Origin of the sequence: Amycolatopsis pittospori, from assembly GCF_013870525.1 — a bacterium.
GTDB lineage: Bacteria > Actinomycetota > Actinomycetes > Mycobacteriales > Pseudonocardiaceae > Amycolatopsis > Amycolatopsis pittospori.
Genome location: NZ_JACBXD010000030.1, coordinates 1 through 56,173, shown reverse-complemented (window position 1 = coordinate 56,173; position 56,173 = coordinate 1). Strand labels below are relative to the sequence as shown.

Below are 56,173 nucleotides of genomic sequence, written 5' to 3'. Positions count from 1 at the left end.
AACATTTCGTTCTCCTCCAGTGGGTGGCTCTGGAGATAAGGATCCACCGCAAAGTGCTCACCGAATGAGCACTTTCCGAAGAGATTTCTACGTGACTCCGGGCCGGGCCAATCCGGTCTCGTACGCGAGCACGACGGCCTGCACCCGATCCCGCAGATCCAGCTTCGACAGGATCCGCCCGACGTGCGTCTTCACCGTCGCCTCGGACAGGAAGAGCGTCTCGGCGATCTCCAGGTTCGAGAGGCCCTTCGCGATCAGCACGAGCACCTCCCGCTCCCGTTCGGTCAGGACGTCGAGTTCGGCCGCGTCCCGCAGGGGCTTCCCGCCGCCGCCGACGAACCGGTCGAGCAGCCGCCGGGTCACCGACGGCGAGACCACGGCGTCGCCCGAAGCGACCGCCCGCAACGCCGAGACCAGGTGATCCGGCTGCGTGTCCTTCAGCAGGAACCCGCTCGCCCCGCCCTGCAGCGCCGAATAGACGTACTCGTCCAGGTCGAACGTGGTCATGACGAGCACCCGCGCCGTCCCGGCTTCGACGATGCGCTTCGTCGCCTCGACCCCGTCGAGCACCGGCATCCGGACGTCCATCAGCACGACGTCCGGTCGCAGTTCCTCCGCCAGGCGGATGGCCTGCGCACCGTCACCCGCCTCGCCGACGACATCGATGTCGGCCTGCGCGCCCAGGACCATCCGGAACCCGACGCGCATCAATTCCTGGTCGTCGACGACCACCACTCGGATCACGTCGCCAACCTAACCGGGAGCCTCGCGTGCACTTGCCACCCTCCACCGGGAGCGGGACCGACCTCCAGCGTGCCGCCGAAGACGTTGGCCCGTTCCCTCATTCCGATCAATCCGTTCCCACCGGGGACCGAAAGCCTTCGCGGCCCGGCCGGTGCGGCGTGTGGTGCCGTTCTCGTGGCGGTGGTGGGTACCAGTTGCTTCGCGCGTCCGGCACCGTCATCGGCGACCACGACGTCGATCACGTCGGCTTCCCGGCGTACTCGTACTTCCGCCTGCGCGCCCTGTCCGGCGTGCTTCAGCGTGTTCGTCAGCGACTCCTGCACGATCCGGTACACGCCGAGCGAGACACCGGCGGGCAGTCCCACCAGGGCTTCCGAGCCGATCGCCAGCGTCACCGGTACGCCCGCCTGGCGGATCCGGTCCGCGAGGTCGGTCAGCGCGCTGGCGTCCGGCTGCGGCACGCGCGGTTCGTCGTCGCCGTCGCTGCGGAGCACGTCCAGTAGCCGCCGCAGTTCGGCGAGCGCGCCGCGGCCGGTCTCCGAAATCGTCTGCAAGGCCCGTTTCGCCATTTCGGGGTTCCCGTCGACCGCGTAGGACGCGCCGTCGGCCTGCACGACCATGACACTCACCGCGTGCGCGACGACGTCGTGCAGCTCACGGGCGATCCGTCCGCGTTCCTCGCCGACGGCGATCCTGGTCGCCTGGTCCCGTTCCGTCTCAAGTAGATGCAACCTGGCTTCCACCTCCTCGTGATAGGCACGCCTCGCGCCGGCGAACTCGCCGAGCGTCCAGCACAGTGCGATGGCGAAGACCCCGATGATCGCCAGCACCCAGACGTCCTCCGGGGGATCGACCCACAGCTGGATCACCGAGGTCACGATCGTCGCCAGCAGGAACAGCAGCCCCTGCTTGCGGCCGACGTAGACCAGCACCGAGTAGACACTGATCATGATCGCCAGCCCGCTGGCCGCACCCAGTTCGAGCGCGCCGTGCGGGATGCCGATGGCCAGCAGCAGGTACGTCGACCACAGCGTGGCCTTCCGCCGGAAGATCAGCGGGACGACCATCGCGATGTCCAGCGGCACCACCACGTACCAGGGCGGCATCGGGACTTCCGGCGTCTCGACCGCCGCCACGAAGAACAGCAGGTCGGTCAGCAGGAGGACGACGGCGATGAAACTGTCCCCGGCCATGGGGTGAGCACGCATCCAGAGGCTTAACCGTCGCACCTGGTAACACTATGTCGGCTTCGGCCGTCCGCGCGTCGGTCGCCGGTACCACCTTCGGTGCGACCCGAGGATGAGCGGCATGGCACGATTCGACGCGACGAGCTCGAAGACGGGGAGGGGGACGGTGGCCGTGACGTCAGCGACGGAACAGGGGCGGCTCGCCGGCCCGCTGTCGATGTCGGTGGCGAACCTCTGCCATCGCCTGCAGGCGCAGGTGTCCCCGCGGACCGCGGCCGGGTTCGCGGAGGTGCTGCGCAGGCTCGGCGGACCGCTCCAGGTCGCCGTCGCCGGCCGGATCAAATCGGGGAAGTCCACGCTGGTCAACGCCCTGATCGGGCGCCGGGTCGCGCCTACCGACGTCGGCGAGTGCACGCGGCTGGTGACCAGGTTCCAGTACGGCACGGTCGACCGCGTCGAGATCGTCTTCAACGACGGCCGCAAGCAGGTGCTGCCGTTCGCCGCCGACGGGATGATCCCGGCCGAGCTGGGCATCGACATCGAGAAGGTCTCGCATATCGAGGCGTACCTCACCAACGCCGTCCTGCAGGGTATGACCGTCATCGACACCCCCGGCCTCGGCTCGCTCGACGCCGCCTCGGTGTCGCGGACCGAGCAGTTGCTGGGCGCGGCGAAGCACCGCAAGCCCGACGACGGCGAAGAAGACGACAGCGCCGATTCCGAAGGCTCCGACGAGCTGGACGACACTTCGCGCAACGCCGTCGCGGGCGCGGAGGCCGTTCTCTACGTCGTCACGCAGGGCGTGCGCGCCGACGACCAGCAGGCGCTGGCCGCGTTCACCGCCGCGACCGCGAGCCGAGAGGCCGGCCCGGTCAACGCGATCGCGGTGCTCAACAAGGCGGACACCATCGCGCCGGAGTCGGTCGAGGGCTCGGGCGGCGACGTCTGGAAGGCCGCGACGCTCCTTTCGGAGAAGCAGGCCGCGACGCTCAAGCCGCGGGTCGCGGACGTGTTGCCGGTGATCGGGTTGATCGCGGAGTCGGCCGAGTCCGGCGGGTTCACCTCCGGCGACGCCGAGGCGCTGCGCCAGCTGTCCGAGATGGACGACGACATCCTCGAAACCATGCTGATCTCGGCGGACATCTTCACCAGCTGGGACTGCGACGTCGCGGCCGGGACCAGGCTGCGGCTGCTGGAGAAGCTGGACCTGTTCGGCGTCCGGTTCGCCGTCGAGACCATCCGTGCGGAACCGGAGATCACCGCCGGTTCGCTGCGGCGGAAGCTGCTCGACGCCTCCGGTCTCGAAGCCGTCCGCCAGCGGCTGAGCATCGTCTTCGCCGCCCGCGCCGACGGCATCAAGGCGGCCGCCGCGCTGGCGTCGGTCACCGCGTTGGCCCACGCCTCCGGTGACCCGGGCGAACGGCAGCGCGTCCACGACGCGATCGAGGTCCTGCTCGCCAAGCCCGAGGCGCACCAGCTCCGGCTGCTCGAAGCGCTCACGCTGGTCGCGTCCGGCGCCGTCGACATGCCCGAGGACCTCTCCGAGGAGGTCCTGCGGGTCGGCAGCAACGCCGACATCGGTGCCCAGCTGGGTAAACCCGGCGCTTCCCGGACCGACCTCGCCGCGCACGCGCTGGAACGCGCCGGCTGGTGGCGCTCCTTCGCGTCCTTCGGCGCGACGCCCGCTCAGAGCCGCGTCGCGCACGTCGTCCACCGGGCGTACTTCCTCATCTGGCAGCAGATCCGCGACTGACCTCCCGCTCCTCCACTTCCCGCGTTTAGTCCTCTGGATGCGGTACTTGCACGTGCAAGTACCGCATCCAGAGGACTAAACGCGGGCTTTTCCAGGACCTCGGATTGATAAACCGAGCGCTCGGTCTAATAATGGAGCCCATGGAAACGATCGTCGACGAGCCCCAGTGGCTTCGCACGGCTTCTTGGGTCGGCTGTCCGCTGGCGGGCGCCGGGCTCGGCTGGTTCCTCCAGTCGATCTCCGGCTGGGTGGCCTCCCTGAGCTGGGTCCCGTTCAAGGGCCCGTTCCAGCTCGTGTCGGACATCCCCCAGCCGTGGGGCACGGTCACCGGGATCGGCGTCGGCGTGGTCCTCGGCCTGCTGTTCGCCGGGGTCTGGGCGCACGAACGCCTGATCGTCAAGGTGACGCCCACGCGGATCACGCTCACCGTCAAGGGCCGCACCCGTGCCTACGAGGCCAAGCTGCAGGCCGTCTTCCTCGACGGCAAGGAGCTCGTCCTGCTCGCCGCCGACGGCCGTGAGCTGGCGCGGGAGAAGGGTGACGTCGACCGCCAAGCCGTCGCCAAGGCCTTCCTCGAATACGGCTACCCCTGGCATGACGAGCCGCCGGCGGTGAAATGAGGACGGTCGACCCGGCGAAGCACGAGGCGAAGCGCCGCGCGATCCTCGACGCCGCCACGGTGTGCTTCGCGGAGAAGGGTTTCGAGAAGACCACGACTGCGGAGATCTGCCGAGCGGCGGGGATCAGTACCGGCAGCCTGTTCCACTACTTCCCGAACAAGCGCGCGGTGTTCGTCGGCATCTTCGAGCAGGACGGCGACGAGACCGCGGCCCTGCTCGCGGCCGCCAGGGAGATCGAGGACACCTGGGAAGCCATCGTCCAGGTCATCGCGCACGTCTCCGAGCAGCTTCTGCACCCGCTCACGGCGAAGCTCGTCCTCGAAGTCGCCGCGCAATGCGCCCGCGACGCGGAGCTGGCCGAGTTGATCCAGGGCAACGACCGCGTCCTGCGTGACGGCCTCCTCGGCCTCGTGGAGCAGGCGATCGAAGCGGGCCGGATCGATCCCGGCATCGAGGCGAAGGCGACCGCCGACTGGCTCACCGCGTTGATCGACGCACCGCTTTCCCGGGTGATCCTGGACCCAGGACTGGATCCGGCCGCGGAAATCGAGGTGATGAAGGTGATCCTCGCCAGATTCCTTCGTCCCGTTCTGCCGATTTCGCCCCCGGCCGGCGGAGAAGTATCCGACACTGGTGAAATCTCTCCGGGCTGATCGGGCGGCCCGGGAACACCATTACGGGGGTCGATGCGGGTGGGAGCCTGGCTGCGCAAGAAGGCTGTCGCGGAGGAGAACCCGGACGATGTGCCGACCAACCAGATCTCGGCCGTGAGCATCGCGCGGATCATCGCCGAAGTGGACGGTGAGACTTCGCCGTCCGACGGAACCGAAGCCGTCGAAACCGCGTCGAATACCGATGTGGAGTCCACGACCACGGGTCCGGCCGACCTCGAACAGGCTCTCGCCGACAGGCAGGCGCTGATCCAGCTCTGCCTGTACGCGCTCGATCGCGCCCGCAGTGGCGGCGTGGTCGAGCGGCTCGAACACGGTCTCGCCGGGATCGGCGTCCGTGCCCTTCGCCCGGACGGCGAGCGGTTCGACCCGGCCGTGCACGAGGCAGGCGGCGCCGTCGCGACCGAAGATCCGGCACTCGAAGGCATGGTCGCGGAGACCGAGGTCGTCGGCTTCGCCGATCACGACCGGGTCCTGCGCGCGCCGATCGTCATCGTCTACGCGAAGAAGGCCCTGTGACCGCTCCGAGCGCCGCGGCCAGCCTTCCGGCGGTCGTGAAGAGCACGCGCGAGCAGCTGCTCACCGTCGTCCGTGAAGCCGATCCTCAGGCCGCGAAGTGGGTCGAAGACGTCCAGAAGACGCGGCCGAAGAAGCCGTCCGTCGTGGTGGTCGGCGAGACCAACCGCGGCAAGAGCTCGCTCGTGAACGCGCTTCTCTCCATGCCAGGTCTGTCCCCTGTGGACGCCGACGTCGCGACGGCGACGTATCTCGTCTTCGAGCACGCGCAGCAGTGGTCCGCGCAGGCCTGTTACCCGGGCCAGCTGGCGCCGGTGCCGATCGACCTCAACGACCTGATCCGCTGGGTCTCGGCCGCGCACGAACTGCCGGAGGGTCAGATCCCGCCGCGCTACGTCGAGGTCTCCGGCCCGGTCCCCCTGCTCGAACGCGTGTCCATTGTGGACACGCCGGGGGTCGGTGGGCTCGACTCGATGCACGGCGAACTGGCGAAGGAGGCGGCGGCCGGTGCCACCGCGCTGCTGTTCGTCGTCGACGCCTCCGCGCCGTTCACCTCGCAGGAGCTGCAGTTCCTGCAGACCATGGGCGAGCGCGTCGAGACCGTGTTGTTCGCGCTGACCAAGGTCGACCAGTTCCGCGGCTGGCGCGAGGTCCTCGAAGCCGACAGGCGGCTCCTCGCCGAGCACGCGCCCCGGTTCGCGGACGCCGTGTTCCACCCGGTTTCCGCGCGCATGTTCGAGACGGCCGCCAAGGCGCCGAACGAGCAGATGGCCATGATGCTGCGCGAGAAGGCGGGCATCGCCTCGCTCCAGGGCGCGTTGCAGGAGATGCTGGTCGGCCGTTCGGCGATGCTGGGCGAGGCCAACACCCTGCGCGCGCTTTCGAGCGCGCTCGGCGAACTCAAGGCGAAGCTGCAGGCGGAAAGCCGCGCGCTGTCCGCCGGTGAGGCCGAGGCGGAACAACTGCGTCAGCGCCGCGACGACCTGAGCACCGAGCGGCGCTCGTCGACCCGGGGCTGGCAGCTGAAACTGCGCGCCGAGATCCAGCGGACCCGCGTCGAGGTCGGACACGAGACCAGCAGGCAGATGCGCGACGCGCAGACGCATTTCCGCCAGCTGATCGACGGCGCGAAACGCGACGACCTCGCCGCGCTGCCGCAGCAGGTGGACATCGCGTTGCAGACGACGTCGCAGCGTATTTCGATGCTGCTTTCCCAGCGGCTGAACCAGGTCACCAACGTCGCGCTTTCGGAGCTTTTCTCCGCCGAAGAGCTCGACATCATCCGTGGCCAGTTCGCCAGGGCCGGCGGCCCGCCGGTCGTCCTGCGCCCGCCGGACAAGAAGCCGCCGACGGCCGAGGACAAACTGCTCATCTTCATGGGCGTTTCCGGCGGACTCGGCGCCGGGAAGGTCGCGGCACTGCCGCTCGCGGGCGTCGCGATCCTGAACCCGGTGATCCTGCCCGCCACGATCATCATCGGCCTCGGCGCCGGCTGGTGGATGGCGCGCACCCGCAAACACGCGTCCGACAAGCAACATATGAAGCAGTGGCTGGTCGAGGCGATCGCCGACGCGCGGTCCACGTTGGACCAACTCGTCGCGGAGCAGCTGATCGAGGCCGAACAGCAGCTGTCGATGGCGCTCGACGAAGCCCTCGGCCGCCGCATCGACGCGATCGAGGCGGAGCTGAAGGAAGTCGACAAGACGATCAAGATGGGCGCGCAGGAGCGGGCCAAGAAGATCTCGTCCGTCGCGAAGCGCCTGAAGGACGTCTCGGACGGCCGCGACCGCGCCGAGACCCTCCTGGGCCGCATTCGGTCACTGCGCGACGCCTGACCACCGCGTTCAGTCCTCTGGATGCGGTACTTGCACGCGCAAGTACCGCATCCAGAGGACTACTTGCCCTGCTCCGGTCGGCCCAGGCGGGTGGCGCTGTTGTGAAGCGGAACCGAACCGGCCTACGGTGAGTCATAAGCTTCGACACAGCGGTTCTTCAAGGGGGTTTTCCCATGTGGGTCGACGAGAGCGGTGGCACGGACACCGAGGCGGGATCGTCCGCGGAGGCGGTCACGGTCCACGTTGACGGCGAGGAGTACCAGGCCGAGCTCAACTACGACCTCGACAAGGACGGCGTGAACGACGCCGCCGTCATCCAGCACGACGACGGCACCGGCCAGGCGTTCGTCGACACCGATGGCGACGGCGAAGCCGACCAGTACGCGGTGCTCGACGACAACGGCAAGGTCGTCCAGGAGGCCGTCTACGACGAAGCCTCCGGCGCGTGGGTCGAAGCGGGCGGCGCCGACGACAGCGGTAGCGACGCGGGCACCAGCGGCACCATGCACGCCGACATGCCCAACGGCGACGTCGAGGTCGGCCCGCCGACGATCGACACCGATGGTGACGGCACCCCCGACACCGCTGTCATCCAGACCGAGGACGGCCGCACGATCGCCTTCACCGACAAGGACGGTGACGGCAAGGCCGACATCGCGGTGGAAACGGACGCTTCGGGCAACTCGAAGACCTACGAGCACACCGGCCCCGGCCAGTGGACCGAGACCGGCAGCGGCGTGGTCAACGAGGACATCGGCTCGGCTTTCGCGAACACTCCGGCCGCCGTCGGCGACCCCGCGGGCGACGCGGCGTGGGGTGGCGCGGGCACCGAAACGCTCGAAGGAGTGGCGAAGATCGATTCCGGCACCGGGCAGTGGATCAGCCAGAACTAAATCGCGAAATGGACTAAACCAATAGAAGCGTGGTCCAGTCCATTTCATTAGGCCAATTCGTGTAATCCTGGTCACAGAACAGCCCGGTACGAGACCTCGTACCGGGCTTTCTCGTGTCCGATTTCCCGATCGGGTGTCCCTCTCTTGTGCTGTCGATCACCGGAAGAATTTCTGCGTATGGCCCATTCCGGTGATACTGAATCGATTCCCTTATCGTTCTTGTGAGAGAACCGACAGGTCAGCTCTCGGTTACCTGCCGGTCATCCGGCTACTCTCGGGGAATCCCAAAACCTGCACACCGGTCTTCCCGCCGGTGTGCGAAGCCATTCGGTCGCCGGCACTGAAGCCCGCATCGGAACAGCGTCGTTCCCGGTGTGGGCTTCTGCCGTCGGAAGTCAGGAGTAGAGATGACCGCAGTCGCCATCCCCGGACTGGAAAAAGCGCCTACGACGCACAGCGGCGTCCTGTCCTGGGTCCGGGAGGTCGCCGAACTGACCACCCCGGACCGCGTGGTGTGGGTCGACGGGTCCGACGAAGAGGCCGCGCGCATCAACGCCGAACTGGTCGCCGCCGGCACGTTCGTGCAGCTCGACGCGAAGCCCAACTCGTACTGGGCCGCCTCCGACCCGAATGACGTCGCTCGTGTCGAAGAGCGCACCTTCATCTGTTCGGACGACGAAGAGGACGCGGGTCCCACCAACAACTGGATGGACCCGGCCGAGATGAAGGCCACGATGACCGAGCTGTACCGCGGGTGCATGCGCGGTCGCACGATGTACGTGATCCCCTTCTGCATGGGTCCCCTCGGCGCCGAAGACCCCAAGCTCGGCATCGAGATCACCGACTTCGCCTACGTCGTCGCCTCCATGCGCGTGATGACCCGCGCCGGCAAGGCCGCGCTGGACAAGTTCGTCACCGAGGACGGCACCGAGCGCTCGTTCGTCCCGGCCCTCCACTCCGTCGGCGCGCCGCTGGAGCCCGGTCAGGAGGACGTCTCCTGGCCGTGCAACACCACCAAGTACATCTCGCACTTCCCCGAGACCCGTGAGATCTGGAGCTACGGCTCCGGCTACGGCGGCAACTCGCTCCTGGGCAAGAAGTGCTACTCGCTGCGTATCGGTTCGGTCATCGCCCGCGACGAGGGCTGGCTGGCCGAGCACATGCTGATCCTCAAGCTGATCTCGCCGGAGGACAAGGTCCACTACGTCGCGGCGGCGTTCCCGAGCGCCTGCGGCAAGACCAACCTCGCCATGCTGCAGCCGACCATCCCCGGCTGGCGCGCCGAGACCCTCGGTGACGACATCGCGTGGATGCGGTTCGGCGAGGACGGCCGCCTGTACGCGGTGAACCCCGAGTTCGGCTTCTTCGGCGTCGCGCCGGGCACCGACTGGCACACCAACCCCAACGCGATGCGCACCATCGAGAAGGGCAACACGGTCTACACGAACGTCGCGCTCACCGACGACGGCGACATCTGGTGGGAGGGCATGGGCGACAAGCCCGAGCACGCCACCTCCTGGAAGAAGCAGGACTGGACGCCGGAGTCGGAAGAGAAGGCCGCGCACCCGAACTCGCGCTACTGCACCCCGATGTCGCAGTGCCCGATCCTCGCGCCCGAATGGGACGACCCGCAGGGCGTGCCGATCTCGGCGATCCTGTTCGGTGGCCGCCGCAAGACCACGGTCCCGCTGGTGAACGAGGCCCGCGACTGGCAGCACGGCGTGTTCATGGGCGCCACCATGTCGTCGGAGACCACCGCGGCCGCCGCCGGCGCCGTCGGCAACGTGCGCCGCGACCCGATGGCGATGCTGCCGTTCCTCGGCTACCACGCCGGTGACTACTTCAAGCACTGGCTGGACCTCGGCAAGAACGCCGACGCGGACAAGCTGCCGAAGATCTTCTACGTCAACTGGTTCCGCCGTGGCGACGACGGCCGCTTCCTGTGGCCGGGATTCGGCGAGAACTCGCGCATCCTGAAGTGGGTCATCGACCGCGTCGAGGGCAAGGGCAACGCGAACGAGACCCCGGTCGGCTTCGTGCCGAACGCCGAGGACCTCGACACCGACGGCCTGAAGGAGCCGCTGGCCGACATCCAGGCCGCCCTGGACGTCTCCGCCGACGAGTGGCGCCAGGAACTGCCCCTGATCGAGGAGTGGTTCGAGAAGATCGGCGACAAGGTCCCGTCTTCGCTGCGTGACGAACTGGACGCGCTGAAGCAGCGTCTCGGCTGATTCCCGAAAGCCTGAGAAGGCCTCATCCTCACGGTCATTCCTGAGGATGAGGCCTTCTTCTTTGGCTCTGGGTAACGTGGCCGCATGGTCAAATTCGGCGTCAACATGATCGTCCCGGAGACGCGTGCGGCGTGGGTGGACAAATGCCGTAAAGCGGAAGACCTCGGATTCGACGTCATCGGTGCGGCCGATCATCTCGGCATGGCGCCGCCGTTCCCCGCACTCGTGCTCGCCGCCGAGGTGACGAGCCGTCCGCGGCTCAACACCTTCGTCATCAACACCGCTTTCTACAACCCGGTGCTGCTCGCTCGCGACGTCACGGGTACGGATCAGTTCACCGAAGGCCGGTTGGAACTGGGCCTCGGCGCCGGGTACGTGAAGGCCGAATTCGAAGCGGCGGGGATGGAGTTCCCCCGGGCGGGCAAACGGGTCGATCATCTCGAACACACCATCAAAGAGCTCAAACGGCTTTATGCCGACGAAGGCCACAAACCGGAAACCGTGCAGAAACCGGGCCCGCCGCTGATGATCGCCGGCCGAGGCGACAGGCTGCTCACCCTCGCCGCCGAACACGCCGACATCGTCGGGTTCACCGGTACGGCCGCCGTTCCCGACGGTGGCGGGCTCGTCCCCGCGGACGCCGAAGGAATCGAAGAGCGGGTGAACTTCGTCCGTGAAAAGCTGAATGGCCGCGAGGTCGAATTCAATATCCTTCCGCATTTCGTCGGCGTGGGCGGAGACCGGCGAGCGAAGCTGGAAAAGCTGCGCGATCGGATCAAGGGCGCTCTCACCGCCGAACAACTCGCCGAATTGCCGACAGCCCTCATCGGGACGCCCGAACAGATCGCCGAACAGGTGCTCGCCCATCGCGAGCGGTTCGGATTCACCTATTTCACCGTACTGGAGCACAACATGGACGCCCTCGCACCCGTGATCGAGTTGTTGCGCGGCCGATGATCGACGTACGCGGGCTCGGCGTCCAGGCCGGGGAGCACTGGTTGTTCGACGACCTCGATTTCGAGGTCGAAGCGGGCGAATGCGCGGTGATCGTGGGCCCGAACGGGGTCGGGAAATCGACCCTGCTGAGGTGCCTTTACGGAATGCAGACGCCGCAACGAGGCCGGGTCGTCGTCGCGGGCGGCAAACCGGACGAACGCGATTTCTCCTTCCGGCGCAAGGTTTCCGTGCTGTTCGACGATTCCGATTTCTTCGCCGAACTGACCCCGCTCCAGCATCTCGAACTGCTGGAGGGCTCGTTCGGCGCCGATCTCGGCGATCACGCCGCCCTCCTGGCGGACGCGGGCCTTTCCGAACGGGCCAAGGTCACCGCGGGCAAGTTCTCCGCCGGACAGCGCCGGCGTCTGCTGCTCCTCGGCGCGACAGCGCGGCCGCACGACGTGCTGCTGCTCGACGAACCGGAGCGGGCACTGGACGTCGCCGGGAAGGAATGGCTGACGTCGCTGATCAAGCGTTCGACCAGCGCCGGGGCGGCCGTCGTGGTGGCCACCCACCATCCCCCGCTGCTCGAAGCGGCCGACTCGACCCTCGAGCTCCGCTGATGCCTTCTCGGCGGGAAGGAGTACCTCGAAGGTGGTGACCACGAAAACCCCCACGCACGTTCCGGGACGACAGCGATTCGGCGGACTGCTCAACGGGGACTACCAGACCTTCCTGGCGCTGTTCGGGTTCGGCGCGTTGTTCACGGCGTTCCAGAACCTGCCGAAGCTCCGTCATTTCCTCTTTGGACAGTCCGTTGTGGACTTTCCGGCGGTGTTCGGCCTCCTGATCGTGCTGTGCGCGCTCTTCTGGCGCAGCCTGCTGCGCCGTGGCTTCGTCTGGGCCGAACCGGCGACACTGACGTGGATGGACTTCGCCAGCGTCGACAGACGCCGTGTCGTCGTGAAGCGGATGTGGACCCTGTGGGTTGGCCTGGTCTTGGTGGTCGGCTACACCGGCGCGCTGGTCACCGCGATCGGCGGCGGGTCGAAGGACGTGTGGGTCGCGATGTCCGCGCTGTCCGCCTCCGGCGCGATCCTGGCCGCCGTGACCGCACGGCGGACGGCGATCCGCGGGGAGACCGCGGGGCCGGTCGTCCTCGCGATGGCCGGTCTGACGGTGGCCGCCGCCGGGCTGGGCCCGATCGCGGTCGACGTGCTGGCGGCCGTCCTGTTCGTCGCCGCGGTCGCGGTGGCCTTCGGCGGCGAACCGATGTCCGGGGTCGGGCGCCAGGAACTCGTCGACGGCTGGAACGCGCGGCTCCTGCGGGCGATGGCCGCGGTCTTCCTGGACCCCATGCTGCTGATCCCCCAGGCGCGGCCGGTGCCGCGACTGTCGATGCGCCGTCCGACGACGTTGCGGCTCGCTTGGTCGGGAGTGCTGGGCCGCCTGCGCTACGCGGCCGCCGGCGTCGTGGTCGCGTGCCTGGTCGGCGTCGCGCACTTGGCCTTCCCCGCGATCCCTCCCGGTCCGCTGTTCGCCCTGGGCGCGTACGCGTCGATCGTCCCGTTCGTCGGCGGCCTCGGCGAACTGTGGCGCAACCCCGGCCGCCGCCGGTGGCTCGGGGCGTCCGACTGGGAGCTGCGGCTGGTCAACGGCCTGGTGATCGGCGTACTCGGCGTGCTCTGGGGAGTGCTGCTCGGTCTGGTGACACTGGCGCTCGGGGTGAGCCCGTTCTGGCCGGTCTGGCTCGCGATTCCGCTCGCCGTCGTCGCCGCGCTGAGGACCGCGACCCGGCCTCCGATGAACTACGACGTCAGCGGCGGGGGCGCGGCGTTCCAGGTACTGCGAGGCGTCGACGTGCTGATCGTCGGTGCGGCACTGCTCAGCGTGATCGCCTGAGCTCACCCGTTCCCGCGTTCGGATCATTCGAATACTCCGAATGCGGGTTACCCTCGATGCGACGAAAGGAGCACGAGTGGGCGGCGGGCACGCACCGGGAAAGGGACGGCGGGCGACCAGCGAGTTTCCCGCGGGCTGGACCGACGAGCAGATCATCGCGGTGATCAAGGACGTCGCGAACGATCCGAGCGAACCCCGCCGCAGACAGCACAACGGCCGCTGGCGCTGCGCGGGCGAGCGGTACGGCGTGCACCTGATCGTGCTGGTGGAGGACAACGGGAACGTCAAAACGGGCTATCCGGTGGCGGGCCCCGGCGTGATCCGCAACGCCGACACCGCGGCCGACCCGGCCAACCCGACCGTCGCCGACCTCGCCGCCGGCCGCATCAGCTTCTTCGGCGACAGCCTGCTCGACCAGATCGCCGATCGCCTCGCGCCGGACGTACTGGCCTTCTACCGGACCCTGCACTGGTCGGGTGAGTGGGAGGAACTGGCCGACGTCCTCGTCGCGCACGCGATGAAGGAGAACCTGCGGCTCGGCGTGGACGAATACGCCACCCTGGAAAGCCTGCTGAACAGCTTCGACCTGCCGATCGACGGCTTCCTCTATCTGAACGACCGGGCGCACGCGCTGGCGACGCTGCGCCCCTAACTCGCTTCGGCGACCTCTTCGGCGCCGCCCTCCGCGGCCGCCCGGAGTGTGTCCAGCGGCAGACCGACGGCGTCCGCGATCGCCGCCACCGTGAAGAAGGCGGGCGTCGGGATCCGGCCGGTCTCGATCTTCCGGAGCGTCTCCACCGAGATCCCGGCCTCCGCGGCGACTTCGACCATGCTTCGCGACGTCGACGCGCGGGCGTCCCGGAGCACCAGCCCCAGCCGCTCGCCGCGTTCGCGTTCCTCGTCCGTCAACGGCACTCGCACCATGAGCCCAATACTAATACCGGTCTTGGTGGGCCGCCTAGGTACATGAAGCGGAGTTACCCCCAGCCTGTGGATAACTCTGTGCACAGGTCTGTGGACCGCTCAAAGAAAGGGCCCCGCCGAGCCGGAGCTCGACGGGGCCACAATCCCTAGGGGCTTCAGCCGCCCGCGGGCACCGGAAGTGGGAGTCCGGGGAGGCTCTGGTCGTTCGGCACCTTGCCGTCGACGAGGTAGTCCTCCACGACCTTGTCCACACCCACGTTGCCGCCGGCGTAGATGCCGTGGTCACCTTCGCCGGTCACCGTGATCATCCGCGAGTTGGCGAACGCGCGGTGCGCACGGGTCGCGCCCTCGATCGGGGTCGCCGGGTCGTGCACCGACTGGACGATCAGCACCGGCGGGACGCCGCGGCCGTCGAGCTTCGGCAGGTCGACCGGCTTGTTCTTCCAGAAGATGCACGGCTGGATCAGCCAGCCCGCGCCGAGCAGCGGCAGATCCTTGTCGATCAGCTTCTGCGACTGCCGGATGACGCTCTGGCGGTTGCCGGTCCAGGTGCCCTCGTTGCAGGGGATGGACCAGAAGCTGGCGTTGTAGGCGTCGCCGTCGGACGGGACGAACAGCGGCTGCGGGCCGATGACACCGTCACCGTCCACGGTCTCGGCCTTGACCTTCTGCGCGGCCGTGGCCTTCTGCTGCTGCGTCGAGGTGCCCTCGGTCAGCGTCTTCAGGTTGACCAGGTAGTCGGCCAGCGCCGGGAAGTTGCGCTTCGAGTAGAGGTACGACGCGATGGTCGAGTCGAGGGCGTTGGCCGAAACCGGGACGCCGTCCACCTCGACCGGGTTCTGCGTCAGCGCGAAGCGGACCTTCTCGTAGGTCTGGCGCGCGGCCTCGCCGTTCTTGCCGAAGTTGTAGACCTTGTTGTACTTGCCGATCCACGGCAGGAAGTCCTGACGCCAGCGGCGCTCGAAGCCGAGCGGCTGTCCGTCGAACGAGTTCTGCCAGGTCGTGGTGAACTCGGTCGAGGAGTCGAGCAGGAAGCGGCCGGTCCGGGTGGGGAACTGCTGCGCGTAGTGCGCGCCCATCCAGGTGCCCGCCGAGTAGCCGACCCAGTTGATCTTGTCGCGGCCCAGCAGGACGCGCAGCAGGTCGATGTCGCGGATCGTCTGCGCGGTGTTGATCAGCGGGCCCAGCTCGCCGGACTTCACCTGGCACGAGTCCGCCGCGTACTTGGTGGCGTCCAGGATCAGGTTGAGGTTCGCCCGGCTGCGGTCGCGCGGGTCGAGGTCCGAACCGGTGCCGATCGCGTTGCCGCAGGTGATGTTGGTGCTCTTGCCGGTGCCGCGCGGGTCGAGACCGATGATCTCCTGGTTCGCGCGGAGCTTCGTCTGGTTGCGCAGACGAGCCGGGAAGTTACGGCCCGGAGCGCCGGGGCCACCCGGGTTCGTGATCACGCTGGCGGTCGCGTTACCGCTCGTGGCGGCGAGGCGGCTGACGGCGATCGTCAGGTCGATGGCCTCGTTCGTCTTGTACCAGTTGCGCGGCGCGCGGTAGGTCGCGCACTCGATGTTCTCGGCCCCCGGAGGCGGCGCGGTCGGCAGCTCACTGGCGGTGCACTTGTGCCAGTCCAGCTTCTGGTCCGCGTACTTCGCCGGAATGTTGGTGGAGTTCAGAGGCTGCTGCTTGGCCGCCTCCGGTCCTGCGAACGCAGGAGTGAACCCGGCCAGCATGGTGCCGGCGACAGCCGGGATCACCACCGCATAGCGGAGTTTCTTCATCCGATGCCCCTTTGATCTTGCGTGCGAAGTTCCTGTTCGCCACTGCGGCTATTGATATCCGGCGGAACGCGGGACGGCAACCGCCCTTCGTCGGATGGGTGTCGCTGATCAAATCGATATCGGACACGCGTGACCCAGGTGGGGCCGAGGTTCTAGGGTCATCGGGTCCATCCGGGGTTACGGGAATGTTAGGTGAGGTCCGATGGCGTCAGGTAAGGCAGACGGGAAGGTGAGGGGCTTTCAGTTCAGCCCGTGGAACCTCCTGCTGGTCATCCCGTTGCTGGTGCTGATCACGTCCTTGTTCAATTCGGACGGTCCTCGGCTGTTCGGGATGCCCTTCTTCTACTGGTTCCAATTCGTGTTCGTGGCGGTGGGCGTCCTGTGCACCGGGATCGTCTACGCGATGACCAGGGACAAGCCGACCAGTGAACGTCCGGACCGGTTGTCCGTGGACGAGCTCGACGAGGGGGACGTCAAGTGACCAACATCCAATGGCCAGAGCTGATCATCTTCACCATCCTCTTCGCGGTGGTCACCGTGCTCGGCTTCGTCGCCTCGCGCTGGAAGGCCGGCAACACCCTCGACCATCTCGACGAGTGGGGTCTCGGCGGCCGCAAGTTCGGTTCGTGGATCACGTGGTTCCTGCTCGGCGGTGACCTCTACACGGCCTACACGTTCGTCGCCGTCCCGGCGCTGATGTTCAGCGCCGGCGCGATGGGGCTGTTCGCGCTGCCGTACACGATCATCGTCTACCCGATCGTGCTGATGCCGGCGCTGCGCATGTGGTCGGTCTCGCGTGTCCGCGGTTACGTCACGCCCGCCGACTTCGTCCGCGGCCGGTTCGGTTCGCCGACGCTGGCGCTGCTGATCGCGATCACCGGCATCATCGCGACGATGCCGTACATCGCGCTGCAGCTCGTCGGCCTCGAAGCGGTGCTGCGGACCATGGGCATCAACGGCTCCGGCATCGTCGGGCACCTGCCGCTGCTGGTCGCCTTCATCATCCTGGCGGTCTACACCTACCAGTCCGGCCTGCGCGCGCCCGCGCTGATCGCGTTCGTCAAGGACATCCTGATCTACCTCGTGATCATCGTGGCGATCATCTACCTGCCCTCGAAGCTCGGCGGCTGGTCGGCGATCTTCGACTCGGCCCAGGCGAAGTTCGACAAGACTCCGTCGAAGGCGGACGGGATCCTCCTCAACGCCAACAACCAGCTGCAGTACGCCACGCTGGCACTCGGTTCGGCGCTCGCGCTGTTCCTGTACCCGCACTCGCTCACCAGCGTGCTCGCCTCGCGCGGCCGCAGCGTGATCAAGCGGAACATGGTCGCGCTGCCGGCGTACTCGCTGGTCCTGGGCCTGCTGGCGCTGCTGGGTTACGTGGCGATCAGCGCCTCGGTCTCGCCGATCACCAACAACGCCACCGGCAAACCCGACACGAACACCGTCGTCCCGGTGCTGTTCGACTCGCAGTTCTCGTCGTGGTTCGCCGGCATCGCGTTCGCCGCGATCGGTATCGGCGCCCTGGTGCCCGCGGCGATCATGTCGATCGCGGCGGCGAACCTGTGGACCCGAAACATCTACAAGGAGTACATCAAGAAGGACGCGACGCCGGGCCAGGAAGCGAAACAGGCCAAGCTCGCTTCGCTGATCGTGAAGTTCGGCGCGGTGGCGTTCATCCTGTTCATCGACCCGCAGTTCTCGATCGACCTGCAGCTCATCGGCGGTGTGCTGATCCTGCAGACCTTGCCCGCGGTGGCGATCTCGCTCTACACGCGCTGGTTCCACCGCTGGGGCCTGATCGCGGGCTGGATCGTCGGCATCGGGTGGGGCCTGATCATGCTCTACAACATCCCGAACGCGGCGACCGGCAAGGCGCACTTCGGCGGCTCGGCGCTGTCGATGGGCAACCTGTCGATCTTCGGCTGGCACCCGTTCAGCGGCTCGCAGCTGCAGATCTACGTCGGGTTCGTGGCGCTGGTGGCGAACCTGCTGATCGCGGTGATCTTCACGGTGATCGCGCGGCAGATGAAGGTCTTCAACGGCACGGACGACACCGCGCCCGAGGACTACCACGCCGACGAGCACGACAAGGATCTCCGCGAAATCGGCGTCCACTAGCTCCGGGTCCGCTGGTTCAGGAAAGGGCCGCGTCCTCTTGGGACGCGGCCTTTTTCGTGGCCGCGGTGGCGGCCAGGTAGAGCACGAGACCGTTCAGCAGATGCCAGAGGAAGTGGGTTCCGGCGGGGAAGTTCCCGCAGACGGTGTGATCGGCCGTGCGAAACGAGAGGGACACCCCGAAGACCGCGGCAGTGACCGCGAAGCGCCTCCGGTGCTCTCCTTTGAGGATGATCGCGAAGACCACGAGACCGATCAGCGCGGAGAGATACAAGCCGCCGCCGAGCGAAGCGACGACGGCGGTGAACGCGAGGAACACCGGGATGCCGAGCCACGACAGTTTGCGGGCGGCGCCGAGAAACACCTGCGGGAACACAGCCGCGTAATACAGGACGAACACCAGGATGAAGCCGGTGTCGGCGGCCGCGGACCAGCGGGTGGCGAGCAGGTGGAAGGCCGTGCTGCCGAGGAACACCAGGCCGATGAGAAGCCCGAAGACGCGGCCCTTCGGCTGCCGCCAGACGGCGACGGCGGCGATCAGGAACGCGAGGTTGCTGAGACTGTTGAGCGGTTCGCCCCAGAGTCCGGGGGCCAGCCGCTCGCAGTAGCCGTCGACGTACGCGATCCAGTTCACTCCCCCAGATAACCCCGCGCGCGTGAACTCCGGGTGTTGGCCACTCCCCGCAATCAGTCACCTACTCGCGGCACCCTTCCCTCATGTCCTGAAGGGACCCTTTGAGACGTTCAACGCCTCGAAGGGCCCCTTCGCGACATCCCGCCCCAGTTGTCCACACCCCACCACCGTTGTGGACAACTTCGCCCGAATCCCCTCACGCACCCGCTCCCCGACACCCCCTCCCGATACGCTGGTGCGGGGCGCGCCCCCCTGGGACGGGTGGGGGGTGGGGTTCGTGAGGGGAAGCGCAAAACCGCTGGTCAAGGGGTGGTGGTGCACGCCTCGAGGCGTCGGGTGAGGAAGCGGCGTTGCGGGTCCGAGCAGGGCAGCGCGAGGGCTCGCCGGTAGTGGACGGCGGCGCGTGCGGGGTCGCCGGCGCGGAGCCAGAGCGCGCCGAGGACGGCGGGCAGCAGCGTGTAGTCCGGCAGGTCGGCTTCGATGGCTTCGAGTTCGGTGATCCCGGCCGCGGCACCGTCCACCATGGACAGTGCGATGGCCCGGTTCAGTCGCGCGACCGGCGAAGGCCGCAGCGCCAGCAGGTCGTCGTACAGCCCGACGATCCGGCGCCAATCGGGCGGCGAAGCCGTGCTGTGGCACAGCGCGATCGCCGCCTCGACGTGGTACGCCGACATCTCCGGCCCGGTGCACGCCCGCTCGAACAGCCGCGTTCCCTCGGCGATCATCGCGTGGTCCCAGCGGCCGCGGTCCTGTTCCTCCAGCAGAAGCAGGTCACCATCCCGGTCGACCCGCGCGGGCAGCCTGCTCGCCTGCAGCAACATCAGCGCGACCAGCGCCCGCACCCTCGGCAGCTCCGTCTTCGGTTCGGCCAGCAGCAGCCGCCCCAGCCGGATCGCCTCACCGCACAGTTCCCCGCGCACCGCGACCTCGCCGGTCGTCGCGTCGTAGCCTTCGTTGAACAGCAGGTAGAGCACGGCCAGCACACTGTCCACTCTGGACTCAAGCGCGTCCGGCCCTGGTAGCGTGAGCGGCTTCCCGGACTCCCGCAGCCACTTCTTCGCCCGCACGAGCCGTTGCGCCACCGTCGCCGGTTTCGTCAGCAACGCGGCCGCGATCTCGTTCACCCCGAGACCGCCGACGGTCTTCAGCGTCAGCGCCACCTGCGAGACCGTCGGCAGCGCGGGATGGCAGCACAGCAGCATCAGCACGAGTTCGTCGTCCGTGCGCCTGTCGACCTCGTAGCCGTCGAGTTCCACGAGATGCGGCAGCAACGTGCGCAGCGTCCGCTCCCGCCGGACGACGTCCATCGCCCGATTCCGCGCGGCCCGGAACAGCCAGCCCCGCGGATTGTCGGGCACCCCGCACTGCGGCCAGGTCCGCAACGCCTGCTCCAGCGCGTCCGCGACAGTCTCCTCGGCGAGGTCGAGCCGCTCGGGGCCGAGTGCCCTGGCCAGCGTGGCGACGATCCGCCCGGCACTGTGCCGGAACAGATGCTCCACCACGCCGGCCGGGCGGCTCATGACCGCTCGAAGCGACTCAGGTGTTCTCCGCGCGGGGTGTCGAGCTCCAGCGTGATCTCGCTGACCACGAACATCCCGACGCCGTCCACGGCGATCGGATGCGTCTCGAACAGCTTCGCCGCTTCGTCGAGATCAGCGGCTTCGACGACCAGATACCCGGCGACGATCTCGCTGGCCTCGGTGAACGGGCCGTCGGTGATCGTCCCGGCGCGCACCACCCGTGATTCCGGGTCCAGGCCGGCGGCCGCGATCAGTTTCCCGGACGCCCGCAGTTCCTCCTGCCAGGCGAAGTACCGGTCGATGCCGTCTCCGGCGGGCTCCGCCGGCGAGTCGACCGGCGGGAACGTCATCAGACCGACGAACTTCGGCATCTCAGTCCTCACAACCGCGTTCGCCGACCTTGCGGACCTCGATCGGCCCGAACGCCAGATGCGGATGCGTCGCGAAGATCTTCTCCGCCTGGTCGAGGTCGTCGGCCTCGATGACCTGGTAGCCGCCGACGATCTCGGTGGCCTCGGTATGCGGACCGTCGGTCGCGCCGACCTCACCGCCGGAGCCGCGCAGCACCCGGCCGCTCTTCGACAGCCCACCGCCGCCGACGAACCGGCCCTCCTTCGTGCGCTCGTCGGCCCAGGCCAGGTAGTTCTCGAGCACGCGTTGCGCCTCGTCGGGGCCCAGGTGGTCGTGCGAATCCTTCGTCGCGCGGATGAATCCGATGTAGTGGGGCATGGCGTCCTCCCTAAGGATCGATGGTCCCTAGACGAACAAGCGCACCGCGAATCGACACTCGGCGGAAGAACCGAGCTAAAGCTCCAGTCGCCAGGTCTGCCCGGTCAGTTCGTAGCCGAAGCCCGGGATCGTCTCCTCGCTCACCAGCCGGAAGCCGGCCTTCTGGTAGACCGCCCTCGCCGCCTCCAGCAGCGAGACCGTCCAGAGCTCCATCGCCGCGTAGCCGGAGGCCCTGGCGAACTCGACGCATTCGGTGACCAGGCGTTTCCCGACCCCGCGGCCGCGGGCCGCCGGTTCGAGGAGCAGCATCCGCAGTTTCGCGGTGGTTCCGTCCTCGGCGGGCATGCAGAAGATGCTGCCGACGCGCTCGCCGTCGAGTTCGGCGATCCACCCGGCCTGGCGGGGCTCGCCGCGTTTGTCGACGTAGTCCGCGACGACGCGGGCGACCAGGGCTTCGAAGCGTTCGTCCCAGCCGTACTCACGGGAGTAGAGGGCGCCGTGGCGCTGGACCACCCAGCCGAAGTCGCCCGGCCTGGGCGGGCGCAGGACCAGCGTGGGATCCGACGCGCGCTCGCCGACCAGCGCGGTGATCGCGTCCATCGCGCCGAGCAGCCGCTCCTGCTCCTCGTCGCCGAACCGGCCGAGCAGCGACCCGATGCGATCCACCGAGCGTTCGTCGAGAACGGCGAACGCCTTCCGCCCGACTTCGGTGAGCCGGACGACCTGACGGCGGGCGTCTTCGTCGCTGCGTTCACGGGTGAGGAGACCGCGGCCTTCGAGCCTGGCGAGCAGCCTGCTCGCGTACCCGGCGTCGAGGTCGAGACGTTTGCGCAGTTCGGTGACCTGCGTCGGGTCCTGCTGCGCGAGTTCGAAGATGACCCGGGCCTCGCTCAGGGAGTACTCGGCGTCGGCCGGCCCTTCGTCGAGGACGCCGATCACGCCGGTGTACAGACGGTTGAAGGCCCGGACGGTCGCCACCGGGTCCGCGTATTCAGTCATTTGACCACCTCAACAGATTCGTTGACGAAGTCAAACATTACTCCGCGAAGCGGTGAAGGCAAGAAACTTTCAAAGGGGGTCCGGACATATGGAAACCCCGTGATGCTGCCAGGTCGGGGGTCCGCCAGCATCACGGGGTCGTAGTGGGTATCGACGTGGCGTTCCGCCGCGTTACACCTCACGCACTATGTGTCGTAGGTCACTCGAATGGATGACACCTACAACGGTTGTTGTCGGGTCAGCGCATATGCGTGTGACGCGCCTGGGAGATAGCGATGAGCTCCTGACGAACGGTCGCGGTGGCCGCGGTGTCGATCGCCCGGTTCAGGGCCCGGCGAGTGCGAGCCTCGGCGCGACGGGCACGGAGCTTGGCGGCGATGTTGTTCATCGGTTTAAGTCATCCCCTTGAGGGTCTTGAGTCTTGGTGGCTGTGTCTCTAGTATGCACCCTTTTTCACAAGGAAGCCAACGATTATCCGGTGACTTGGCACACCTGCCGATGAATCATCGGCAACAGATGGGGAAATCCGGAGGGATTTGGTGTCGCCGGTCACTTCTTGGTAACGCTAGGCATCTCTAGCGTCCGCCCGATACGGCGGAAGAAGGTGCGATGAAGTCGGCGGTAGGACTTTCTACCGCTTTCTAGTGATCGCGCTATAAAGACCCAGAGAGGGCTAGTCCCGGCCGAGCAGATAGTGGCCGAAGTGCGGGACGGTGAACGCGATATGCCCGCGCTCGGCGGAGTACACCAAGCCCTTCTTCATCAGGCTGTCCCGCGCCGGGGACAGCGACGAAGGCTTCCGCCCCAGGTAGACGGCCACATCGGCGGTGCCGGCGGACTCGTCCCGGCCCTGCGTCAGCTCCGCCATGGCGAGTAGGTACTCGCGTTCGGCGGGTGTCGCGCGCTCGTAGCGGGAGCCGAAGAAGCCGACCGCGAGTTCCGATTCGGCCTCCGGTGCGGCGACCTGGACGTCCTTCACGGTGATCGGATCCGCCGGAGCGGCGTCCCAGGCGGCCTTGCCGTAGGCCTGGATGAAATACGGGTAACCGCCGGACGCGTCGAAGAGCGCGTCAAGTGCTTCGGGCTCGATGCCGGCGCCTTCGCGTTCGATGGGTGCCATCACGGCGAGGTCGGCGTCTTCGCGCTCGAGCCTGTCGATGCGCGCGTAGCGGAAGAGGCGTTCCGAGTACGACTTCGACGCCGAAAGAACGGCGGGCACGTGCGGCAGTCCCGCGCCGACGACGACCAGCGGCGCCCCGGACTGCGAGAGTTCGTGACAGGCGGCGCAGAGCGCGGAGACGTCTTCGGGCAGCAGATCCTGGATCTCGTCGATCAGCAGGGCGACCCCGGTGCCGACATCCGCGGCCAGTTCCGCGACCTCGGTGAACAATTCGACCAGGTCGATCTCGATGTCGCCCGAATCGGCGCGGCCCTGCGCGGCGGGCACGTCGATCCCCGGCTGCCAGCGGTCGCGGAGTTTCGCGTCCGGCTTGTTGGCACGCAGCGCGAACGCCTTGAGTACGCCGAGCACCTGCTCGACCCGGTCCGGCGCGCGGTGGCGCACGGCGAGGTCGCGGATCGCGCGGTGCAACGCGGCCGAAAGCGGCCGACGGAGTTCGGTGTCGGGACGGGCTTCGATCTTGCCCGCGCCCCAGCCGTGCTTGATCGCCTTGGAGCGCAGTTCGCCCAGCAGCACGGTCTTCCCCACGCCGCGCAGTCCGGTCAGCATCAGACTGCGTTCCGGTCTCCCGCGCGCGACCCGTTCGAGCACGACCTCGAAGGCCTGGAGCTCACGCATACGGCCGGCCAGCTCGGGCGGCCGTTGACCGGCGCCCGGCGCGAAGGGGTTGCGGATGGGATCCACTCTCACACGCTATCGGCGTTTCTAGCTCTCGCCCGATATTCCGCCATAGAGGGATAGGCGTGTCGCGGCAAATGCGGCCAAGTGGTCTCCCCAAGGGCGCTCTGCGCCCGACGGAGACTTCACCGTCGCGCGCCTCGTTTGGGCCGGAGGCCCACGGAGACGGTTTGCAGGGCGGCTGCTTCGTTCACCAGAGGTTTCATCCGGTCTCCGCCCTGCGGGGCGCCTTCGTCAGCGCGCGACAGATGAACAGAGACGGGTCTGCAGCCCCGTCCCTCGTTCTTACTCACTCAGGTTGCGCTCGGCGTAGACCGCCATCGCGTCGCGGATGAACTCCGCGGTGCCCGAGCCGTGCTTCTCGTCGTACTTCCCGTAGCGCGGGTCGTCGACGTAGAGCTGCCCGAGTCCGGCGAAGTAGCCCTTCGACACGGCCCGTACGGCCGGTCGGAGCCACTCGTACAGCCGGCGCGTGATCGCCTGGACCTCGTCGCCGTCGGCGGGCAGACCCTTGCCGCGGGCCTCGCCGAAAGCGGCCGCGATGTCCTGCTGCTCCTGCTGGTGCGCCTTCCTGTCCTCGGCGCTCAGCGACTTCCACCAGCGGTCACCCTGCTTGTAGGCGTCGGCGCCCCAGCGTTCGGTGACCTCCTTTTCGTACTTCGTGTGGTCGAAGCCGTCGAACACTTCCGTTGCCATCAGTCGTTCACCTCTCTCTGTCTTCTTCAAGGTCGTCCTGACCGATTCGATCTGCCGTCCGAGCCGCTGTCGCTCCTGCTCCAGCCACTTCAGGTGCGTGCGGAGTGCCGCCGTCGTGTCCTGTTCCCCTTGGAGTACCTCGCCGATCGCGGGCAGGCTCAGCCCGAGTTCGCGAAGCAACAGGATCCTTTGCAGCCGCACCAGCGCGTCCTGGTCGTAGTAGCGGTATCCATTGCTCCCCACCCGGCTCGGTTCGAGCAGCCCGATGTCGCCGTAGTGGCGCAGCGTGCGGCTCGTGGTCCCGGCCGAGCGGGCGATGTCCTGGATCGACCACTCCTTCTCGTTCGGCATGTCCCCAAGCTAGAGGTTGACGTTGCGTCAAAGTCAATTCCAGTTCACCGAGGCGTGGCATGGTTCACCCATGAAGACATTCGCGCTGGTCATGGCCGCTGCGCTGACCCTCGGGACGGCCGGCGTCGCCGACGCGCACCCGCGTCGCGCCTTCGACGTCCAGGCTCACCGCGGCGGGCTCGGCCTCACGGTCGAGAGCACGCTCGCGTCGTTCGCCAAGGGGATGGAACTGGGGGTGACCACGCTCGAACTCGACATCCAGATCACCAAGGACGGTCGCGAGGTGATCACCCACGACCGCAAGACGACGCCGGCGAAATGCCGCGACACCGCGCCCGCGACACCGGGCGACCCGGCGTTCCCGTACGTCGGCAAGTACGTGAAGGACCTGACGTTCGCGCAGGTCCGCACGCTGGACTGCGGTTCGATCCGGCAGCCCGCCCACCCCGGCCAGACGTTGTCCCCCGGCGCCAAGATGCCGACGCTCGCCGAGCTGTTCCAGCTCGCCCGCGAGCACCGCGCCTGGGGCCTCAAGTTCAACATCGAGACGAAGGTCGAGGCCGCAGCTCCGCAGGAGACGGCGCCGCGTGACCAGTTCGTCCACCGGGTCGTGCGGGAGGTCCTGCGCTCCGGCTTCGCGCACAACGTCACCGTCCAGAGCTTCGACTGGGGCGCGCTGATGCTGCTGCGCGAGGTCGCGCCCTGGATCCCGCGGGTGGCGCTGACGCAGCCTGAGTTCCTCCAGGTCGGCCAGCCGGGCAAATCGCCGTGGCTGGGCGGACTCGATATCGACGACTTCGGCGGCAGCCCCGTCCGCGCGGTGAAGTCGTTCGGCGCGAGCGCGCTGTCGCCGGTGCACGGCAACCCTCAGGGCGGCAAGGTCGGCGACCCGGACTACCGGCCGTTCACGACGAAAGCGCTGGTCGGCGAGGCGCATCGGGCGGGGATCAAGGTCGTGCCCTGGACGATCGACGATCCGGCCACGATGCACAAGCTCATCGACGACGGCGTGGACGGCATCATCACCGACTATCCGGACCGGCTGCGGGAGGTCGCGGCCGACCGTGGGTTCAAGCTGCCGATGGCGTATCCGGCTCGCTAACGGAATCTAGTGCTGTCTAGCACTGGAGAAATATTCGAAGATACTCCGTTAGCGCGGTTCGGCGGCCCGGCGGACGGGAAGTCTGGGGATAGATTTGCTTTCCAGGGTTCGGATCAAGAAAGGCAACGACCGTGATTCTCCGCCGCGTCGCACGTCCGCTCCTCGCCGCGATCTTCATCTCCGGCGGGATCGGCGCGCTGAGGGACACCCAGGGCCACGCGAAGGCCGCGGAGCCCTTCCTCTCCGGAACCTTCGAAAAGCTCGAGGGAGTGGTCCCGGAGTCCGTACCGCGTGATCCCGCCACCCTCGTCCGCATCGACGCCGCGGTGAAGGTCGGCGCCGGGCTCGCGCTCGCCACCGGCAAGGCGCCGCGGCTGGCCTCGCTGCTGCTGATCGGCAGCCTGGTCCCGACGACGCTGGCCACGCACCGGTTCTGGGAGATCAAGGAACCGGCCGAACGTCAGCAGCAGCAGATCCAGTTCATCAAGAACGCCGGCCTCGCCGGTGGCCTGCTCCTGGCCGCCGCCGACACCGCGGGCAAGCCGTCGCTCGGCTGGCGCGCCCGCCGGGCGGCGTCCAAGACGGAGAAGCGCGCCGAGAAGCTCGCGAAGCGCGCCGAGAAGGCCATCACCAAGTAGCTACCGATGTTATGAAAGGTCCGTTCATAACAAGTCCTGTTATGAACGGACCTTTCATAACACTCTCGGGCTACTGGGTCACTCGGTGAGAGCGGCGATGTCCTCAGCCTCGACGACCGTGCGGACCTCGACCTCGATCTCGTCGAACAGCGCCGCGTAGGTCTCGGCGAACGCGACGGCCTCGGCCAGATCCTTGGCGTTGATCAGCGCGAATCCGCCGATGACCTCCTTGGCCTCGGTGAACGGGCCGTCGGTCGCGGTGATCTTGCCGCCTCGCACCTTGCGGACCTTCGCGCCGCGCTCGGACGGGTGCACACCCTCCGCGGTGATCAGGATGCCCTTCTTGAACGAGTCCTCCACGAAGGCGCCCATCTGCTCGATGAACTCCTTGCTGGGGTTCCAGGCTTCCGGGGCGCTCTCGTCCAGCCGGTGCATCATCAGAAACCGCATCGTTGCTCCTCAGTGTCGTGGCGAGGCTTGTTCTACCCCGCCCTCACCAGCGCGTCGACCGGTCCGACGACGGTTCGACATTTTCGACAGAAGATTTTTCTAGCGGCTCGCGACCTTCTTGTACTGGGCCGTCGCCAGCGGCGCGAAGATCGCGATGATGGCGATGCAGCACAGGATCGCGTACATCGACGAGTGCTCGGCGGGCCAGCCTGTCGGCGGGGCTCCGAAACGGTTCCCGAACAGGTCGCGCGCCGAGTTGATCACCGCGGTGAACGGGTTCCAGTCGGCGATCGCCTTCAGCACGCCGGGCAGCTTGTCCGCCGGGACGAACGCCGTCGAGATGAAACTCAGCGGGAACATCCACATCAGCCCGGCGCTCTGCGCGACCTCGACGCTGCGCGCGACGAGCCCGATCCACGCGCCGACCCAGGACAGCGCCCAGGCGAACATCAGCATCACCAGGTAGCCGAGCACCGCGTCGAAGAAACTGCCGCGGATCCGCCAGCCGACGAGCAGTCCGCACAGCGACATGACGATCAGCGCCACCACGCTGATGACCAGGTCCGACGTCGTCCGGCCGAAGATCACCGCGAGGCGGGAGATCGGCAGCGAACGGAACCGGTCGATGATGCCCTTCTGCAGGTCGTTCGCGAACCCGATCACGGTGAACGCCGAGTTGAACGCGACCGTCTGCGCGAAGATGCCCGCGATCAGGAACTCGCGGTAGGCGAGCCCACCCGCCTCGCCGCCGATCGCGTCGCCGAAGACGTAGGCGAACAGCAGGACGAACATGATCGGCTGCAGCGTCGCCGCCATCAGCCAGTCCGGGTTGCGCTGGACGTTCTTCAGGTTCCGCCAGGTGATCACGCCACCGTCGGAAAAGGCCTTCGCGACCGTGCTCACTTCTCGTCCCCCTCGTCCGTGGCGTGCCCGGTCAGCGACAGGAAGACGTCGTCGAGCGTCGGCCGGTGCAGGGCGACGTCCAGGACGGCGACGCCCTGAGCGTCCAGCCGCCGCAGCGCTTCGATCAACGCCTTCGGCCCGCCCTCGACCAGGACGTCGACCTTGCGGGTGTGCTCGTCGACCGACGGCGTGCCCGTGCCGACCTCGGCGAGCACCTGCGTGGTCGCGGCGAGGTCGCCCGCGTCGGCGACGACCAGTTCCAGCCGCTCGCCGCCGATCTCCTGCTTGAGTTCGTCGGCCGTGCCGCGCGCGATGACCTTCCCCTTGTCGATCACCACGATCGAGTCGGCGAGCTGGTCGGCCTCCTCCAGGTACTGAGTGGTCAGCAGGACGGTGGTGCCGTCGGCGACCAGTTCCTTGATGACCTCCCAGGTCTCGATCCGGCCGCGCGGGTCGAGTCCGGTGGTCGGTTCGTCGAGGACCACCACGGTCGGCTCGGCGACCAGCGCACCCGCGAGGTCGAGCCGCCGCCGCATACCGCCCGAGTACGTCTTGGCGGGCCTGTCGGCCGCGTCCTCCAGGCGGAACCGCGAAAGCAGCTCACGCGCCCTGGCCTTCGCCGCGACCTTCTTGCTCCCGTACAGCCTGCCGACCATGTACAGGTTCTCGAACCCGGTGAGGTTCTCGTCCACCGCGGCGTACTGCCCGGACAACCCGATCGACCGCCGGACGGCGTCGGGCTGGGTCAGTACGTCGTGCCCGGCCACCTCCGCCGCACCCGAATCCGGGCGAAGCAGCGTGGTCAGGATGCGGACCGTCGTCGTCTTCCCGGCGCCGTTCGGGCCCAGCAGGCCCAGCACCTTGCCCGTCGGGATCGCCAGATCCACCCCGTCGAGCGCCTTGGTGGACCCGTAGGTCTTGACCAGCGCTTTCGCCTGCACTGCGAACATGCGGACAAACTAGACCCGGGTACCGACAAAGGCACCCGGGTTTCCCCCTGATTCGCTCAGGGCGGACCGATTATTTTTCGAGGATCGCGGTGACGCCCTGGCCGCCCGCCGCGCAGATCGAGATGAGCCCGCGGCCGGATCCCTTCTCGTTCAACAGTTTCGCGAGGGTGGCGACGATACGGCCGCCGGTCGCCGCGAACGGGTGCCCGGCCGCGAGCGAGGAACCGTTGACGTTCAGCTTCGCTCGATCGATGGAGCCGAGCGGCGCGTCGAGGTCCAGCTTCTCCTTGGCGAACGCCGGGTCCTCCCACGCCTTGAGGGTGGCGAGCACCTGCGACGCGAAGGCCTCGTGGATCTCGTAGAAGTCGAAGTCCTGCAAGGTGAGCCCGGCACGGTCGAGCATCTTCGGGACGGCGTACGCGGGCGCCATCAGCAGACCCTCGTCACCGTGGACGTAGTCGACGGCCGCGGTCTGCGAGAACGTCAGGTACGCGAGCACCGGCAGCTTCCGGGCCTTCGCCCACTGCTCGGTCGCGAGGAGGACCGTCGACGCGCCGTCGGACAGCGGCGTCGAATTGGCCGCGGTCATCGTGCCGTCGGGGCCGCCGAACGCGGGCTTCAGCTTCGCGAGCTTCTCGACGGTGGAGTCCGGACGCAGGTTCTGGTCGCGGGCCAGCTTGAGGAACGGCGTCACGAGGTCGTCGAAGAACCCGCTGTCGTACGCGGCGCCGAGGCGCTGGTGACTGGTGGCGGCGAGTTCGTCCTGCGCCTCGCGGGTGATCTCCCAGACCTTCGCGGTCAGCGCGGCGTGCTCGCCCATGGAGAGCCCGGTGCGCGGCTCGGCGTTGCGCGGGATCTCGGGGACGATGTGGCCGGGGCGCAGCTTCGCGGCGAGCTTGAGCCGGTCACCCAGCGTCTTCGCGGCGTTGAGCTGCACGAGGATCTGACGAAGGTCGTCGTTGACCGCCAGCGGGGCGTCGGACGTGGTGTCGACGCCGCCCGCGATGGCCGAGTCGATCTGGCCGAGGGCGATCTTGTTGGCGACGTTGACGATCGCCTGCAGACCGGTGCCGCACGCCATCTGCACGTCGGAGGCGGGAGTGGCGGGGTTCAGCCTGCTGCCGAGGACGCTTTCGCGGGCGAGGTTGAAGTCGCGGGCGTGCTTGAGCACGGCGCCGGCGGCGACCTCGCCGATCACCTCGTCCTGCAGGGAGAAGCGGCTGACCAGGCCGTCGAGGGCGGCCGTGAACATGTCCTGGTTCGACGCCTTCGCGTACGGACCGTTCGAGCGGGCGAAGGGGATCCGGTTGCCGCCGATGATCGCGACCTTGCGCACGGGTGCCGTCCTTTTCGTGGCCATTTTTTCCACTCCTCCGTAGGCTCTCTCACACTGTAACCTACTCGCGGGTAGGTTAGAATGCGACGTGACGCAAACTGCACGGGAGGCACGTAATGGCTGACAGGTACCAGCAGTTCACGAAATCCCCGGTGGGGAAGTTCGTGGTGCCGAAGCTCGGCCTGCCGAATCCCGCGACGCTCCGCCGGTACAAGCCCGGTCAGCCCGCTCTCGAGGGTCCCGCACTTCTCGGCGCCGCGCCGGGCGGCCGACTCGAAAAGGTGATCGAGGCGCAGCTGCACCGCGCGGGTATCGAGGTCATCTCCGCGGCGGCCGACAAGCACGCCGCACTCGTCTTCGACGCGACAGGCGTGAAGGACCCGAAGCAGCTTCGCGAGGTCTACTCCTTCTTCCACCCCGTGATCCGCAGCGTCGGTTCGTCGGGGCGCGTCGTCATCCTGGGGACGCCCCCTGAACTGGCCGAAGGGCACGAGCGGATCGCTCAGCGCGCGCTCGAAGGCTTCGTCCGTTCCGTCGGTAAGGAACTGAAGCGCGGAGCGACGGCTCAGCTCGTGTACGTCGCCGAAGGCGCCGAAGAGGCCACCGAGTCCACGCTCCGGTTCCTGCTGTCGTCGAAGTCGGCCTTCGTCGACGCCCAGGTCATCCGCGTCGGCACCGAGACCAAGACCGCTTCGGCCCCGGCCGACTGGGCGAAACCGCTCGACGGCAAGGTCGCCCTGGTCACCGGCGCGTCCCGGGGAATCGGCGCCGCCATCGCCGAGGTACTCGGCCGCGACGGCGCGCACGTCGTCGCGCTCGACATCCCCGCACAGGGCGCGGACCTGTCCAAGGTGGCCAACAAGGTCGGCGGATCGGCGCTGCAGCTGGACATCACCGCCGCCGACGCGCCGGAGAAGCTCGCCGAGTACCTGACCACGCGCCACGGCGGCGTCGACATCGTCGTGCACAACGCGGGCATCACGCGCGACAAGACCCTGGGCAACATGACCGAAGGCGGCTGGGACTCGGTCATCGCGGTCAATCTCGCGTCGCAGCTCGCGGTGAACGAGAAACTGCTGTCGGCCAAGGTGCTCAAGGAGAACGGCCGGATCGTCGGCGTCTCCTCGATCGCCGGCATCGCGGGCAACGTCGGCCAGACCAACTACGCCACCAGCAAGGCGGGCGTCATCGGCATGGTGAACGTCGGCGCTTCGCAGCTCGCCGAATACGGCGGCACCATCAACGCCGTCGCGCCCGGCTTCATCGAGACCAAGATGACCGCCGCGGTGCCGCTGTTCATCCGTGAGGCCGGGCGGCGGCTGTCCAGCCTCGGCCAGGGCGGGCTGCCGGTCGACGTCGCCGAGACGATCGCCTGGTACGCGAACCCGGCTTCGGCCGCCGTCAACGGCAACGTGGTCCGCGTCTGCGGCCAGGCACTGCTGGGGGCGTGATCATGGCGGTCAAGGAACTTCGCGAGACGCCGAGCCTGTCTTCGTTGTACCCCAAGGCTTTACTCGGTTCCCTGCGTAAGAACGGCGGCGGGGACCTCCTGCCGGGCACCGAGTTCGTCCGCGAGGGCGTGGTCGTCGATCCGGCGCACCTCGCCGCGTACAACCAGGTGTGCGGCTTCCGGCTGAGCGACGTCCTGCCCGCGACGTACCCGCACATCCTGGCGTTCCCGCTGCAGATGGCGCTGATGACCGAACCCGACTTCCCGTTCCCGCTGCTGGGCATGGTGCACGTCGCGAACCGGATCACCCAGCACCGTCCGCTGAGGCTCGACGAATCCTTCACCCTGCGCGTGCGCGCCGAAGACCTGCGTCCGCACGAAAAGGGCAAGCAGTTCGACGTGGTCAGCGAACTGCTCACCGGTGACAGTCCTGTTTGGACGGACGTCAGCACGTACCTGCGCCGCGGTGGCGGCAGCGGCGAGAAGACCTCACGCGGTCAGCTCTCCCAGCCGACGCCCAACGCGATCTGGCAGGTGCCCGGCGACATCGGCCGCCGCTACGCCGAGGTCTCCGGCGACCGCAACCCGATCCACCTGCACCCGATCACCGCGAAGGCGTTCGGGTTCCCGGCCGCCATCGCGCACGGCATGTGGACCAAGGCGCACGCGCTCTCGGCGTTCGAGGGCAGGCTGCCGGACGCGTTCACCGTGGACGTCAGGTTCAAGCAGCCGGTGCTGCTTCCGGCGACGGCGGCGTTCACCACTTGGAGCGAAGGCCGGGGCTGGGCCTTCGAACTCTGGAACGCGCGCAAGCCGAAGCCGCACCTGGAGGGCTCAGTCGTCGCTCTCTGACGGCTTCCAGACATCGCCTTCGACGAGGTCGTTGAACCCGAGCCAGACGAGGTTCATCAGCCACGAGGCGAGCACGCCGTCGGAGACATCGGGGTGGTCGAGCGCCCAGTCGGCCAGGGACTCGGCCGCCCCGACCAGCGCGGCGGACAGGCCGGCGCCGGAGAACTCGGCCTGATCGCCGAGGCCCTTGCGGGTACCGGCGGAGACGACCAGCGCGGCGACCAGTTCGATCGCGCGGGTGCGCATGTCGGTGATCTCCGCGGCGAAGGTGCCGCCGACGGTCATCGCCTGGCGGTGCAGCACCGTCCAGGACTCGCGGTAGTCGGCGACGAAGCGGTAGAACGCGCGAAGCCCGTGCCAAAGCTGCATGTCGGGCGGCAGATCGGGTTTGATCCCGTCCTGCACCGCCTCCAGCAGGCGGGTGGCTTCGCGGCGGATGCACGCGCCGAAGAGGTCTTCCTTGGACCCGAGGTAGGTGTAGATCATCGGCTTGGAAACGCCGGCGACCTCGGAGATCTCGTCCATCGACGCGGAGTGATAGCCGTAGCGCGAGAACACCGAGACCGCTGCGTCCAGGATCTGGCGTTCCCGCACCGCTCTCGGCAGCCGTTTGGCGCGTTCGGCGGGACGCGGTACTTCCTCGGACACTCAAGACCTCCCTTTTCTCCGGTGAGACGCTACCGGGCTACCCCCGGCGAGGGTGATTTCGGCACGCTTGCCCGCCTACCTACTCACGGGTAGCCTTACGCCTGGGTAGGCGAAGGTGGAGGGCAGATGACCGAGATCGTGGGGCTGACCGGCCGCGCGTTGGTCGACGCGCTGGAACGGATCGAGCCGGATTCGGCCGACGCGCACGCGCTCGACGTCAACGACGTCGCGGGTGCCGTCGACCCGAAGGACCTCGGCAAGGACGACGTCCGGCGGCTGCTGGCCGCGCTGGGACGGCTCGCGGAGTCCGCGCCCGCGTTCGACCTCCGCAAGGTCGACCCGGCCCGGTTCGCGAACCTCGTCGCCCGTGCCTCCCGCACGCAACTGGAGAGTGTCGTCGCCGAACGGCCGCTCCGGGAGCGCGTGCTCCGCGAGATCTTCGACCGCATGGGCGCCCACATCCGGCAGGACCGGGCGAAGACACTGCACGCGGTGGTCCACTGGCGGCTGTCCGGCGGCACCGGCGACGGCGGCTACGACCGCTACGAGACGGTGATCTCGCACGGCGAGTGCACGGTCAGTCGCGATATGAAGGAGAAGCCGAGGGTGACGATCACGATCGCGCCCGTCGACTTCTTCCGGCTCATCACCCATCAGGCCACCCCCGCTGTGCTATTCGTCACCGGAAAGATCAAAGTAAAAGGTGATCTGGCCTTCGCGGCGGGCCTGATCGGTTTCTTCGACCTTCCGAAACCGTCCTGAGCCCGGCCGAGCAGATACACTTCCGTGCCGTGTCCCGAAATTCGAGGAACAAGCGCTGGCGGGAGAAGGTCCGCCTTTCCCGTCCGTTGCGGCTGCACCACGCGCGCACTCGCGGTGAGCACGTCGTCAACGCCTTCGCGGAGAAGCTCGAGCTCTCCAAGCTGACCCCCGAACAGTTCGTCCAGGTGCTGGAAACCCTGCACATGCTGGGGGAAACCGGCGCGGGCATCGAGCTGAGCTCACTGGAGACGGAGGTTCTCGTCGACGTCGTCCAGCGGGCGTCGCGGGAGCAGCTCAAGGGCATCGCCGACCATCCGGAACTGCGTTCGGCGTTCCTCGACGAGATTTTCCGTCGAATGTCGGACCATTTCGTCCCGGAACGCGCACGCCATGTCGATTTCGTCGTCGCGTGGCGATTCACCGAAGGTGGCGGAGAAGACGGATTCGATCGTTTTCAAACGGTCATCGAGGACGGCGTGTGCGTTTCCAGCACCGATCTCGCGCGCACTCCGGACACCACCATCACATTGTCCGTCGACGACTTCATCCGGATGGCCACCGGCAACGCGGCCGTGGCGGCGATGTTCGTGACCGGCAAGGTGAAGGTCAAGGGCGAGTACGCGCCGGCCGTCCGGTTCAGCGGCTATTTCGACATTCCCAAGCCGAGCGGCGCCTAGCTTCGGGGGCTCAGCCCTCGTCGAGAGTGCGCTGCGGGGTGCGGCGATAACGCACGTTGGGGCTACGCAGATTTCGCTCCGTCGCTTCGATCAGTCCCTGCCGGAGCAGGGCGCTCAGCCAACGTGACACCGTTCGATCCGGAAGTCCTGTCGCCGTCACCAAATCGGCACGGGTCGCCTCGTTTTCACCTAGCGCGAGAAGAATTTCCTCGCGGCGATCGGCACGTCGCCGCTCACGAACCGGACCATCCACAGGGGTCGGGACGACGTCGTCGGCGAGGGTGTACTGCGCGTACCGACGTCCACCGGCCGGAACGAGCAAGCCGCGAGCGACCAGATCGCCGAGCTCCTCTGTGGCGACGCGAGAGTCGAGATCGTTCGCGTTGCGGTAGGCCTGATTGTTGAGTGTCTCACCGTGGAACAGCATCGCGAGGCCGTGACATTGGCCGTCAGTCAGCCCATGCTCACGAAGCGACGCGATCCATTGGACGGCACCGTCGCCCATCAGGGTGTGGTTGGGGAAGGTGGCCGTGAAAGTCGAGATGTCATCGGCGAACCGCGGCGGACTGAGCTTGGCGTCTCGCATCGCCGCCAGCATCGCGGGGATCCCGGATCCGCGGTTTTCGCAGATCGGGCGGTCCGACCCTGGTAGTGGCGTGTCCTCCAGAAGCTTGAGCAAGGTCGCGTTGCGAGCCGAGGACGTGCCTTCGACACCGAGATTCTCCTCGCGGACCGACCCGTAGAGGCCGCCGGGATTGCGGATGATCAGGCGGTCGGGATACATCTCGACCTGCACTTGAGTTCCCAGTGCGGGTCCGGAGTAGTCGCGGTGCACCAGCGCGTTGACCACTGCCTCGCGCAATGCCGTTTCGGGGTACTCCCAAGTCTCCGCCCGCCCTGCGCCACGAATCGTCGATCGGCGCTTCATGTTGCGACGGAGGGCGATGAGGGCTTCGTCGACGATCACCGGAATCGGCCCCTCGGCCGCGACGTTGTCGACGAACCTCGTGCCGCTTCGCGGGTCAGGTCCCGACTTGGTCGGATAGTGGACGAACGTCAACATGACCTGAGGAAAGAATTCCTGCGGGTACTCGCCCAAAGCCAAGAGTCCGGCCAGGGACAGCTCCTCGCCAATGAGTACCTTCGCCCGGCGTAGCGCCGCGGCGGTGTCGAGGTTTGCGAATGCTCTCCGGCGATGGCGGCGAAGGCGATTCAGGAAGGCTTCGGTGAGTGAGCCATCGAGGTTCGCGACCGAGCTTCCGGGAACTGGCTGTTCGTCGTCTCGCGGCTGGCCGCGGTTCGCCACCATCAGCTGGACTTCGTAAGGGCTTAGCTTTCGGTCGCCGTCGGCGACTCGGATGTAGCTTCCCTGTGTCATGCCTGTCCCGCGGTTGTACGCGGGCTTGCTGCCGGATGGCAGTTCGGGGATCTCGGCGACCACGAGGTCGGCATCCTCGAATCGGTGCGTTCCGATCAGCGGCCGGAGGGGAGGCTCGAGGTTCTCGGAACACATCGCGGCCAGATCGGCCTCCAGCTTGGCTGGATCTCGAACGCCGTTCGCCTCGAAGCCACGGGATTCGTCGAGGCCGAAGATCAGTATGCCTCCGCTGGTGTTGGCAAAGGCCGAAAGCGTCTCGCGCACGCTCTTGGGCAGCTTCGTCTCCGCGCGTTTCGCCTCTACGAAAGCATGATCGCCACCGAGCGTACGGAGATTAGAGATGATCTCGATGAGTTCGTCGTGGAGCATGCCGCCGTCCTAGCTTCGCCACTAGCTTCGCCACTAGTAGTGTAGTGGCGAAGCTAGTGGCGAAGCTAGGGAGCTCAACCCTCGACGATGCGGCCTTCGATCACCGGCGGCTGCTTCTTCGTGGCCTCGGCGGGGGGCGTGTCCGTGACGACCTCGCTGTCCACCACCATCACCGGCCCGCGCGTGCGGTTGGCGAACTTGACCGCGCGGCGCGCCATGCGCTTCTGCCAGACCTTGCGCGCGACGCTCCGTGTCGGCGGGAGGATGAGCAGCAGGCCGAAGACATCGCTGACGAAACCGGGAAGCAGGATCAGCAGGCCGCCGAGGCCGATCAGCATCCCGTCGGTGAGTTCCTTCTCCGCGTCGGCCGGGCGGCCGAGGCGGGAGGACTCGGCGAAGGCCCGGAACGCGCGCCCGCCTTCGCGGCGTGCGAGCCAGGATCCGATGAACGCACCGGCGAAGAGCAGCGCGATCGTGCCGAGCACGCCAATGGCCGAGCCCACCGCCCAGACGGCGGCGATCTCGGCGACGACATAGAGCAAGAACGCGACAGCCATACCTGGACAACGTACGGCTTGCCCGTTTTGCTCCCAACCCCCGAAACGGTGACCTGGGTCAACCGTTCCGGGGGAAGGTGTCCACTCAGCTGACGGCTTCGTCGAGATACGCGGCGGCTTGCAGGGTGAACAGCTCGGCGTAGCCCGCCTTCGCCGCCATCAGCTCGTCGTGCGTGCCGTATTCGGCGACCTTTCCGTGCTCCAGCAACAGGATCCGCTCCGCCTGCCGGACGGTGGAGAACCGGTGCGAGATGTACAGCGTCGTGCGTCCCTCCGAAAGTTCACGCAGCCGCGAGAAGAGGTCGTGTTCGGCCTGGGCGTCGAGCGCGGACGTCGGCTCGTCGAGGATCAGGATCGGCGCCTCCCGCAGGAACGCCCTGGCCAGCGCGATCTTCTGCCATTCGCCGCCGGAGAGGCTGACGCCCTGGTCGAACCAGCGGCCGAGTGGGCTGTCGTACCCGCTGGGCAGGCGTTCGATCCGCTCGTCGGCGCCGGCCCGCTTCGCCGATTCCTCGATGCGCTCGCGGTCGACGAGGTGCGTCAGGTCGCCGAGTCCGATGTTCTCGGACGCGGTGCCCTGGTAGGTCACGTAATCCTGGAACATCGCGCTGATCGCCCGCCGCAGTTCCACCGGGTCGTACTCGCGGATGTCGACGCCGTCGAGCAGGATCCGCCCGCCCGTCGGGTCGTACAGCCGGCACAGCAGTTTGAACAGCGTCGACTTCCCGGCGCCGTTGCGGCCGACCACGGCGACCGTCTCGCCCGGCCGGATCTCGAAGGTCACGCCGTCGAGCGCGGGTTCGGGGGCTCCGGGATAGGTGAAGGACACCTCCTCGAACTCGATATGTCCCTCCACAGTGGACGGAATCGGCCGCGGTTTCGGCGGCGCGACGATCTCCGGTTCCGTGGCGAGGAAGCGATACAGCGTGTCGAGGTACAGATTGTTCTCGTACATCCCGGAAAACGCGGTGAACAGGCCCTGGACCGACGTCTGCACCGAAGCCGCGGCGGCCGTGTACAGCGCGAGATCGCCGAGGGTGAGCCGTCCACCGACGGCCTCAAGCGCGATGTACAGCGCGATCGCGGATCCGGCGGCGGTGCTCAGCAGGCCCCACGACGTCGAACTGATGCTGCGGCTGCGGGTCAGTTTCCGTTGCCGGTCGTAGGAGACCTGGCCGAGGCGCTGGAACCGGTCGACGAAATACGGGCCGAGGCCGAAGAGCTTCGTCTCCTTGGCGTAGGTGTCCGTGGTGACCAGAGAGTTCAGGTAGTCCATCCGGCGCTTCAGCGGCGACATCATCAGCGTCAGCCAGAACGCGCGAGCGCCGTACTTCGACTGCGAGATGAACGCGGGGATCGGCGCCACGAGGGCGACCAGCGCGAGCAGCGGGCTGATCGAGACGAGTAGCGCGATCATGCTGCCGAAGGTGATCGCCGTCCGGACCAGGCCCAGTGCCGAGTTCATCATCGACAGCGGCCGCGTCGGCGCCTCCTGAGCGGCCTGGCGCAGCATGTCGTAGGAGGCGGAGCCCTCGAAATACGACAGGTGCAGTTCGCTCGCGTGGCTCATCACCTGGTGGCGAATGGTGAGGGTCATGCGTTCCTGCAGCAGAGCCTGGGCGTAGGTGGTCAGTGCCTGCGAAAGCGCCGTCAGCACGAGGATGCCGAACTGGAACGCCGCGATGACGACGATCGCGCTCTTCGTCCCATGTCCCTGGATCGCCGCGACCACGGAGTCGATCAGCAGCTTCGCGATGTACGCGGTCGCCGTCGGAAGAAGGCCGGAAAGCAGCGTCACCAGCGTGATCATGATGGTCAGCACCGGGCTCGCCGCCCAGGTCAGCTTCGCGACCTTGGGCAGGCCGCGGACCGTGCCGGCGATGTTGACCCACATGCGGTTGAGCCGGGACTTCAGGTCTTTCGGGCCGGCTTCGGGTTCCGGATCCGGGATGTCGACCGGGCCGGTCAGACCGCTGTCGGGCACCGTCGTCGCCATACGACGACGTCGGCCTCTCGCCATCATCAGCGTTTCGAAGCCGCCGCCCCCTCCGGGCGGGCCGCCGATCACGCGGCCCCCAAGGCGCCGTTGAGGAATACGTCGACCAGTTCCATCGTGGTGGGTTCGTCTCCCGTCTCGCTGAACCGGATCCGGCCGCTGAACAGCAGCGAGAGGAAGAGTGCCGCGGACTGCGTCGGCGGCAGGCGCAGCTTGTCCTTCTCCGGTTCGAACAGTTCGGCCATGGCGTCGCGCATAGCGCTCATCGATTCCTTGCGCCGGTCCCCGCGGCCGTCGGGGCCGTGGCGGTGTTCGGGCCGTCTGCCGGTGCCGTGCATCGCGGCCATCAGCGCCCCCATCCGCTGAAGGTGTGCGCTGAGCGCGTCGGCGGCCTCGATGAGCCTGTCGTCGAGGGGCTGGTCGAGGTCGATCACGGCGATCGCGTCGAGTACCTGGTCCGGCTTGAGCGCTTCGGCGAAGCAGGTGGCGAAGAGTTCGTCCTTGTCCTTGAACACGCGGAAGACCGTGCCCTCACCGATCCCGGCGGCGCGGGCGATCTGGGCCGACGTGACACTCGCGCCGTGCTCCACCAGCAAGGGCAGCACGGACTGGACGATCATCCGACGCCGTTCCTCGGCACTCATGCCCGGTGCTCTCCGTCGGGAGGTGGTTTCTGTCATGCCTCCAGTGTGCGGAGTGAGTGCTCACTCCGTCAAATGAATAAGCCAGATGTCCGTGAAGGCCTCCTTCCCTACTCTCAGGGTAGGGAAGGAGGCCTTCACGGACTTTGGGTCAGTAGGTGATCGCGACCGCCGGGTCGGCCAGCAGAGCGCCGACGTCGGCCAGGAACTCCGAACCCTGCTGCCCGTCGACCACGCGGTGGTCGAAGCTCAGCGAAAGCTGGAGGACCTTGCGCACCTTGATCTCGCCGTCGACCACCCACGGGGTGTCCTTGATCGCGCCGAGGCACAGGATCGCGGACTCGCCGGGGTTGATGATCGGCGTACCGGTGTCGACGCCGAAGACGCCGACGTTGGTGATGGTGATCGTGCCGCCGAGCATGGCCGCCGGGGTGGTCTTGCCCTCGCGGGCGACGTCCGTCAGTTCGGTGAGCGCGATCGCGAGTTCCTTGAGGGACATCGAATCCGCGTCGCGGACCTTGGGCACGACGAGTCCGCGCGGGGTGGCCGCGGCGATCCCGAGGTGCACGTAGTCCTTGTAGACGATCTCCTGCGCCGCTTCGTCCCACACCGCGTTGACGTCCGGAGTGCGCTTGGCCGCCATGCAGACGGCCTTCGCCGCGAAGGTCAGCGGGGTGACCTTGACCCCGGCGAACTCGCGCGACTTCTTCAGCTTCTCCCGGAATTCCATCATCGGCGTGACGTCGATGGTGAGGAACTCCGTGACATGCGGGGCCGCGTAGGCGCTCTGCACCATCGCGGCCGCGGTGGCCTTGCGGACGCCCTTGATCGCCACGCGGCGCTCGCGGGTGGCCGGGTCATAGCCACTGTCCACAGTAGACGCCGCGGTGGTGGCCGGTGCGGCGGAACCGTTGGCGGCGGCGTGCACGTCGTCCCGGGTGATCACGCCACCCTCGGCGGTGCCGGTGAGCGCGTGCAGGTCGACGCCGAGGTCCTTGGCGAGTTTGCGCACCGGCGGCTTCGCCAGCGGTACGTACCCACCCTTCGGAGTCGCGACAGGGGCCGGTGCCGCGGGAACGGGAGCCGGTGCCGGAGCGACGGCCACCGCGGCGGCGGGTGCGGCAGGTGCGGCCGGAGCCGCGCCCTTCCGTGCCCGGCGCTGCGTGACGACGGCCTTGGAGCCGTAGCCGACCAGCGGCTTCATCTCCTCCTCGGCAGGCTCCTCTTCCTTCGCCGCGGCGGGTGCCGGCGCGGAAGGAGCAGCCTTGCCGCCCGGGTCGACGTCGATGGTGAGGATCGGCGTACCGACCTCCACCGTCTGGCCCGGTTCGGCGAGTAGTTCGGTGACGACGCCCGCCCAGGGGATGGGCAGTTCGACGGCGGCCTTCGCGGTCTCGACCTCGACCACGATCTGGTTCACCGTCACGATGTCACCCGGCTTGACCTGCCAGGCGATGATGTCGGCCTCGGTTAGCCCCTCCGCCGTGTCGGCGAGAGGGAAGTGCTTGTATTCGGGCATTTCGGGAACTTCCCCCTTACCAGGCGAGTGAACGGTCGACGGTGTGCAGCACCCGGTCCAGGTCGGGGAGGTAATGCTCCTCGAGCTTGGCCGGCGGGTACGGCGTGTCGAAACCGGTCACCCGGAGCACGGGGGCTTCGAGCGAGTAGAAGCATTCCTGCTGCACGCGCGCGGCGATCTCCGAGGTCAGCGACGTCTCGGACGGCGCCTCGCTCAGGGCGATCAGCCGTCCGGTCTTGCGCACCGACTCGAACACCGGGTCCAGGTCCAGCGGCGACAGCGTCCGCAGGTCGATGACCTCGAGGGACTTGCCCTCGTCCTCGGCGGCGCTGGCCGCGTCGAGCGCGACCTTCACCGACGGGCCGTACGCGACGACAGTGGCCGTCGTGCCTTCGCGGACGACGCGGGATTTGAACAGCGCGTCCGGCGTGCCTTCGGTGTCGACCTCGGCCTTCAACGCGCCCGAGTGGTACAGCTTCTTGGGCTCGAAGAACAGGATCGGGTCGTCGGACTTGATGGCCTGCTGGATCATCCAATAGGCGTCGACGGCGTTCGAGCACGAGACGACCTTGAGGCCGGGGACGTGCGAGAACAGCGATTCCGGCGACTCCGAGTGGTGCTCGACCGCGCCGATGCCGCCACCGAACGGCACCCGGATCACGATGGGCATCTTGACCTTGCCCTGCGTCCGGTAGTGCAGCTTCGCCACCTGGCTCACGATCTGGTCGAAGCCGGGGAAGATGAAGCCCTCGAACTGGATCTCGCACACCGGGCGGAAACCGCGGACGGCCAGGCCGACCGCGGTGCCGATAATGCCCGACTCGGCGAGCGGCGTGTCCAGCACGCGCTGCTCGCCGAAGTCCTTCTGAAGACCGTCGGTGATGCGGAAGACGCCGCCGAGCTTGCCGACGTCCTCACCCATGATCAGGACCTTGGGGTCCTCTTCCATGGCGCGCCGGAGACCGAGGTTGATCGCCTTGCCGATGGTGAGTTTCTGGAGGTCGCTCATTTCAGTGCTCACCCGCCCCGACGAAACCGTCCAAGTAGGACAGGAACTCTTCGCGCTGCGCGTCCAGCATCGGCGTGGATTCCGCGTAGACGTTGGAGAAGATCCGCTCGGGAGGCGGTTCAGGCATGTTGAAGCAGTACTCGCGCAGTTCGGCAGCGAAAGCGTCCGAGTCGGCCTGCACCTGGTCGAAGAACGCCTGGTCGGCGCCGCCACCGCGGGCGAGGTACGCCCGGACGCGCTCGATCGGGTCCTTCAGTTTCCACTCCTCCAGCTCGTCGGAGAGCCGGTAGCGGGTGGGGTCGTCGGTGGTGGTGTGCGCGTCCATCCGGTAGGTGAACGCCTCGATCAGCACCGGGCCGTTGCCGTGACGGCATTCCTCCAGCGCCCAGCGGGAGACCGCGAGGCAGGCGAGGACGTCGTTGCCGTCGACGCGGATGCCGGGGAAGCCGTAGCCGCGGGCGCGCTGGTACAGCGGCAGGCGCGACTGGCGTTCGGTGGGCTCGGAGATCGCCCACTGGTTGTTCTGGCAGAAGAACACGAGCGGCGCGTCGTAGACCGCGGCCCAGACGAAGCCTTCGTGCACGTCGCCCTGCGAGGTCGCTCCGTCACCGAAGTAGCAGATGGTGGCTTCGCCGTCGTCGTCGCCGACCTTGCCTTCGAACTTCTGGCCCATCGCGTAACCGGCGGCGTTGAGCACCTGGTTGCCGATGACGATGGTGTACGGGTGGAAGCCGTGGGCCTTGTAGTCCCAGCCGCTGTGGTCGGTGCAGCGGAAGATGCCCAGCAGGTCCTTCATGTCGACGCCGCGGGCGTACGCGACGCCGTGTTCGCGGTAGCTGGGGAACGCCATGTCCCCCTGCCTCAGCGCACGGCCGGAGCCGATCTGCGCGGCCTCCTGGCCGAGCAGCGGAACCCAGATGCCGAGCTGGCCCTGGCGCTGCATCGCGTTGGCCTCGCGGTCCGCACGGCGGACCAGGACCATGTCGCGGTAGAGGCCGCGGAGGGCTTCGGCGTCGATGTCGTCGACATACCGGTCGAATCGCGGCGAGGAGACCCGTTCGCCTTCGGGGGTGAGGAGCTGGGTGAGCTCGGCTCCACCTTCGCTCGTTGCTCGCAAACCGGCGATCACCTGTTCAGGGGAAGGTTGGGCCGCTACCGCGGCGGGACCATCTCCAGGTTCCGGGTGCGTCCAGTGTTCGGACGGCATGCGCTGTTCTCCTTGGTGTCGGCGCCTCTGGCGGCCACTTGTGGCGGCCACAGTGACTGCGCCGGCGGGGACCTGCGCGTCGGATCTGAAGCGCTGGGTCACCATCGGCGTTGACGGTTCGTGCGCACATCCTGGCATGCCGGATGCCGTTTTGGTCAGTGGCGGATGCTGATTTGTTGCTGAGAAAGGGTGTCTGATCAGGGAAAATGCTAGGAAGCCCGAGTGTGGGGCCGCCGAAAGTAGGGGATTCACCCGCGCGCCGACCAGCGGCTGACGAGCCCCACCGGGCGTTGTGTCCGGCTTGATCGCTCACGATCCGCAGCCCGCCGTTGTGACCCATCACACCCCCGCGAACCCGTGGCAGGATGGCGGACGTGGAGCAGAAATCCGTACGCGAAACCGTGGTTTCGAACTGGACGCACGACGTCCTTCCCAGCTTGTCCGGCCTGGTGGCGATCCCCGCGTTGTCGCCGGCCTTCGACTCCGAGTGGGCGAAGAGCGGCCATCTCGCCGCCGCTGTCGAGCATGTCCGCGCCTGGATCGCCGCCCGGGAGATCCCCGGCGCGACGCTCGAGGTCGTGGAACTCGAAGGCCGCAGCCCGCTTCTCGTCGTCGACATCCCGGCGACGTCCGAAGCGGCCGACAAGGGCACCGTGCTGATGTACGGGCACCTCGACAAGCAGCCCCCGGTCGGTGGCTGGTCCGAGGGGCTCGACCCGTGGACGCCGGTGATCCGCGACGGCCGGCTGTACGGCCGCGGCGCCGTCGACGACGGCTACTCGGGCTACGCGGCGACCACCGCGATCGAGGCCGTGCGCGCCGCCGGTGGCGAGCACTCCCGCGCGGTCGTGCTGCTCGAGACCGGTGAGGAGTCCGGCAGCCCGGACCTTCCCGCGTACGTCGAGCACCTGAAGGAGCGCCTCGGCGCCGTCTCGCTGGTCGTCTGCCTCGACGCCGGCGGCACCGACTACAAGCGACTGTGGCTGACCACCAGCCTGCGCGGCATGCTGCACGTCAACGTCACCGTGAAGGTGCTCGAGTCCGCGCAGCACTCGGGGATGGCCAGCGGCATCGTCGCGAGCTCGTTCCGTGTCCTGCGTGTCCTGCTCGATCGGATCGAGAACGCCGAGACCGGCGAGATCAAGCTCGCCGAACTGAGCGTCGACATTCCGGAGAACCGCGTCGACGAGGCACGCGGCGTCGTCGAGATCGCGCCCGGCGCGGCGAAGACGCTCTTCCCGGTGGTCGGCCGCCCGGTGTCGGACGACGACCTCGAACTACTGCTCAACAACTCGTGGCGGCCGACGTTGTCGGTGATCGGCGCGGAGGGCTTCCCGCTCCCCGCCGACGCGGGCAACGTGCTCCGCGACAGCACCACGCTCACGCTGAGCTTCCGGCTCCCGCCGACCGCCGACGCCAAGGCCGCGATGGAGGCCGTCCGCCGCGTGCTCACCACCGACGTCCCCTACGACGCTTCGGTCGAGCTCGGCGACTTCCAGGCCGAGAACGGCTGGAACGCGCCCGACACCGCTCCCTGGCTCGACGACGCCCTGCACCACGTGAGCGGCGAGGTCTTCGGCGCGCCGCACAAGAGCTACGGCATGGGCGGGTCGATCCCGTTCATGGGGCTGCTCGGCGAGAAGTACCCGGAGGCGCAGTTCGTCGTCACCGGCGCCTGCGGTCCGGACTCGAACATCCACGTGCCGGACGAGTGGCTGAACATCGACTTCGCGCAGCGGGTCACCGAAGCGGTCGCGCACATCCTGGACGCGCACGCGCGGAGCTAGATCTTTCTCGCTCACGCTGCAATGAAAGGCCCGTTACTAGCAAAATTTGCCAGTAACGGGCCTTTCATTGCACGCGGGAGGATCATGTTCGAAGGTTTCGAGCTCGAAAAGATAGACGTCGGCGAATCGACCTTGAGAGTCCGCTACGGCGGTTCAGGGCCGCCTCTCGTTCTCCTCCACGGACATCCCCGCACGCACACCACCTGGTACGACGTCGCGCCCCGGCTCTCGGACGCCTTCACCGTCGTCTGCCCGGATCTCCGTGGCTACGGCCAGTCCTCGAAGCCCGAGACCACCGAAGACCACTCCGCTCATTCGAAACGTGCCATGGCGACCGACGTCGTCGCGCTCATGCGGCACCTCGGCCACGAGCGGTTCGCCGTCGCCGGTCACGATCGCGGCAGCGCCGTCGCCTACCGCCTGGCCTTCGATCATCCGGAAGCCGTCACGAAACTGGCGATCCTCGACGGCATCCCGATCGGCGAGCACCTCTCCCGCGCGGACGCCGGGTTCGCGCAGGCATGGTGGCACTGGTTCTTCTTCGGTCAGCTCGCGAAACCCGCCGAGCGCGTGATCAACGCCGACCCGGACGCCTGGTACGGCGGCGATCCCGAAGCGATGGGCGCCGAGAACCACGCTGACTTCCTCCGCGCGATCCACGATCCCGAGACCGTCCACGCCATGCTCGAGGATTACCGCGCCGGCCTCGGACCCGACCGCGAAGCCGATGACACGGACAAGGCGGCAGGGAACAAGATCATGTGCCCGCTGCTCGTCCTGTGGTCCAGCTTCGACGACCTCGGCGATCTCTACGGCGACCCGGTCGCCGTCTGGCGCGAATGGGCCGAAGACGTCCGAGGCTTCGCGATCGAATCCGGGCACCACATGGCCGAGGACAACCCGGCCGACCTCGCGGCGGCGCTGCGGGAGTTCCTGGGCTGAGCCGGTCGTGAGTGGCGATTCGGGTTAGAACCCGAATCGCCACTCACGACCAACCTGACCCACTCGGCACCGCTGCCTTCGCGGCTTAGGCGAACTTGTTCAGCGCGGCGGTCAGTTCCGTCAGCTGCGGCGTGAACCGCTGGTAGGAGAACGGCGTCTCGTTGTTCCAGGGGATCAGCTTCCCGGCCTTCACCGCGGGCAGCTGCGCCCAGGTCGGCACGCCGCCGAGCCCGTCCGGGCCGAGGGAGAGCGAGCCGCCGCGGTTGTCGTACATGATCACGTCGGCGGGGTACTTGCCGATGTTCTCCCAGCTGATCTGCTGGTAGTAGCCGCCCTGGCTCTCGTCTGGCGACTCCGGCGTGACGAAGTTCAGGCCCTTGCTCTGGTAGTGCTTCGAGGTCGCGAACTTCGGCGCGTTCGAGACGTAGACGGCGTCCTTCTGTGCGGACACCAGCAGGATCTTCAGGCCCGCGGCCTTCTTCGCCGCTTCACCGAGCGCGGCGTCGGCCTTCTCGTACTCGGCCTTCGCGGCCTGGATCGCCGGAGTCTCCGTGTCGGCGCCCAGCGCCTTCGCCAGCGAAGTGAACTTCGCGATCCCCTCCGGCATCGAGATGTCCTGCAGCCGGATCCCGACACTCGGCGCGGCCTTGTCGATCTTCTCCGTCTGCGTGTCCGGGACGTACCACATCTGTTCCTTCAGGTACATCACGCTGATCAGCAGCTGAGGGTCGAGCGAGACGAACTTGTCGAAGTTGAACTCGTTCCAGACGTTCCCGAGCGAGGTCACCGTGTTCAGGTCGACGCCGCCCGCCTGCGGGTCCGGCTTGCCGTCGGCGAACTTCGACGGGCCGAAGATCCCGACCGACTTCACGCCGAGGTCCCACAGCGCGGCGGCCGCCGTCACCTGCGCGACGATCCGGGTGGGCCGCTCGCCTTCGAGCTTGCGCCCGCGGTCGTCGGTGAAGGACCACGTCGTGCCCGCTCCCCGCGACGGCGTCTCTTCCTGGTAGCCGCAGGCGGTCAGGAGGCCGGTGGCGCCGAGCGCCGCGGTGCCGGCGAGGAAGCCGCGTCGGGAGAGGTGCATCGGAGATCTTCTTTCGCCATCGAACCGGATTTCGTAGTTAGGCTAGCCTTCGCTTACTGTGAACGCCATGGTCCAGGTCACGGAGCGCGTCAGCTCACCGAGGACCAGCGTCTCCGTGCGAACGCTGGTCCTGGTGGGGTCGCTGATCGCCCTCGCCGCGGTCGTCCTGCTGTCGATCGGCTTCGGCTCGAATCGCCTTTCGCTCGGTGAAGTCCTGCACGCCCTCTTCGCCTACGACGGCAGTTACAACGACGTCGTCGTCCGCGACGATCGCCTGCCCCGAACGGTGCTCGGGCTGCTGGTCGGGATGGCGCTCGGGCTCGCCGGGTCGCTGATGCAGGCGATCACCCGCAACCCGGTCGCGGAACCCGGACTGCTCGGCATCAACCACGGCGCCGCCGTCGCGATCGTGCTCGGCTCGACGGTCTTCTCGGTGACTTCGCCCGGCGAATACGTCTGGTTCGCCTTCGCCGGCGCGCTCGCGGGAACCGCGCTGGTCTCGGTGATCGGTGGGACGCGGGGTGCCACGAGCCCGCTGAGGCTGGTGCTGGCCGGTGTCGCGATCCAGGCGGTGTTCGTCGGGATCAACCAGGCCATGCAGATGATCGACACGCACAACCTGCAGACCATGCGGTTCTGGCTGGTCGGTTCGCTGGTCAACCGGGACCTCGGTCAGCTGTCCGTGCTGCTGCCGTTCTTCGTCGCGGGCGTGGTGATCGCGCTGGTGCTGGCCCGTTCGCTCAACGCGCTGGCGCTCGGAGAGGACACCGCGCGCGGCCTCGGCGCGAATCCGGCGCTGGTCCGGGTCGCCGGGATGGTCGCCGTCGGGCTGCTTTCGGCGGCGGCGACCGCGGCCTGCGGGCCGATCGCCTTCGTCGGCCTGATGATCCCGCACGTCGTCCGGTTGCTGGTCGGCCAGGACGAACGCTGGGTGATGCCGCTTTCGGCGTTGCTCGGGCCGGTACTGCTGCTCGGCTGCGACGTCCTCGGCCGTGTGGCCGCGTCACCGGCCGAGATCCAGGTCGGCGTGATGACCGAAGTCGTCGGCGGGGTCGCGTTCGTGATCGTCGCCCGGCGTTTGAAGGCGGTGCGCCGATGAGCACGCTCGTCCGTCGCGAGTCCGGTTTGGACAGACGTTCTACGGTCGTCGTCGCCGCGCTGGCCCTGGTGACCTTGGCCCTCGTCGTGCTTTCGGTCGGCACCGGCGACTACGAGATGAGTCCCGGCGAGGTACTCACGACGCTGGCCGGTTCGGGCACGAAGGCGCAGTACCTGGTCGTCATGGGACGGCTTCCGCGCGTACTGGTCGCGATCCTCGTCGGCGCCGCGCTCGCACTGGCGGGCGCGGTCTTCCAGACGCTGACCCGGAATCCGCTGGGCAGCCCGGACATCATCGGGTTCACCACGGGCTCGGCGACCGGCGGCATCGTGACGCTGCTGTTCTTCGGTTCCGGCCCCGGCGTCGTTTCGCTCGGCGCTCTCGCGGGCGGACTGCTGACGGCGCTCGTCGTCATGGCGTTGTGCGCGCCGCACGGCCTGCTGAGTTCGCGGCTGGTGCTGCTCGGGATCGCGGTCAGCGCGGTGCTGGTCGGCGTGAACTCGTATCTGCTGGTGAAGGCGAATCTCGAGGCCGCCGCACAGGCCGTCGGCTGGCTGGTCGGCGATCTCGCCGGCCGCGACTGGAACTACTTCGTGCCGCTGGCGATCGCGATGGCGGTGTTCGTCCCGATCGTGTTCGTGAACGGCCGCGCGCTGAAGATGCTGGAGATGGGCGACGACGCCGCCACCGGCATCGGTGTCGACGTCCCCCGCGTGCGGCTGACCCTGGTGCTGGTCGCGGTCGCGCTGGTCGCCGCGGCCACCGCCGCGACCGGGCCCATCCCGTTCATCGCGCTCGCCGCACCGCAACTGGCGCGCCGGATGACGCGCTTGCCGGGACCGAACCTGGTGGCGTCGGTCTTCGTCGGCGCGACACTGGTCGTCGCGGCGGACTACCTGGGCCAGCGTCTTCTCGAAGCGTCGTTGCTCCCGGCGGGCGTCGTGGCGGCCGCGCTCGGTGGCGCGTATCTGCTCTGGCTGTTGCTGCGGCGCAGGGCCTGACGGCTCAGGTCAGACGGGTCAGCTGCACCGAGACGTCCAAAGTGGACTGACCGCCGCCGGTGAAGATGCCCTTCAGCGGCGCGACGTCGGCGTAGTCCCGTCCGTACGCGACCCAGACGTGCCGCGTCCCGACCGGGATCGCGTTCGTCGGGTCGTAGGCCCACCAGCCGCCGGTCCAGACGTCGACCCAGGCGTGGCTTTCGCCCTCGACGGTCTCGCCGAGCTTCGCCTCCGGCTTCGTGTGCAGGTACCCGGAGACGTAACGCGCCGGGACGCCGATCGCTCGCAGCATCACCAGCGTCACATGCGCGAAGTCCTGGCAGACCCCTTCGCGCGCACGCCAGGCGTCGGTCGCCGTACTGTGCACACCGGTCGTCCCGGGCTGGTACTTGAGCTGCTCGTTGACCCACTCGCAGACCGCGAGCACGGCCTCCGCCGGGTCGAGCCCCTTCCGTAGTTCGCGCGCGACCTTCGACAGTTCCGGATCGCGCGGCGTGTACGCCGTCGGGGTCAGGTATTCGGTGCGGTGGTCGACCACGGTGTCGCTGCGCAGGTCCTTCCACGACGCCGAGCGGATCGGCTCGCTTTCGTCGGCCGTCTCGACCACCGACGTCGCGAGCACGGTGAACTCGGTGTGCGGCGCGTGAAGGTCGAAGGACGTGACGACGGTGCCCCAGTAATCCGTGTACCGATAGGCGCGGGTCGCCGGCGTCGTCTCGACGCGGTTCACGACCGTGGTCTGCCGCCGGTCCGAACGCGGGGTCAGCCGCGCCTCGTTGTACGACTGCGTCGCGGGCGTCGCGTACCGGTACCCGGTCCGGTGGGCCACCCGAAGTTGCCAGGTCACAGCGAAACCTCCGCACCGCTCCAGGCCACCCAAGGCGACGAGTGGAAGTACTGCACCGAAACCGCGTCGCCGATGTCCTTGATCGACGTCTGCAGGGCGCCGAGCCGTTTCGGCAGATCCTCCAGCAGATCGGACTGCCGCAGGAACTCCAGCTCGCTGCGGGCACGGCCGAGTTGCCGCAGCGCCTCGGACTTCTCGTTGGCCCGCGAGTTGACGCCGGGATCCAGGCGCTCCAGGCATTCCTCGGCCTGGCGCAACGCGTGGAACACCGATCGCGGGAACAGCGTGTCCCGCATCAGGAACTGCACGACACGGGCGGCGTCGAGCGCGCCGCGATAGGTCCGCAGGTAGGTGTCCTGCGCGCCCGCCGATCGGAGCACGGTGATCCAGCCCGGCGACGACGCGCTGTCCTGGACTCGCGAAAGCAGCAGGCGCACCACCATGTCCGCGCGTTCGATCGAACGGCCGAGCACCATGAACAGCCAGCCGTCGTCGCGGCTCATCGTGGAATCGGCGAGTCCGGCGAACATCGCCGCGCGTTCCTCCACGAAGGAGAGGAAGGCGTGCGGCCCGGCGCGGCGCGCGTACCGCTGCCTGTCCGGCACCGCGTTCCACGTCGCGTTCAGGCATTCCCACAGTTCGGTCGAAACGACCTCTCGGGCACCGCGCGTGTTCTCTCGGGCAGAGTTGATCGAGCCGACGATCGACGCCGGGTTGTCCTTGGCGTAGGCGACCAGTTCGGTCAGCTTCCACACGTCGAGGGAGTCCATGCCCTCCGGCGAGATGCCCAGGACGGCGAGCAGCTGACGGCTCGCGTGGTCCGGGTCGACGCTCGCATCTTCGAGCAGCTGATGCACCGAGACGTTGAGGATCCGGGAGGTGTCATCGGCGCGTTCGACGTACCGGCCGATCCAGTACAGCGATTCCGCGTTGCGGGCGAGCACATCAACCTCCCTTTATGCCTGTTGCTGCTGCTGTTGCTGGGTCGTGGTCAGCTCCGGCCCCTGTTCGGCGACCAGACCGTCCACTTGGGACAGTGCGCCGAGCGCGGGCCGTTCCAGCTCGCGTTCCGCCGTCGAGGACCGTGGCGCCAGCACCCAGGTGTCCTTGGAGCCGCCACCCTGCGACGAGTTGACCACCAGGCTCCCCTCCGGGAGCGCGACCCTGGTCAGCCCGCCGGGAAGGACGAAGATCTCCTTGCCGTCGTTGACCGCGAACGGCCGGAGATCGACGTGCCGCGGCGCCAGTCGTTCGTCCACTTTGGATGGAACGGTGGACAGCTGCACGACGGGCTGGGCGATCCAGCCGCGTTTGTGCGCCCGGACCTTCCGCTTCAGCGCGGCGAGCTCCGCCTGCGTCGCGTCCGGCCCGAAGACGATGCCGTACCCGCCGGAGCCTTCGACCGGTTTGATCACCAGCTCTTCCATATGCTGCATGACGTAGTCGAACTCGTCCGGCAGCCAGCAGCGGAAGGTGTCCACATTGGGCAGCAGCGGCTTCTCGTTGAGGTAGTACTTCACCATCTCGGGCACGTAGGTGTAGACGAGCTTGTCGTCGCCGACACCGTTGCCCACCGCGTTCGCGACCACCACGTTGCCCGCGCGGGCCGCGTTGAGGATCCCGGCGACCCCGAGTACGGAATCCGGCCGGTAGTGCACCGGATCGAGGAACTCGTCGTCGATCCGCCGGTAGACGACGTCGACCTGGCGTTCACCCTCGGTGGTGCGCAGGTAGACGACGTTGTCACGACAGAACATGTCGCGGCCCTCGACCAGCTCGACGCCCATCAGCCGGGCCAGCAGCGAATGCTCGAAGTACGCGGAGTTGTGCACTCCCGGCGTGAGCACGACGACCATCGGGTCGGCGACGTTCGCCGCGGCGGCCGCCCGCAGCGCGCGCAGCAGATGGGAGGCGTAGTCGCCGACCGGCCGGACCCGGTGCTGGGCGAACAGGTCCGGGAACACACGCGCCATCGTGCGGCGGTTCTCCATCACGTACGACACCCCGGACGGGTTGCGGAGGTTGTCCTCCAGTACCCGGAACGTGCCCTCCTCGTCACGCACCAGGTCCACACCGGACACGTGGATGCGGACGCCGTTGGGCGGGTTGATCCCGAACGCCTCGCGCTGGAAATGCTCACACGAGGTGATCAGCCGTCGCGGGAGAACGCCTTCACGCAGGATCTGCCGGTCGCCGTAGATGTCGGCGAGGAAGGCTTCGAGCGCGCGGACCCGTTGCGCCACACCGCGTTCGAGTTTGCTCCATTCGGCCGAAGTGATCACCCTCGGCACCAGGTCGAGCGGGAAGGGGCGCTCCTGGCCGGACAACGAGAAGGTGATGCCCTGATCGACCATCGCGCGGTCGATCGCCGCCGAGCGGGAAGACAGATCGGTCGAGGTCAACGCGGAAATCGACTCGTACAGCGCCCGGTACGGCTGGCGGACCGTTCCGTCGGCCGTGAACATCTCGTCGTACGCGCCCGCGTGCGGCCGGACCGGCGAGAGATAGCCGTCGAACTGCGCACCGGGTTTCGCCGCCCGCCTCGCCGAAGTCGTCGCGCGGGGGCGGCGGCCGGCCGGTGGGAGGCGCGGCGCCGAGTTGTTGTTCATGGTCGCCATACTCGCTCACCCTGCCATGTCGGCGCGATACCTCGCATAAGAGCAGTGACGGCCGAAACGGCGCTGTAACGTCGTAGTGCTGTGATTGCCGCCGGATGAGTGGCAATATGCGTGCTCTCGACACATGGGAACTACAAGGAGTGACGACGTGGCCCGATTGAAAGCGCTCGCCCTGATCCCGGCGCTCGCCCTAGCCGCGGGAGTGCTGACTGCTTGCGGTGAGGAAGGCGGTACCGCGGCAGGCGGCGTCCAGCTCGTCGCCTCCGGCAAGATCACCACCTGCACGCACCTGCCCTACCAGCCGTTCCAGGTCAAGCAGGGCGACAAGATCGTCGGCTTCGACGTCGACCTGGTCGACCTGGTCGGCAAGAAGCTGGGTGTCGAGCAGAGCATCGTCGACATCGCCTTCGAGAACATCGAGTCCGGTGAAGCGATGAACAGCGGACAGTGCGACGTCGCCGCGGCGGGCATGACGATCACCGACAAGCGCAAGGAGAAGTTCGACTTCTCCGACCCGTACTTCGAGGCGACCCAGGCGCTGCTGGTCAAGACCGGTTCGCCGATCAAGGACCTCTCCAACGTCGCCGGCAAGAAGATCGGCGTCCAGTCGGCCACCACCGGTGCCGACTACGCCAAGGAAAAGGCCGCCGGCGCCGAGATCGTCACCTATGACGACCTCGCGCTGCTCGAAGAGGCCGTCAAGAACGGCACGGTCGACGCGGGCGTCAACGACAACGGCGTGCTCTACGACTACGCGAAGACGAACCCGGACACCACGGTCGTCACCGAGTTCAAGACGAACGAGTTCTACGGCATCGGGGTGAAGAAGGGCAGCACCGCCCTGCTCGGCCAGATCAACGAGGTGCTGAAGGCGTCCGCGGCGGACGGCTCGTACGCGCAGATCTACCAGAAGTGGTTCGGCAAGGCGCCGACCTGGCAGCCGGGCAGCCCGACCGCCGGTTGATAATCCGTCCCCTGTGGCCGGTGCCCAGTGCACCGGCCACAGGTTTGTCGCCACTTGTTTGAGGAGAGAAATGGCTTTGAGCCGCCGCCAGCGACGTTCGGCGTTCCGAACCGGGCAATACGTCCTGCTGCTGGTGATCGTCATCGTGCTCGCGCTGCTGGCCGACTGGAGCAGGATCGGCAAGGCGTTCTTCGATCTCGACGTCGCCGCCAAGCAGTTCCCGGACGTGATCACGGTCGCGCTGAAGAACACGGTCGTCTTCACCGCGCTCGGTTTCGCGCTCGGTCTGGGGCTGGGTCTCGTACTCGCCCTGATGAGACTTTCTTCGGTCGGCCCGTACCGCTGGTTCGCGCGCGGGTACATCGAGTTCTTCCGCGGCCTGCCCGCGCTGCTGATCTTCCTCGCCGTCGGCATCGGTGTCCCGACGGCGTTCAACACGCAGGTGCCGCGCAACATCGCGATCATGCTGGCGCTGGGCATCGTGTCCTCGGCCTACATGGCGGAGACCATCCGCGCCGGTATCCAGGCGGTGCCGCGCGGACAGGTCGAGGCGGCGCGTTCGCTCGGCATGTCGCCCGCGCGCACGATGATCACGATCGTGATCCCGCAGGCGTTCCGGATCATCCTGCCGCCGCTGGCCAACGAGCTGATCATGCTGACGAAGGACTCTTCGCTGGCGTTCCTGCTCGGCACCACGCCGGCACAGCAGGAGCTCGCGCAGTTCAGCCGTCAGGCGTTGCTGGAGGCCAAGGGCCTGACGCCGATCGTCGTCGCGGGTCTCTGCTACCTGGTCATCACCATTCCGCTGTCGATCCTGCAGCAGCGGCTCGAAAAGAAATACGGAGCCGGAGTGCCCGGCGGAGGAACGGTATGAGCACCCAGACGATCGTCGAGGTTTCGGGACTGCACAAGGCGTTCGGCGAACTCGAGGTGCTCAAGGGCATCGACCTGCGGGTCGAACGGGGTCAGGTCGTCTGCATCATCGGCCCGTCCGGTTCGGGCAAGTCGACGTTGTTGCGCTGCGTCAACCTCCTCGAGGAACCGCAGCAGGGCAAGATCGTGGTCAACGGCAGCGAGATCACCGATCCGGACGTCGACATCGACGGCGCCCGCACCAAGATCGGCATGGTCTTCCAGTCGTTCAACCTGTTCTCGCACCTGACTGTGCTCGAAAACCTCACCGTCGCGCAGCGGAAGGTTCTCAAGCGCGGCAAGGAAGAGTCGGAGCGCGTCGCGCGGGACAACCTCGCGAAGGTCGGCCTGGCGGAGAAGGAGTCTTCGCTGCCGACGCAGCTTTCCGGTGGACAGCAGCAGCGAGTCGCGATCGCCAGGGCGCTGTCGATGGACCCGGACGTCATGCTGTTCGACGAGCCGACGTCCGCGCTCGACCCCGAACTGGTCGGCGACGTCCTCGCGGTCATGCGGCAGCTCGCGCAGGAGGGCATGACGATGCTCGTCGTCACGCACGAGATGCAGTTCGCCCGCGAGGTGGCCGACATCGTGCTGTTCATGGACGGCGGCGTCGTCGTCGAACAGGGCGCGCCGGACCAGGTCATCGGCGACCCGCAGGAGGAACGGACCAAGACGTTCCTCTCGCGGGTGCTGAACCCGAACCACCAGGACTAGCGGCCTCTGAGCTGCGCTTCCAGCTGGACCACCTTGGCGGCCACGTCGTGCGGCCCGGCGCCCATGAGGCTCACCCAGCCCTTGGCGTCGGCGCCGAACACGACCCGGCCCTGTTCGGTGTCCATCCAGCCCGGTGGTTTCTCCACGCGTTTCCGGTTGCCGCCACCATCCCGGATGGCGACGTACAGCCTTCCGAAGAAGGTGTGCGGCGACCGGATCCACTGGAGGAGCTTCTTGGCGTCGCGGATACTCGGGCTGGCGCCGGTCAGCATTTCGCCCTTCATCAGGAGATGCAGGTCGGCTTCCGAGCAGTTCAACGACGGTGTGCGGGCGCCGGGAGCGTCGGGAAGCAGACCGGTGAAATCCTGCGCGAGCGTGTCCGGCCGGGTCGGCGTCAGGTATACGACCTGGTCGACCAGGACGACGGTGACCGCCTCGCGGCCACTGCCCGCGGCGCGAACGGTCCGTTCACGCCCTTCGGACTTCACCCACGAGTAGTACTCGGCCGCCGGCCGCTGCAGGAAACGCAGCGTGTCGAGGAACTCGTCGTCGATCCGCCCGTTCCTCAGCAGCCCTTGTCTGTCCAATTCGGACTGAGCGGTGGCCTTGAGCTCGCGTCGTTCCTCGGGCAGGTACCACTGCGCGCCCCGAACGAGCGTCGGATGGATGTCACCGAGATTATGTTGGTCCAGAAGGGTTTCATACGTCTGGAGCGTCAGTTCGACAGGCTTCTGGAGCACGGTTATGCGCCGATCACCGGCGGAACCGGCTTGTCACCGTCGTAGCCGCCGAACAGGGAGTCGCCGTCCTCTTCCTGCAGCGTGATCTTGCGCTGGTGCTCCTCGTCTTCGCCACCCTTGCCGCCTTTACCG

General features: G+C 67.7%; 56 protein-coding genes (1 of these 56 cut by a window edge). 26 read left to right on the top strand and 30 right to left on the bottom strand.

Annotated features, from left to right (window positions below; all coding sequences use genetic code 11):
• The 3 genes from H5J31_RS18860 to H5J31_RS18850 form a co-directional block, all read right to left on the bottom strand.
• Positions 1-5, bottom strand: the 5' end (the start) of a protein-coding gene (locus H5J31_RS18860) for a VOC family protein (RefSeq protein ID WP_181773909.1). It extends 409 nt beyond the left edge of the window; only the first 5 of its 414 coding nucleotides appear in the window; its start codon is at positions 3-5; the stop codon falls past the left edge of the window.
• Positions 6-87: 82 nt separating this feature from the next.
• Positions 88-744 (bottom strand): response regulator, encoded by a 657-nt coding sequence (locus tag H5J31_RS18855; RefSeq protein WP_034314242.1) that lies wholly within the window; start codon positions 742-744, stop codon positions 88-90.
• On the bottom strand, positions 741-1,952 hold the full coding sequence (locus tag H5J31_RS18850; RefSeq protein ID WP_456237049.1) for a histidine kinase: 1,212 nt from the start codon (positions 1,950-1,952) through the stop codon (positions 741-743). Before H5J31_RS18850 ends, H5J31_RS18855 begins: the two co-directional genes overlap by 4 nt.
• A 100-nt stretch (positions 1,953-2,052) precedes the next feature.
• Between H5J31_RS18850 and H5J31_RS18845 the strand changes: the two genes are divergently transcribed.
• From H5J31_RS18845 to H5J31_RS18795, 11 genes are all read left to right on the top strand, one after another.
• Positions 2,053-3,684: a dynamin family protein gene (locus tag H5J31_RS18845; RefSeq protein ID WP_181773907.1), complete on the top strand. Its 1,632-nt coding sequence runs from the start codon at positions 2,053-2,055 to the stop codon at positions 3,682-3,684.
• Between the two features lie 140 nt (positions 3,685-3,824).
• Positions 3,825-4,304, top strand: coding sequence for a YqeB family protein (locus tag H5J31_RS18840; RefSeq protein WP_181773906.1), 480 nt, complete (start codon positions 3,825-3,827; stop codon positions 4,302-4,304).
• On the top strand, positions 4,301-4,957 hold the full coding sequence (locus tag H5J31_RS18835) for a TetR/AcrR family transcriptional regulator (RefSeq protein ID WP_181773905.1): 657 nt from the start codon (positions 4,301-4,303) through the stop codon (positions 4,955-4,957). Before H5J31_RS18840 ends, H5J31_RS18835 begins: the two co-directional genes overlap by 4 nt.
• A 33-nt stretch (positions 4,958-4,990) precedes the next feature.
• Positions 4,991-5,494 (top strand): nucleotide exchange factor GrpE, encoded by a 504-nt coding sequence (gene grpE, locus H5J31_RS18830; RefSeq protein WP_181773904.1) that lies wholly within the window; start codon positions 4,991-4,993, stop codon positions 5,492-5,494.
• Positions 5,491-7,326: a dynamin family protein gene (locus H5J31_RS18825; protein ID WP_181773903.1), complete on the top strand. Its 1,836-nt coding sequence runs from the start codon at positions 5,491-5,493 to the stop codon at positions 7,324-7,326. The genes grpE and H5J31_RS18825 overlap by 4 nt, the downstream gene beginning before the upstream one ends.
• Before the next feature lie 173 nt (positions 7,327-7,499).
• Positions 7,500-8,219: a DUF6802 family protein gene (locus H5J31_RS18820; RefSeq protein WP_181773902.1), complete on the top strand. Its 720-nt coding sequence runs from the start codon at positions 7,500-7,502 to the stop codon at positions 8,217-8,219.
• 407 nt (positions 8,220-8,626) lie between these two features.
• Positions 8,627-10,450 (top strand): phosphoenolpyruvate carboxykinase (GTP), encoded by a 1,824-nt coding sequence (locus tag H5J31_RS18815; RefSeq protein ID WP_181773901.1) that lies wholly within the window; start codon positions 8,627-8,629, stop codon positions 10,448-10,450.
• A gap of 84 nt (positions 10,451-10,534) precedes the next feature.
• Positions 10,535-11,407, top strand: coding sequence for an LLM class F420-dependent oxidoreductase (locus H5J31_RS18810; RefSeq protein WP_181773900.1), 873 nt, complete (start codon positions 10,535-10,537; stop codon positions 11,405-11,407).
• Entirely contained in the window at positions 11,404-12,009 is a 606-nt protein-coding gene (locus H5J31_RS18805; RefSeq protein WP_181773899.1) for an ABC transporter ATP-binding protein, read from the top strand. The genes H5J31_RS18810 and H5J31_RS18805 overlap by 4 nt, the downstream gene beginning before the upstream one ends.
• A 31-nt stretch (positions 12,010-12,040) precedes the next feature.
• A complete protein-coding gene (locus tag H5J31_RS18800) occupies positions 12,041-13,288 on the top strand; it encodes a DUF6297 family protein (RefSeq protein WP_181773898.1) in 1,248 nt (415 codons plus the stop codon).
• Positions 13,289-13,364: 76 nt separating this feature from the next.
• On the top strand, positions 13,365-13,940 hold the full coding sequence (locus H5J31_RS18795; RefSeq protein WP_181773897.1) for an EndoU domain-containing protein: 576 nt from the start codon (positions 13,365-13,367) through the stop codon (positions 13,938-13,940).
• Here the strand turns inward: H5J31_RS18795 and H5J31_RS18790 are convergent.
• Positions 13,937-14,212, bottom strand: coding sequence for a helix-turn-helix domain-containing protein (locus H5J31_RS18790; RefSeq protein ID WP_181773896.1), 276 nt, complete (start codon positions 14,210-14,212; stop codon positions 13,937-13,939). The two genes, H5J31_RS18795 and H5J31_RS18790, sit on opposite strands and share 4 nt — an antisense overlap.
• A 155-nt stretch (positions 14,213-14,367) precedes the next feature.
• Complete coding sequence (locus H5J31_RS18785; protein WP_181773895.1) at positions 14,368-15,984, bottom strand: alpha/beta hydrolase; 1,617 nt, start codon at positions 15,982-15,984, stop codon at positions 14,368-14,370.
• Positions 15,985-16,186: 202 nt separating this feature from the next.
• On the opposite strand from H5J31_RS18785, the gene H5J31_RS18780 reads away from it, so the two are divergent.
• Together H5J31_RS18780 and mctP are read left to right on the top strand one after the other, a co-directional pair.
• The gene (locus tag H5J31_RS18780) at positions 16,187-16,465 is read left to right on the top strand and encodes a DUF3311 domain-containing protein (protein WP_181773894.1); all 279 of its coding nucleotides are present in this window, start codon (positions 16,187-16,189) and stop codon (positions 16,463-16,465) included.
• Positions 16,462-18,105 carry a monocarboxylate uptake permease MctP gene (mctP, locus tag H5J31_RS18775; protein ID WP_181773893.1) on the top strand — a complete coding sequence of 548 codons (1,644 nt, stop codon included), beginning with the start codon at positions 16,462-16,464 and terminating at the stop codon, positions 18,103-18,105. The genes H5J31_RS18780 and mctP overlap by 4 nt, the downstream gene beginning before the upstream one ends.
• Before the next feature lie 16 nt (positions 18,106-18,121).
• Here the strand turns inward: mctP and H5J31_RS18770 are convergent, their stop codons facing one another.
• The 8 genes from H5J31_RS18770 to H5J31_RS18735 form a co-directional block, all read right to left on the bottom strand.
• Positions 18,122-18,736 carry a hypothetical protein gene (locus H5J31_RS18770; RefSeq protein WP_181773892.1) on the bottom strand — a complete coding sequence of 205 codons (615 nt, stop codon included), beginning with the start codon at positions 18,734-18,736 and terminating at the stop codon, positions 18,122-18,124.
• Between the two features lie 302 nt (positions 18,737-19,038).
• Complete coding sequence (locus H5J31_RS18765) at positions 19,039-20,256, bottom strand: RNA polymerase sigma factor (protein WP_181773891.1); 1,218 nt, start codon at positions 20,254-20,256, stop codon at positions 19,039-19,041.
• Complete coding sequence (locus H5J31_RS18760; RefSeq protein ID WP_181773890.1) at positions 20,253-20,627, bottom strand: YciI family protein; 375 nt, start codon at positions 20,625-20,627, stop codon at positions 20,253-20,255. Before H5J31_RS18760 ends, H5J31_RS18765 begins: the two co-directional genes overlap by 4 nt.
• 1 nt (position 20,628) lies before the next feature.
• The gene (locus H5J31_RS18755) at positions 20,629-20,985 is read right to left on the bottom strand and encodes a YciI family protein (RefSeq protein WP_181773889.1); all 357 of its coding nucleotides are present in this window, start codon (positions 20,983-20,985) and stop codon (positions 20,629-20,631) included.
• 75 nt (positions 20,986-21,060) lie between these two features.
• A complete protein-coding gene (locus H5J31_RS18750) occupies positions 21,061-21,984 on the bottom strand; it encodes a bifunctional helix-turn-helix transcriptional regulator/GNAT family N-acetyltransferase (RefSeq protein ID WP_181773888.1) in 924 nt (307 codons plus the stop codon).
• 238 nt (positions 21,985-22,222) lie between these two features.
• Positions 22,223-22,372 carry a hypothetical protein gene (locus tag H5J31_RS18745; protein ID WP_007032374.1) on the bottom strand — a complete coding sequence of 50 codons (150 nt, stop codon included), beginning with the start codon at positions 22,370-22,372 and terminating at the stop codon, positions 22,223-22,225.
• A 285-nt stretch (positions 22,373-22,657) separates the two neighbouring features.
• Entirely contained in the window at positions 22,658-23,848 is a 1,191-nt protein-coding gene (locus H5J31_RS18740; protein ID WP_181773887.1) for an AAA family ATPase, read from the bottom strand.
• Positions 23,849-24,127: 279 nt separating this feature from the next.
• Positions 24,128-24,889 carry a MerR family transcriptional regulator gene (locus H5J31_RS18735; RefSeq protein WP_181773886.1) on the bottom strand — a complete coding sequence of 254 codons (762 nt, stop codon included), beginning with the start codon at positions 24,887-24,889 and terminating at the stop codon, positions 24,128-24,130.
• A gap of 70 nt (positions 24,890-24,959) precedes the next feature.
• Between H5J31_RS18735 and H5J31_RS18730 the strand changes: the two genes are divergently transcribed.
• On the top strand, positions 24,960-25,991 hold the full coding sequence (locus tag H5J31_RS18730; RefSeq protein WP_181773885.1) for a glycerophosphodiester phosphodiesterase family protein: 1,032 nt from the start codon (positions 24,960-24,962) through the stop codon (positions 25,989-25,991).
• A 131-nt stretch (positions 25,992-26,122) separates the two neighbouring features.
• Positions 26,123-26,629, top strand: coding sequence for a DoxX family protein (locus H5J31_RS18725; protein WP_181773884.1), 507 nt, complete (start codon positions 26,123-26,125; stop codon positions 26,627-26,629).
• 78 nt (positions 26,630-26,707) lie between these two features.
• Here H5J31_RS18725 and H5J31_RS18720 read toward each other — a convergent pair whose 3' ends face one another.
• The 4 genes from H5J31_RS18720 to H5J31_RS18705 all read right to left on the bottom strand — a co-directional run bounded on the left by H5J31_RS18720 (position 26,708) and on the right by H5J31_RS18705 (position 30,292).
• Entirely contained in the window at positions 26,708-27,079 is a 372-nt protein-coding gene (locus tag H5J31_RS18720) for a YciI family protein (RefSeq protein WP_181773883.1), read from the bottom strand.
• Between the two features lie 99 nt (positions 27,080-27,178).
• Positions 27,179-27,982: an ABC transporter permease gene (locus H5J31_RS18715; RefSeq protein ID WP_181773882.1), complete on the bottom strand. Its 804-nt coding sequence runs from the start codon at positions 27,980-27,982 to the stop codon at positions 27,179-27,181.
• Positions 27,979-28,932, bottom strand: a complete 954-nt coding sequence (locus tag H5J31_RS18710; RefSeq protein WP_181773881.1) for an ATP-binding cassette domain-containing protein — start codon at positions 28,930-28,932, stop codon at positions 27,979-27,981. The genes H5J31_RS18715 and H5J31_RS18710 overlap by 4 nt, the downstream gene beginning before the upstream one ends.
• A gap of 70 nt (positions 28,933-29,002) precedes the next feature.
• Positions 29,003-30,292: an acetyl-CoA C-acetyltransferase gene (locus H5J31_RS18705; RefSeq protein ID WP_181773880.1), complete on the bottom strand. Its 1,290-nt coding sequence runs from the start codon at positions 30,290-30,292 to the stop codon at positions 29,003-29,005.
• Between the two features lie 92 nt (positions 30,293-30,384).
• Between H5J31_RS18705 and H5J31_RS18700 the strand changes: the two genes are divergently transcribed.
• Both H5J31_RS18700 and H5J31_RS18695 read left to right on the top strand, forming a co-directional pair.
• A complete protein-coding gene (locus H5J31_RS18700; RefSeq protein ID WP_181773879.1) occupies positions 30,385-31,719 on the top strand; it encodes a 3-oxoacyl-ACP reductase in 1,335 nt (444 codons plus the stop codon).
• A 2-nt stretch (positions 31,720-31,721) separates the two neighbouring features.
• On the top strand, positions 31,722-32,570 hold the full coding sequence (locus tag H5J31_RS18695) for a MaoC family dehydratase (RefSeq protein ID WP_181773878.1): 849 nt from the start codon (positions 31,722-31,724) through the stop codon (positions 32,568-32,570).
• On the opposite strand, the gene H5J31_RS18690 is transcribed toward H5J31_RS18695, so the two are convergent.
• The gene (locus tag H5J31_RS18690) at positions 32,553-33,218 is read right to left on the bottom strand and encodes a TetR/AcrR family transcriptional regulator (RefSeq protein WP_181773877.1); all 666 of its coding nucleotides are present in this window, start codon (positions 33,216-33,218) and stop codon (positions 32,553-32,555) included. The genes H5J31_RS18695 and H5J31_RS18690 overlap by 18 nt on opposite strands.
• A 126-nt stretch (positions 33,219-33,344) precedes the next feature.
• Here H5J31_RS18690 and H5J31_RS18685 point away from each other — a divergent pair, with 126 nt between their 5' ends.
• Both H5J31_RS18685 and H5J31_RS18680 read left to right on the top strand, forming a co-directional pair.
• Entirely contained in the window at positions 33,345-33,980 is a 636-nt protein-coding gene (locus H5J31_RS18685; RefSeq protein WP_181773876.1) for an SCP2 sterol-binding domain-containing protein, read from the top strand.
• 86 nt (positions 33,981-34,066) lie between these two features.
• Positions 34,067-34,657, top strand: a complete 591-nt coding sequence (locus H5J31_RS18680) for an SCP2 sterol-binding domain-containing protein (RefSeq protein WP_181773934.1) — start codon at positions 34,067-34,069, stop codon at positions 34,655-34,657.
• A 10-nt stretch (positions 34,658-34,667) separates the two neighbouring features.
• On the opposite strand, the gene H5J31_RS18675 is transcribed toward H5J31_RS18680, so the two are convergent.
• From H5J31_RS18675 to pdhA, 7 genes are all read right to left on the bottom strand, one after another.
• Positions 34,668-36,404, bottom strand: coding sequence for an ATP-binding protein (locus H5J31_RS18675; protein ID WP_181773875.1), 1,737 nt, complete (start codon positions 36,402-36,404; stop codon positions 34,668-34,670).
• Positions 36,405-36,478: 74 nt separating this feature from the next.
• Entirely contained in the window at positions 36,479-36,961 is a 483-nt protein-coding gene (locus H5J31_RS18670) for an FxsA family protein (protein ID WP_181773874.1), read from the bottom strand.
• An 85-nt stretch (positions 36,962-37,046) separates the two neighbouring features.
• Positions 37,047-38,957 (bottom strand): ABC transporter ATP-binding protein, encoded by a 1,911-nt coding sequence (locus H5J31_RS18665; RefSeq protein ID WP_328701542.1) that lies wholly within the window; start codon positions 38,955-38,957, stop codon positions 37,047-37,049.
• Positions 38,958-39,025: 68 nt separating this feature from the next.
• Positions 39,026-39,601 (bottom strand): TetR/AcrR family transcriptional regulator, encoded by a 576-nt coding sequence (locus H5J31_RS18660; RefSeq protein ID WP_181773873.1) that lies wholly within the window; start codon positions 39,599-39,601, stop codon positions 39,026-39,028.
• 148 nt (positions 39,602-39,749) lie between these two features.
• On the bottom strand, positions 39,750-41,117 hold the full coding sequence (locus H5J31_RS18655) for a dihydrolipoamide acetyltransferase family protein (RefSeq protein WP_181773872.1): 1,368 nt from the start codon (positions 41,115-41,117) through the stop codon (positions 39,750-39,752).
• 16 nt (positions 41,118-41,133) lie between these two features.
• Positions 41,134-42,126, bottom strand: coding sequence for an alpha-ketoacid dehydrogenase subunit beta (locus H5J31_RS18650; RefSeq protein WP_181773871.1), 993 nt, complete (start codon positions 42,124-42,126; stop codon positions 41,134-41,136).
• Between the two features lies 1 nt (position 42,127).
• Positions 42,128-43,333, bottom strand: a complete 1,206-nt coding sequence (pdhA, locus tag H5J31_RS18645; RefSeq protein WP_181773870.1) for a pyruvate dehydrogenase (acetyl-transferring) E1 component subunit alpha — start codon at positions 43,331-43,333, stop codon at positions 42,128-42,130.
• A 374-nt stretch (positions 43,334-43,707) separates the two neighbouring features.
• Here pdhA and H5J31_RS18640 point away from each other — a divergent pair, with 374 nt between their 5' ends.
• Together H5J31_RS18640 and H5J31_RS18635 are read left to right on the top strand one after the other, a co-directional pair.
• Positions 43,708-45,120, top strand: a complete 1,413-nt coding sequence (locus tag H5J31_RS18640) for a M20/M25/M40 family metallo-hydrolase (RefSeq protein WP_181773869.1) — start codon at positions 43,708-43,710, stop codon at positions 45,118-45,120.
• Between the two features lie 84 nt (positions 45,121-45,204).
• Complete coding sequence (locus H5J31_RS18635; protein ID WP_181773868.1) at positions 45,205-46,062, top strand: alpha/beta fold hydrolase; 858 nt, start codon at positions 45,205-45,207, stop codon at positions 46,060-46,062.
• 85 nt (positions 46,063-46,147) lie between these two features.
• Here H5J31_RS18635 and H5J31_RS18630 read toward each other — a convergent pair whose 3' ends face one another.
• Positions 46,148-47,146, bottom strand: a complete 999-nt coding sequence (locus tag H5J31_RS18630; protein WP_181773867.1) for an ABC transporter substrate-binding protein — start codon at positions 47,144-47,146, stop codon at positions 46,148-46,150.
• Between the two features lie 67 nt (positions 47,147-47,213).
• On the opposite strand from H5J31_RS18630, the gene H5J31_RS18625 reads away from it, so the two are divergent.
• Both H5J31_RS18625 and H5J31_RS18620 read left to right on the top strand, forming a co-directional pair.
• The gene (locus H5J31_RS18625) at positions 47,214-48,245 is read left to right on the top strand and encodes a FecCD family ABC transporter permease (RefSeq protein ID WP_207898252.1); all 1,032 of its coding nucleotides are present in this window, start codon (positions 47,214-47,216) and stop codon (positions 48,243-48,245) included.
• Positions 48,242-49,246, top strand: a complete 1,005-nt coding sequence (locus H5J31_RS18620; protein WP_181773866.1) for a FecCD family ABC transporter permease — start codon at positions 48,242-48,244, stop codon at positions 49,244-49,246. The genes H5J31_RS18625 and H5J31_RS18620 overlap by 4 nt, the downstream gene beginning before the upstream one ends.
• Positions 49,247-49,250: 4 nt before the next feature.
• Here H5J31_RS18620 and H5J31_RS18615 read toward each other — a convergent pair whose 3' ends face one another.
• Genes H5J31_RS18615 through H5J31_RS18605 form a run of 3 tightly spaced genes read right to left on the bottom strand, consistent with a single transcriptional unit; the run spans position 49,251 to position 52,711 of the window.
• The gene (locus H5J31_RS18615; RefSeq protein ID WP_181773865.1) at positions 49,251-50,093 is read right to left on the bottom strand and encodes a transglutaminase family protein; all 843 of its coding nucleotides are present in this window, start codon (positions 50,091-50,093) and stop codon (positions 49,251-49,253) included.
• Positions 50,090-51,037, bottom strand: coding sequence for an alpha-E domain-containing protein (locus H5J31_RS18610; RefSeq protein WP_125790813.1), 948 nt, complete (start codon positions 51,035-51,037; stop codon positions 50,090-50,092). The genes H5J31_RS18615 and H5J31_RS18610 overlap by 4 nt, the downstream gene beginning before the upstream one ends.
• A 12-nt stretch (positions 51,038-51,049) precedes the next feature.
• Positions 51,050-52,711, bottom strand: a complete 1,662-nt coding sequence (locus H5J31_RS18605) for a circularly permuted type 2 ATP-grasp protein (RefSeq protein WP_181773864.1) — start codon at positions 52,709-52,711, stop codon at positions 51,050-51,052.
• A 148-nt stretch (positions 52,712-52,859) separates the two neighbouring features.
• Between H5J31_RS18605 and H5J31_RS18600 the strand changes: the two genes are divergently transcribed.
• The 3 genes from H5J31_RS18600 (at position 52,860) to H5J31_RS18590 (ending at position 55,301) form a co-directional block, all read left to right on the top strand.
• Positions 52,860-53,675 carry a basic amino acid ABC transporter substrate-binding protein gene (locus H5J31_RS18600; protein WP_181773863.1) on the top strand — a complete coding sequence of 272 codons (816 nt, stop codon included), beginning with the start codon at positions 52,860-52,862 and terminating at the stop codon, positions 53,673-53,675.
• 70 nt (positions 53,676-53,745) lie between these two features.
• On the top strand, positions 53,746-54,549 hold the full coding sequence (locus tag H5J31_RS18595) for an amino acid ABC transporter permease (protein WP_181773862.1): 804 nt from the start codon (positions 53,746-53,748) through the stop codon (positions 54,547-54,549).
• On the top strand, positions 54,546-55,301 hold the full coding sequence (locus H5J31_RS18590; RefSeq protein ID WP_207898250.1) for an amino acid ABC transporter ATP-binding protein: 756 nt from the start codon (positions 54,546-54,548) through the stop codon (positions 55,299-55,301). Before H5J31_RS18595 ends, H5J31_RS18590 begins: the two co-directional genes overlap by 4 nt.
• Here the strand turns inward: H5J31_RS18590 and H5J31_RS18585 are convergent.
• Positions 55,298-56,041: an ESX secretion-associated protein EspG gene (locus H5J31_RS18585; protein WP_181773861.1), complete on the bottom strand. Its 744-nt coding sequence runs from the start codon at positions 56,039-56,041 to the stop codon at positions 55,298-55,300. The genes H5J31_RS18590 and H5J31_RS18585 overlap by 4 nt on opposite strands.
• Positions 56,042-56,173: the final 132 nt, after the last annotated feature.

Coding starts and splice junctions, on each gene's coding strand:
- H5J31_RS18730 (WP_181773885.1), top strand. CDS start 24,960: ATGAAGACATTCGCGCTGGTCATGGCCGCTGCGCTGACCCTCGGGACG.
- H5J31_RS18815 (WP_181773901.1), top strand. CDS start 8,627: ATGACCGCAGTCGCCATCCCCGGACTGGAAAAAGCGCCTACGACGCAC.
- H5J31_RS18685 (WP_181773876.1), top strand. CDS start 33,345: ATGACCGAGATCGTGGGGCTGACCGGCCGCGCGTTGGTCGACGCGCTG.
- H5J31_RS18850 (WP_456237049.1), bottom strand. CDS start 1,952: ATGCGTGCTCACCCCATGGCCGGGGACAGTTTCATCGCCGTCGTCCTC.
- H5J31_RS18760 (WP_181773890.1), bottom strand. CDS start 20,627: ATGCCGAAGTTCGTCGGTCTGATGACGTTCCCGCCGGTCGACTCGCCG.
- H5J31_RS18660 (WP_181773873.1), bottom strand. CDS start 39,601: ATGAGTGCCGAGGAACGGCGTCGGATGATCGTCCAGTCCGTGCTGCCC.
- H5J31_RS18670 (WP_181773874.1), bottom strand. CDS start 36,961: ATGGCTGTCGCGTTCTTGCTCTATGTCGTCGCCGAGATCGCCGCCGTC.
- H5J31_RS18805 (WP_181773899.1), top strand. CDS start 11,404: ATGATCGACGTACGCGGGCTCGGCGTCCAGGCCGGGGAGCACTGGTTG.
- H5J31_RS18840 (WP_181773906.1), top strand. CDS start 3,825: ATGGAAACGATCGTCGACGAGCCCCAGTGGCTTCGCACGGCTTCTTGG.
- H5J31_RS18810 (WP_181773900.1), top strand. CDS start 10,535: ATGGTCAAATTCGGCGTCAACATGATCGTCCCGGAGACGCGTGCGGCG.
- H5J31_RS18630 (WP_181773867.1), bottom strand. CDS start 47,146: ATGCACCTCTCCCGACGCGGCTTCCTCGCCGGCACCGCGGCGCTCGGC.
- H5J31_RS18595 (WP_181773862.1), top strand. CDS start 53,746: ATGGCTTTGAGCCGCCGCCAGCGACGTTCGGCGTTCCGAACCGGGCAA.
- H5J31_RS18750 (WP_181773888.1), bottom strand. CDS start 21,984: ATGACTGAATACGCGGACCCGGTGGCGACCGTCCGGGCCTTCAACCGT.
- H5J31_RS18695 (WP_181773878.1), top strand. CDS start 31,722: ATGGCGGTCAAGGAACTTCGCGAGACGCCGAGCCTGTCTTCGTTGTAC.
- H5J31_RS18705 (WP_181773880.1), bottom strand. CDS start 30,292: ATGGCCACGAAAAGGACGGCACCCGTGCGCAAGGTCGCGATCATCGGC.
- H5J31_RS18655 (WP_181773872.1), bottom strand. CDS start 41,117: ATGCCCGAATACAAGCACTTCCCTCTCGCCGACACGGCGGAGGGGCTA.
- H5J31_RS18745 (WP_007032374.1), bottom strand. CDS start 22,372: ATGAACAACATCGCCGCCAAGCTCCGTGCCCGTCGCGCCGAGGCTCGC.
- H5J31_RS18605 (WP_181773864.1), bottom strand. CDS start 52,711: ATGGCGACCATGAACAACAACTCGGCGCCGCGCCTCCCACCGGCCGGC.
- H5J31_RS18755 (WP_181773889.1), bottom strand. CDS start 20,985: ATGCCCCACTACATCGGATTCATCCGCGCGACGAAGGATTCGCACGAC.
- H5J31_RS18650 (WP_181773871.1), bottom strand. CDS start 42,126: ATGAGCGACCTCCAGAAACTCACCATCGGCAAGGCGATCAACCTCGGT.
- H5J31_RS18710 (WP_181773881.1), bottom strand. CDS start 28,932: ATGTTCGCAGTGCAGGCGAAAGCGCTGGTCAAGACCTACGGGTCCACC.
- H5J31_RS18720 (WP_181773883.1), bottom strand. CDS start 27,079: ATGCGGTTTCTGATGATGCACCGGCTGGACGAGAGCGCCCCGGAAGCC.
- H5J31_RS18590 (WP_207898250.1), top strand. CDS start 54,546: ATGAGCACCCAGACGATCGTCGAGGTTTCGGGACTGCACAAGGCGTTC.
- pdhA (WP_181773870.1), bottom strand. CDS start 43,333: ATGCCGTCCGAACACTGGACGCACCCGGAACCTGGAGATGGTCCCGCC.
- H5J31_RS18780 (WP_181773894.1), top strand. CDS start 16,187: ATGGCGTCAGGTAAGGCAGACGGGAAGGTGAGGGGCTTTCAGTTCAGC.
- H5J31_RS18735 (WP_181773886.1), bottom strand. CDS start 24,889: ATGCCGAACGAGAAGGAGTGGTCGATCCAGGACATCGCCCGCTCGGCC.
- H5J31_RS18820 (WP_181773902.1), top strand. CDS start 7,500: ATGTGGGTCGACGAGAGCGGTGGCACGGACACCGAGGCGGGATCGTCC.
- H5J31_RS18835 (WP_181773905.1), top strand. CDS start 4,301: ATGAGGACGGTCGACCCGGCGAAGCACGAGGCGAAGCGCCGCGCGATC.
- H5J31_RS18785 (WP_181773895.1), bottom strand. CDS start 15,984: ATGAAGAAACTCCGCTATGCGGTGGTGATCCCGGCTGTCGCCGGCACC.
- H5J31_RS18620 (WP_181773866.1), top strand. CDS start 48,242: ATGAGCACGCTCGTCCGTCGCGAGTCCGGTTTGGACAGACGTTCTACG.
- H5J31_RS18700 (WP_181773879.1), top strand. CDS start 30,385: ATGGCTGACAGGTACCAGCAGTTCACGAAATCCCCGGTGGGGAAGTTC.
- H5J31_RS18790 (WP_181773896.1), bottom strand. CDS start 14,212: ATGGTGCGAGTGCCGTTGACGGACGAGGAACGCGAACGCGGCGAGCGG.
- H5J31_RS18675 (WP_181773875.1), bottom strand. CDS start 36,404: ATGCTCCACGACGAACTCATCGAGATCATCTCTAATCTCCGTACGCTC.
- H5J31_RS18625 (WP_207898252.1), top strand. CDS start 47,214: ATGGTCCAGGTCACGGAGCGCGTCAGCTCACCGAGGACCAGCGTCTCC.
- grpE (WP_181773904.1), top strand. CDS start 4,991: ATGCGGGTGGGAGCCTGGCTGCGCAAGAAGGCTGTCGCGGAGGAGAAC.
- H5J31_RS18845 (WP_181773907.1), top strand. CDS start 2,053: ATGGCACGATTCGACGCGACGAGCTCGAAGACGGGGAGGGGGACGGTG.
- H5J31_RS18635 (WP_181773868.1), top strand. CDS start 45,205: ATGTTCGAAGGTTTCGAGCTCGAAAAGATAGACGTCGGCGAATCGACC.
- H5J31_RS18665 (WP_328701542.1), bottom strand. CDS start 38,957: ATGGCGACGACGGTGCCCGACAGCGGTCTGACCGGCCCGGTCGACATC.
- H5J31_RS18765 (WP_181773891.1), bottom strand. CDS start 20,256: ATGAGCCGCCCGGCCGGCGTGGTGGAGCATCTGTTCCGGCACAGTGCC.